Consider the following 56,718-nt stretch of genomic DNA (forward strand, 5'->3'; position numbering starts at 1 on the left):
CACGGAACTTGTGCGGACCGTGTCCTGTGCTTGCTGGCGCGTCCCTGATGGAAGGTAGACCCACAGGCCCGCGGCTGCTATTCCAATTGCGGCGACCACAGACGCGGCGGCTGCCCGATGGATCGTGGTAGCCATGAAGTAGCTCCTTTCAGGCATGATTCCTAACAGGTTCCTAATTCGGTCCGTTTACATCGAAATCTACCCAGCCGCTGGCCGCCTTATTCTGGGAAAGCCAGTAATCGTCCAGCCCGTACCCGTAGACATTTTCGAAAGCGTCGTTAGTTGAGCCGTATACATGGTAGACGTCACCAATATAGTTGAAGTATGAGTAAATCACTTTGTAGTACCTCATGTGCCACCAAGTGTCGTGGCCGACGATGCCGTCTACGGTAGGCAACTGCGCAGAAGTCTGGTACGCCCTCACTGCTGACGCCGTCGCAGTGCCGAAGATTCCATCGTTAGTGCCCGAGGTCAGGAATCCGGAACCACGCAGGATGCGTTGCACCCCAGTTACGTAATTGGCGTATTGTTGATATCGGGTTCCGTCGGTACCGAGCCAGCAGTTTGAAGACCAGTCGCTGCCAGACGGCGTCCATTGGTCGCAGCCCGATGGGTAATTTTGCATCCGCATATGCTGGCCGAACTGCCACTAACGCCGCCAACAAAAGGAGGCCAACCACAGCACACTGGCGCAATCTGCTCATACTCATCCCCCAGGTGGAGTGCCTACGCAGGAGCATGTTGTCGCGCGTGCCGATGCGCCACACATTCCGCGGTCTAGGTGGCCCAGGGAAGCAACATGTATCGAGCTCCGCATAGCGGGGCGCAACGCGGGCCTCGCGAAGCTGCTGGCGCACGCGGCTCCGAGGCCGCGGCCGCCGCGACTGTTCAATACATAGCCTGCCGATGCGGCAGCCGGCCCGCGACCGGTGCTGCCACCAGTCGCGCGCCCGAGGCTGACCGGCATGGCCCGATGACCACCGCCGTTCGCTGCTGTATTCCGGACGATCTTCGGGCTTTTCCGGGCTTTTTGGGTCCCGACAGAGTCGATCAAGGCGCTGACCTGCGCAAACGCAGATCGAGGTGGCGGAGGCGGACGGGAATCGAACCCACCAGCGACAGTGACTGCCGCTCTACGGTTTTGAAGACCGCGGGGGCCACCAGGCACCCATACGCCTCCCCGGCCGGAGGCGTCGGCCGCCCTGCGACTCTACGCCGCGGCCCACCCGCGCAAGGGTCGAGCCCGGCGCGGGGGACGCCGGGCTTCGACGGTGCCCGCAGGATCAGGATCCGGGCGGGTTCTCTGGGTTCGTGCCGCCGGCGCACGTGCCGTGGCCGGCCTCGCCCGGCGAGCCCTGATTGTGCGGCGTCTGGACGATGCTGCTGATCGGCCCCTGGTCCGGGTTCATGTCGTTGAGCCCGTTGTAGCTGCAGATGGAGTTGGAGTGGGCCGGCGCCCCGGTGCGCACGCCCGAACCGGAGAACGGCACGCCGGGCGTCCCAGGTGGACCGGTCACCTCACCGGCGTACGCCGGGCCAGCCCCTACTGCGATAACGGCCACCGCACACGCCCCGGCAGCGGCGAACGACTTGACGCGCATGAGTCCCTCCCTGTTCCGGCATGATTCGGAAGGGAGTCACGCGAGACCGAGCCTGATACGCGAATCGCGAACGAGCTCGGGCAGCTACGCCGCGGTGGACGCGGCCGCGCGGACGGCCGGACGGACGGCGGCCCGCTCCCAGACCGGCATGAGGTCCTCGGCCAGCACCTGCTCCCACGACGGCTGCTCCTGCTCGATCGACCGCCGCGCCGCCTGACCGATCCGCGCCCGCAGCTCGGCGCTGTCGACCAACGGCTCCAGCGCGGCGGCCCATGCCGAGGGGTCGTCGGCGCCGACCAGGACGCCGTCGCGGCCGGGCGCACGCAGCCACTGGTTGGTTGTGGCTCCCGCTTGCAGCACGACCGGCAGCCCGGCCGCCATCGCCTCGGCGACGACGTTGCCGATGGTCTCGCTGGTCGACGGGAATGCGAACACGTCGCAGGCCGCGTAGATCCCGGCCAGCTCGTCCTGCGGCAGCGCACCCGGCAGCGTGGCGTGCTCCCCCAGCATCTTGCCGATCCGGCCCAGGTCGCCGCCCGCGCCCGCCACGAACATGTGCACCGGATGGCCGGCTTCGCGCAGCAGGCGTACGGCGCGCGCCACCTTCAGCGCCCCCTTGGTCGCGTCGGCGCGACCCGCGAAGAGCACGACGACGTCGGACGCCGGGACGCCGTAACGCGCGGTCAGCCACGCGCGGTCGTGCCGCCGCGGGTGGAAGGTCGAACGGTCGACTCCGCGCCGCAGCAGGGAGACGCGATCGGGGCCGACCACTCGTGCTGCTTCCGCCGCGTCGACGTCGTTGGAGACGAGCACGTGGCCGCAGGCCTCCAGCAGGCGCCGCTGGTGCCGGGCGGCGAACCTCCCGGCGCGGTCGTCGACGTGCCAGGTGTCGACCAGCAGGCGGCCGCCGATACGGCGGCCGGCGACCCGATCCACGAGCGCGCGCAGGTAGAGCCGGACGAACGCCGGCAGGTCGGTCTGCAGTGAGGCGACCAGCGGGTGGCCGGTGCGGAGCGCGAGCCGTCGCGCGGTCCAGCCGAAGGCGAACGCGTGCGTGGCGTGCCAGACGTCGTGCCGCGGCAGGAGACGGGCCAGGGCCGGGTGGTACGGCGCGAGGTCGGTCGCATCGGTGCCGGCCGCGAACGTCTGCAGGGTGCGCGTACCGAGCACCGGCCGCAACGCGACGAACCGGGCATTGGCCGTGATCTCGTCGACGTGGCGCCGCGCGCCGAGCACGTAGACCGTGAGGTCGAGCTGAGCGCGCACCGCGTCGGCCGCCTCGGCGAGCCGCTCCCACGACTTCACGTGGCCGCCCGAGACCGCCGTGCGGTCGAGGTCGACGAGCACGGCAACGGAGATCGGCGCCTGTGCCATTGAGAAGGCCCGTACCCCCTCCCGCCGGCGTGATGCACGCCAAGATCGACGGGTTGCCGACGGCCGTAGAGTCGGGTCATGACGAGCCTGGAAACCCGCCTCACCCACTATGCGCACGGTGGGGGGTGCGCCTGCAAGATCCCGCCCGGTGAGCTGGAACACATCGTCGCGGGGCTCGTCGGGCCGGCGATGCCGGCCGGGACGCCGGAGCTGCTCGTGGGACTCGACGACGGCGACGACGCGGCTGCCGTCCGCCTCGACGGCGACACGGCGGTCATCGCCACCGCCGACTTCTTCACGCCGGTGGTGGACGACCCCTACGACTGGGGCCGCATCGCCGCGGCCAACGCGCTCTCGGACATCTACGCCATGGGCGGGCGACCGCTGGTGGCGGTCAACCTGCTGGCCTGGCCGCGCGAGGTGCTGGCGTTCGACCTGGCCCGGGAGGTGCTGCGTGGCGGGCTCGACGTCGCCCGCGCGGCCGGCTGCCACGTGGCGGGCGGGCACAGCGTCGACGACCCGGAGCCGAAGTACGGCATGGCGGTCACCGGCGTCGGCGACGCCAGGCGGTTGCTGCGCAACGACGCCGCATCCGCGGGTCTGCCGATCTCGCTGTCGAAGCCGCTCGGGATCGGCGTGCTCAACAGCAAGCACAAGACCACCGGTGAGCGCTTCCCCCAGGCGGTCGAGACGATGACGACGCTCAACCGCGACGCCGCGGAGGCGGCGCTGGCCGGCGACCTGCGCGCCGCGACCGACGTGACCGGGTTCGGCCTGCTCGGCCACCTCTACAAGATGTGCCGGGCCAGCGGGGTGAGCGCAGTCGTCGACGCCGCGGCGGTGCCCTATCTCGACGGCGCCCGCGAGGCAGCGGCCGAGGGGCACGTCAGCGGCGGCACCCGGCGCAACCTCGACTGGGTGCGCCCCCACCTCGACTCCGGGCTCGACGAGCTCGAGCTGCTGCTGCTCGCCGACGCGCAGACCTCCGGCGGGCTGCTGGTCGCCGGGGAGATCCCGGGCGCGCCCGTCATCGGTCGCTTCGTGCCGGCGGGCGACCGCGCGCTGGTGGTGCGTTGAGGGTTCCGCGCCTCAGTTCAGCTTGTCAGGGATGTTGACCCCGACCACGTCCTTCTGCTTGCGCAGGCAGTCGTAGAGCTTCGCCAGCTGGGCGTCGTTGGCGTTGTCGATGCGGAAGCGCACGTCGGCGACCATGTCGGACTTGTACTTCGACTTGATCATCGGCTCGGGCGACACGTTGGGGATGCCCGAGCAGGCCGCCCGGGCCGCGGCGTGCTCCGCCTGCGTGGCCTCGGGCTTGAAGTAGACGACGACCTCCTGCTCGCGCAGCGCGGCGCCGTAGGCCCCGCACCCGCTCGCCACCATCGCCAGACCGACGATCGCGGCGGCGGTCCGGGCGCGGATCAACGATGCTCCTCGTGCTGGGCGGTGCAGTCAGGCTACGTCGGCGCCGGGGCACCTTGCGCGTGTGCCGGCCGACCGCTGCCGTAGGGTGAGCACGTCGTCGTACGCCGACATCGACGCCGTTCACTGTGCCTGGAGGGGTACGCCGTGGTTCTCGCCCTCACGACGGAGCATGCCTGGGACTTCGGTCTGCTGGGCCTCAACGTCGCAGTGCTGCTGATCGGCATTCCCGTGGCGCGGGCCTTCGCCACGTCCAACAACGCGACGTTCCGCTTCATCTGGCCGGCGTTCGCACTCGGCGTGCTCGCGACCTTCGCGATCTTCGTCTACTTTGCGCGCTCGTACGTGAAGTGACCGCGGCGGGCGGCCGCTTCACGCTCGCCCGCCGGCTCGGCGCGGCCACCGCGGCGCTGTCCCGCGCCACGGGGCGCGGTGGCGGCACCACGATCGGCGGCCGGGTCACCCTCGCCGTCGACCCGTCGGCGCTGCGGCACGCGGCCGCCGGCCGCCGGCTCGCCCTCGTCAGCGGGACCAACGGCAAGACCACGACCCGGACCCTGCTCGTGGCAGCCCTGCGAACGGCGGGCCCCGTGGTCAGCAACGGCGGCGGGGCCAACCTGCCACCGGGGCTCACGGCGGCACTCGGCGCGGACCTCGACGCACCTGTCGGCGTGCTGGAGGTGGACGAGCCGTACCTGCCCCGGGTCGCCGCCACGGTGCGCCCCGAGCTCGTCGTGCTGCTCAACCTCAGCCGCGACCAGCTCGACCGCTACGCGGAGGTGGGCCGCGTCGCCGGCATCTGGCGCGATGCCCTCGCGCTGCCCGGCGCTGCGACGGCGGTGGCCAACGTCGACGACCCGCTGGTCGTGTGGGCGGCCTCGTCGGCCCCCGCCGTGCGCTGGGTGTCGGTCGGGCTGCGGTGGCGCGACGACGCCTCCGCCTGCCCGGCCTGCGGTGGCCCCGTGACCTGGCGGGGCGACGACTGGTCGAGCGACTGTGGCTTCAGCCGCCCCCGACCGGACTGGGTCCTGGAGGGATCGGAGCTCGTCACGCCCGACGGCGAACGCCTCCGGATCCGGCTCGCGCTGCCGGGCGCCGCCAACCTCGGCAACGCCGCGCTTGCCGCCGCTGCGGCCGCGGAGTTCGGCGTCGACCCGCGCACGGCTCTCGACGCGATGGCGGCGATCACCGGCGTGGAAGGGCGCTACGTCGAGCGCGACTTCGCCGGGCGCCGCACCCGGCTGCTGCTCGCGAAGAACCCGGCCGGCTGGCAGGAGAGCCTGTCTTTCGTGCGGCCGGAGGCGACCCACGTCGTCGTCGCCATCAACGCGCGCGCCGCCGACGGCCGCGACCCGGCCTGGCTGTGGGACGTGCCGTTCGAGCGCCTGCAGGGCCGGTTCGTGACCGCGACCGGCGAGCGCTCCCGCGACATGGCCGTGCGGCTGCGCTACGCCGGCGTCGAGCACCAGCGCGTCGACGACTTGGCGCAGGCGCTGCGACGGGCCGGAGGGCAGGGGCCGCTCGAGGTGCTCGCCAACTACACCGCGTTCCAGCAGCTGCGCAAGGTCGTGGGCGATGCCTGACCGGGTCGGTGTGGTGCTCGTCTACCCGTCGCTGCTCGGGACCTACGGCGACGGCGGCAACGCTCGCATCCTGTGCGAGCGGTTGCGCTGGCGTGGCGTCGACGCCTGCGTGCTCGAGGTCGGGCTGGACGAGCCGCTCCCCCGCGACGCCGACGTCTACGTGCTCGGCGGCGGGGAGGACACGGCGCAGACCCTCGCCGTCTCGGCCCTGTCGGCCGACGGCGGGCTGGCGGCGGCGACCGCGGCCGGCAAACCGGTCTTCGCGGTGTGCGCGGGCTTCCAGATCCTCGGCACGACGTTCCTCGACGGCCGCGGCGCCGACCATCCGGGGCTCGGCCTCGTCGACTGCGTGACCAAGCGGCTGCCGGGCCCGCGGGCGGTCGGCGAGCTGCTGGCGCGGCCCGACCTGCCCGGCGTCCCGGCTCTCACCGGCTACGAGAACCACGGCGGGAAGACGATCCTCGGCCCCGGCGCGCGCCCGCTCGCGCGGGTCGAGTCGGGCGTCGGCAACGGCGACGGCACGGAGGGCGCGGTCCAGGGGTCGGTCGTCTGCACCTACGCGCACGGGCCGGCGCTCGCCCGCAACCCCGGCCTCGCCGACCACCTGCTCGCGATGGCCGTCGGCCCGCTGGCGCCACTCGACGACGGCGAGGAGGACGAGCTGCGGCGGGAACGTCTCGCCGCCGTACGCCGGACCCGCCGGGCCTTCTGGCGCCGGCAGTGGCGCCCGCCCGCCGCGACCTGACCGGAGCGGCTCAGTCGCTGACGACCTCGACCGCGCCGGCGCCGATTTCTCGCAGGCCATCGGCCACCACCGACGCGTCACCCACCACGACCGTCAGCAGCCGGTCGGGGTGCAGCCGCCGGCGGGCCGCCTCGTTGACGGCGTCCAGCGGCACCTCGGCGATCTGGTGGCGGACCCGGTCGAAGTAGTCGTCGGGCAAGCCGTGCACGGTGAGGTCGCCGAGCGCGCCCGCGACGGCGTAGGGCGAGGCGAACTGGATGGGGAAGACGCCCGCGCGGTAGCGGCGGACCTGGTCCAGCTCGTCGGCGTCGATGCCGTCGCGCTGGAGGCGCTCGATCTCGGCCACGGTGTCGGCGACCGCCTGCGCGGTCGGCTCGGCGTGCACCGACGCGCGGGCCGCGAAGATCCCGCCGTGCCGGCGCATCCCGAAGCCGGCGGACGCGCCGTAGGTGAACCCGCGCTCCTCGCGCAGCTTCATGTTGAGCCGGGCCGAGAACATGCCCCCCAAGGCGATCGCCATCGTCGTCGTCGGGACGTAGTCCTCGATCGCCCGCGGCGGGCCCGGGTGACCGATGACGAGCACCGACTGCACCGAGCCGGGACGGTCCACGACGACGATCCGTCGTCCGCCGTCGACCGGCGTGACCACGGGAGACGCGACCGGTGCCATCCCGGCCGTCCAGCCGGAGAACGTCCGCCGGCCGAGGTCCGCGGCATCGACGCGCGACAGGTCCCCGGCGACGACGAGCGTCGCGGCGCCCGGCGCGAACCGCGCCGCGTGGAACGCCCGCACGTCGTCATCGGTCACCGCCGCGACCGACTCCGGGTCGCCGCCGTCCGGGCGGCCGTAGCGGCTGGGGGCTGCGAACGTATGAGCGTTGAACGTCGCACTGGCGCGTGCGGCCGGCTGCAGCAGCTCGGCCCGCAGCTCGTCGAGCCGGTCGTCACGCACCCGCTCCACGTCGGTGGGCGAGAAGGCCGGCCGGCGTACGGCCTCGGCGAGCAGGTCGACCGCGTCGGGCAGCGCCGTGACCGGTGCGTCGAAGCCGACCCGCAGCGAGTCCCAGTCGACGTCGGCGTGCCAGGAGGCGCCGAGCCGTTCGACCGCGACGCCGAACTCGAAGGCATCACGCACCTGGGTGCCCTCACCGAGCAGCCGCGCGGTCAGCAGGGCCACGCCCTCCTGCCCGGTGGGTTCGGTCGTCGCGCCGGCGTCGACGACCAACGCGACCGCGGCGAGCTGCTGACCGGGAAGGTGGGCGGCGAGCACCGTGCCGCCGTCAACCCAGTGCCGTTGCCACGAAGGGAACGACCAGGGGCGGGCCGGCCCCGGAGTGGGCGCCTCGGCGACGAGCCGGTTCACGCCGCCTCCTCGCGCGGGACGAACGTGAGCACGACCCGGTTGTCCGGCACCAGGATGTTCGTGGCTACCCGGTGGAGGTCGTCGGCGCTCACCGCCAGCAGCCGCGGCAGGTAGCCGTTGACCAGTTCGGGGTCACCGAACAGGGTCGCGAACATCGAGATGGTGTCGGCCCGGCTGTCGAAGGACGCCATGCGGTGCAGCCAGTCACTGGTCAGCTGCGCGCGGGCGCGGGCGAGCTCGTCGGCCCCGATGGGCTCCCGGGTGACCGACTCGCAGACCTCGTGGAATGCCTTCTCGAGGTCGACGACGTCGACCCCCTCGCGGGCCGAGGCGTCGCCGGCCATCAGCGCGACGCCGCCCACGAACGGCCAGGTATCCGTCATCGAGCCGCCCGGCGGCTGGGCCAGCCGGCGCTCGAGGACCAGCGAGCGGTAGAGCCGGCTCCCGCGGCCGCTGCCCAGCACCGCGGCCAGCACGTCGGCGGCGTCGTGGTCGGGGTGGCCCATCGGCGCGATGCGGTGCGCGACGAAGACGCGCGGCACCGGTACGACGTCGGGCCGGGTCTCCCGCACCTCGCCGCCCAGCGACAGCGGCAGCGTGCCGTCGGGCGCGCCCGGCACGGTCGCGAGGGGCTCCAGGCCGCCGAAGTAGCGATCCACCAATGCGAAGGTTGCCTCCGGCTCGACGTCACCGACGACCGTGAGCACGGCGTTGTTCGGCGCGTAGTGCCTGCGGTGGAAGGCCTGCACGTCGTCGAGCGTCGCCGCCTGCAGATCGGCCATCGAGCCGATCGTCGAGTGGTGGTAGGGGTGGCCGGGCGGGAACGCGAGCGCGTGCAGCCGCTCGACCCACATGCCGTAGGGCTGGTTCTCGTAACGCTGCCGGCGCTCGTTCTTCACGACGTCGCGCTGGGTGTCGAACCGCGGCTGGTCGAGGACCAGCGTCCCCATGCGATCGGCCTCGAGCCAGAGCACGGTCTCGAGGTGGTTGCTTGGGACCGTGTCGTAGTAGTTCGTCCGGTCGCACCAGGTCGACGCGTTGAGCGTGCCGCCCGCGCCGAGCACGTGCTTCCAGTGGTCACCCTTGGGCACGTGGGCCGAGCCCTCGAACATCAGGTGCTCGAAGAGATGGGCGAAACCCGTGCGGCCCGCCGGCTCGTGGCGCGAGCCCACGTCGTACCAGATGTTGACGGCCGCGACGGGGACGGAGTGGTCCTCGGCGACGACGACGCGCAGCCCGTTGCCGAGGGTCCTGGTCACCAGGTCGTACGACGGGACGGCGGCGTCGATGGGCACCCGGCCAGCATAAGGAGCAGCGAGGGCGTAGCGTCGTCGATCACCATGGACCTGCCCGACGGTGTGGTGGCGATCGTCAAGCGCGACTGCCCCACCTGCACGCTCGTCGAGCCGGTGCTGCAGCAGCTCGCTGCCGTGGTGCCGCTGACGGTCTTCAGCCAGGACGACCCGACGTTCCCGGCCGGGGTCCCCTGCGTGGTCGACGACACCTCGCTGGCGACCAGCTGGCACCTCGACCTGATCGCCGTGCCGACGTTGCTGCGGGTGGAGAACGGCGTGGAGGTCGCGCGCACGGAGGGTTGGCTGCGGTCCACGTGGGAGGAGCTGACCGGCGTCGCCGACCTGGGCCCCGGGCTGCCCGACTACCGGCCCGGCTGCGGGTCGCGCACGGTCGAGCCGGGCGTGGCCGAGGAGCTGGCCGTGCGGTTCGGCGGCTCGGTGCTGCGGTCCCGGCGCGTGGAGATCGCCGACCTCGAGGACGAGATGGAGGCGCTCTTCGACCGCGGCTGGACCGACGGGCTGCCGGTCGTGCCACCGACCGAGGCCCGGGTGCTGCGCATGCTCGAGGGCACGACCCGAGCCCCTGACGACGTCGTCACGGTGATGCCACCCGACCTCGTCGAGTGCACGGTCGAGAAAGTCGCGATCAACGCGGTCATGGCCGGCTGCCTGCCGGAGTACCTGCCGGTGGTCCTCGCCGCGGTCGAAGCGGCGGCGACCGACGCGTTCAACGCGCACGGGCTGCTGGCGACGACGTACTTCTCCGGCCCGCTGGTGCTCGTCAACGGCCCCGTCGCCACGAAGATCGGCATGAACAGCGGCCTCAACGCCCTCGGTCAGGGCAACCGCGCCAACGCGACGATCGGCCGGGCGCTGCAGCTGGTCATCCGCAACGTCGGGGGCGGGCGGCCGGGCGAGGTCGACCGGGCCACGCTGGGCAACCCGGGCAAGTTCACCTTCTGCTTCGCGGAGGCGGAGGACAGTTCGCCGTTCGAGCCGTTCTCCGTGTCACGCGGCCTGCCGGTCGGCACGTCGGCCGTGACGCTCTTCGCCGGGGCCGGGGTGCAGCCGGTGGTCGACCAGCACTCCCGCCGGCCCGAGTCGCTGGCGCGCTCGTACGCCGCCGCGTTGCGGGTCAACGCCCACCCCAAGCTGCCGATCGCGTTCGACGCGATGCTCGTGGTCTCCCCCGAGCACGGCCGGGTCTTCCGCGACGCGAGGTGGGACCGCGCGCGGCTGCTGGCCGAGCTGCACGAGCTGCTGCTCCTCCCGGGCAGGGACATCGTCGAGGGCGCCGCCGACATCGACGAGGGGATCCCGGAGGCCTTCCGCGACAGCGTGCTGCCGAAGTTCCGCGACGGCGGGCTGCTCGTCGTGCACGCCGGTGGCACGGCCGGCATGTTCTCGGCCATCATCGGTGGTTGGGTGAGTGGGGATTCCGGAAGCCAGCCGGTCACCGTGGAGGTGCGCTCATGAGAACCGTGCTCGATCCGACCGGGGAGCTGCGGCCGGCGACCCGTGAGCTGCTGTCACGCCCGGCCTCGTTGAACGGACGGACCGTCGGCCTGCTCGACATCTCCAAGCCGCGCGGAGACGTGTTCCTCGACACCCTCGCGGCCCGGCTCGCGGAGCGGGGCGCGACCGTCGAGCGCTACCGCAAGCCGACGTTCACCAAGCCGGCGCCCGTCGACCTTCGGCACGAGATCGCCACCCGTTGCGAGGTGGTCATCGAGGCGCTCGCGGATTGAGGGTCGTGCACGTCGTGCAGTGTGCACGACATCGCCGACCTCGAACGCCGTGGCGTCGTGGGCGTCTTCGTCGCCTCGACGGAGTTCGTCGCGGCGGCCGCCGCGCAGTCGCGGGCCCTGGGCTTCCCGGCCGCATCCGTCTTCGTGCCCCATCCGATCCAGGACCGCACCGACGAGGAGATGCGGGCCCTGGCCGAGGCCGCAGTCGAGGAGATCGTGCGCGCGGTGACCGACGAAGGGACCAACGGCTCCTGAACTCGTGACGTCCGCCCGTCCACCACCAGGGCCGACGGGCGCACGATCGAGACGTGATCACGAAAGGCTTCGTCGCCCTCGCCGTTGCGGCCCTCGCCGCGGGCTGCGGCGGTGCGACGCAGACCGCGGCACCCTCCTCGCCGACGCCCACCCCGAGCGCGCCGGCGACCACATCACCCTCCGGGTCCCCTTCGGCGTCGCCCGCACCCTCGTCGACGCCGACCGCCACCACCGTGGCGGTCTACTTCCTGCACGGCGAGCACGTCACGCCGGTCGCCCGCACCGCGCGCTCAGCGGCGGTCGCCACCGAGGCAGTGCGGGCGCTGCTGGCCGGCCCGACCGCCGCGGAGTCGCACGAAGGACTCACCTCCAGCATCCCCATCGGCACGTCGCTGCGGTCGATCGCGATCACCGGCGGCACCGCGGTCGTGGACCTGAGCGCGGCCTACGGCAGCGGCGGCGGGAGCCTGTCGATGAGCACGCGGCTCGGGCAGCTCGTCGCGACGCTGACGCAGTTTCCGACCGTGCGCGACGTGCGACTGTGGCTCGACGGCAAGCCGACCGGAACGCTCGGCGGTGAGGGCCTCGTCGTAGACCGCCCGCTCGGCCTCGCCGACGTCGAGTCCTCGCTGCCGGCGATCCTGGTGGACAGGCCGCTGCCGGGAAGCACCGTGCACAGCCCGTTGCGCGTCCGCGGCTCCGCCAACGTGTTCGAGGCGGTCTTCCAGATCGAGGTGACGGACTGGGACGGGCGGATCGTGGGCCGGCAGATCGTGCACGCGACGTCGGGTACAGGCACCCGCGGCACCTTCGACGTGACCGTTCCCTACACCGTCGACCGAGCCGGTCACGGTGAGCTGATCGTCTACACGCTCTCCCCTCGCGACGGCAGCCGCGACCACATCGGGGAGACGCCGCTGCTCGTCGCGCCCTAACCGGGCTGCTGACCCGGATCGCGGCGGTGGGGGTCCGCTCCCGCCGCCGCTACGCCGCGTCGGCGCGCAGCGGGAACCCGACGACCGCCTCCAGCTGTGCCAGCGCGTCGTCGGGGTCGACGACCTTGATCGTGTGCATGCCCAGGGCCTTGGCCGGCTTGAGGTTGACGCCCAGGTCGTCGAGGAACACGGCTGCCGACGGCTCGATGCCCAGCAGCTCGCAGGAGATCTCGTAGAAGTGCGGGTCGGGCTTGCGTACGCCGACCGTGCTGGACTCGACCACGACGTCGAAGAGCTCGACGACGTGGGCGACGTCGGAGTCGCGTTCCTGCACGGTCGCGAAGTTGTTGGTCAGCAAGGCGGTCTTGAGCCGCTCGCCGCACCGGCGTACGGCCTCCACCATCGCCGGCCGCAGCTCGCCGCGCAGCAGCGCGATGACCGTGCGGGCGTCGATCTCGTATCCGGCGGCGCGCGCCTCGGACTCGAACAGGTGGCAGAACTCGTCGAAGTCAACCGCGCCGCGTTCCATCTGCGCCCATGCGTTGGCGTCGGGGTTGGTGGCGTTGAGCCCGCGGATGAAGCCGGCCGGCAGTCCGAGGTCGCGCTCGTAGGCCGCGAACGCCTCGAACGGGCTCGACAGGATCACTCCGCCGAAGTCGAACAGCACCGCCTCGATGTCCGCCACGGCCGGCATCCTCGCACGGCGCCGCGATGCCTCAACCTCCGAGCCGTCGCAGCACCGCGGCGAAGTCCGGCGGCGGGCGGAACGTCACCCGATCCGGGTCGACCGTCGCGGGCAGCAGCGAGAGCGTGCCGGCGCGCCACCAGTAGAGATGCGGCGACAGCGAGCCGGGGCCCTGGTCGTGGAACGCGTAGGCGTTGACGACCATCGCCTGCACCGCCGGCACCACCGTCGCGTCGCCGATCGGGTGCACCAGCAGCAGGTGGCGGGTCGGCAGCGCGACGAGGGCTCCGTCTGCAGGTACGTCGACCAGCTCGGGCAGCCAGAACACGCTGGTCGCGGTGAAGAACGACGGCGACTCGACCGCGTGCAGGACGGCCCCGTCGACGTCGACGTCGCGCACCTGCGGCAGGCCTTCGGCGCGCACCTGCGCGCGGGCCTGTCGGTAGAGCTCCTCGAGGGGCTCGTGCCAGCTCTCGACCTGGGTCCGGGGCAGGGTCGCGATCGTGCCCGCTTCGCTCACGACGAGGGCCTCCACGACTCCCGGCGCGACCGGCCTGGCCTCGACGTCGTCCAGCAGGAACTCCGCCTCCGCGTAGAGCCGGCTGCGCAACAGGGGCCGCACCCGGTCGAGGTTGTCGTAGCCCCGCGGCCGTGACCGCACCTGCGCGAGTCCGGCCAGGTGGTCGACCAGGATCCCTCCCCAGGCGGACCGGTCGACGCCGCGGCAGAGCTGGCGCACGTTGCGCAGGTCGACGGTGCCCGCCAGGCTCATCCCCGTCAGCTCGACCTCGCCGGCCGGGTCGTAGTGCAGCACGGTCATCGACAGCCGCGGCGCCATGTCGCGGACGACCTGCTCGAAGTAGGCGTCGTCGTCGAGCGGTGGCCCGGACCCGTGCTTCGACCGCCAGGGCCTCATGCGGGAGCGAAGGCTGCGGCCTCGCGCAGCCGGCCGGCAACCTGCTCGACCGTCATCACATCCCAGGCTACGCGCGGCAGCCCGACCGGGCTGCCGCGCACCGGGCCGGACGGCTGCGGGAGACTGAGGTGATCCCGACCTCGGCACAGGAGAGAGCCGGCATGAGCCCCGAGCGCAGCCATCCCGACAGCTTCAACAGCGTCGACACCCTTGACGTCGGCGCGGCGTCGTACCGCATCCACCGGCTCGACGCGGTGAGCGGCAGCGCGCGGCTGCCGTTCAGCCTCAAGGTGCTGCTGGAGAACCTGCTGCGCAACGAGGACGGGCACAACGTCACGGCCGAGCAGGTGCAGGCGCTCGCGCGCTGGGACGCGCAGGCGGAGCCGGACACCGAGATCCAGTTCACGCCGGCACGCGTCGTGATGCAGGACTTCACCGGCGTGCCCTGCATCGTCGATCTCGCGGCGATGCGCGAGGCCATGGCCGAGCTGGGCGGCGACACGAGCAAGATCAACCCGCTGGTGCCCACGGAGCTGGTGATCGACCACTCGGTGATCGCCGACTACTTCGGCACCCCCCGTGCGTTCGCGCAGAACGCCGAGCTGGAGTTCGAGCGCAACAAGGAGCGCTACCAGTTCCTGCGCTGGGGCCAGCAGGCGTTCCGCGACTTCGTCGTCGTGCCGCCGGACACGGGGATCGTGCACCAGGTCAACCTGGAGTACCTCGCCCGCGTGGTCTTCGACAAGGACGGCACCGCCTACCCCGACACGCTCGTCGGCACCGACTCGCACACCACGATGATCAACGGTCTGGGCGTGCTCGGCTGGGGCGTGGGCGGCATCGAGGCCGAGGCGGCGATGCTCGGCCAGCCGGTGAGCATGCTCATCCCGCGGGTGGTGGGCTTCAAGCTGTCCGGCGAGCTGCCGTCCGGCACCACCGCGACCGACCTGGTCCTGACGATCACCGAGATGCTGCGCAAGCACGGCGTGGTCGGCAAGTTCGTCGAGTTCTACGGCCCCGGCGTCGCCGGTGTGCCACTCGCCAACCGGGCCACGATCGGCAACATGAGCCCGGAGTACGGCTCGACCTGCGCGATCTTCCCGATCGACGACGAGACGCTGAACTACCTGCGGCTGACCGGTCGCCCGGCCGAGCGCGTGCAGCTGGTCGAGGCCTACGCGAAGGAGCAGGGCCTCTGGCACGACCCGGCGCGTGAGGCCGACTACTCCGAGACTCTCGAGCTGGACCTGTCGACCGTGGTGCCCTCGATCGCCGGGCCCAAGCGGCCGCAGGACCGCGTCGCGCTGTCCGACGCCAAGCAGGGCTTCCGCTCCTCCCTCGAGCAGCTGGTCGACTACAGCGCCAACGGCCGCGCCGACCAGGCGTCGAAGGAGTCGTTCCCGGCCAGCGACTCCCCCGCGGCCGGTACGCACCAGGACCCGGCCGACCAGCCGCAGGAGCACCTGCGCGCGACGTCGCCGGGGCGCCCGTCCCAACCGGTGCAGGTCACCGTCGACGGGGCGAGCTTCGAGGTCGACCACGGTGCCGTCACGATCGCGGCGATCACCTCGTGCACCAACACCTCCAACCCCTCGGTCATGGTCGGCGCCGCCCTGCTGGCGAAGAAGGCGGTCGACGCGGGCCTGTCGCGCAAGCCGTGGGTCAAGACCTCGCTCGCGCCCGGGTCCAAGGTCGTCATGGACTACTACGACCGCGCGGGCCTCACGCCGTATCTCGAGAAGCTCGGCTTCAACCTGGTCGGCTACGGATGTACGACGTGCATCGGCAACTCCGGGCCGCTGATCCCCGAGGTCAGTGCGGCCGTACAGGCTCACGACCTCGCCGTCACCTCGGTGCTGTCCGGCAACCGCAACTTCGAGGGCCGGATCAACCCGGACGTGAAGATGAACTACCTGGCCTCGCCGCCGCTGGTGGTGGCCTATGCGCTGGCCGGGACCATGGACATCGACCTCACCAACGAGCCGCTGGGCACCGGATCCGACGGCAAGCCCGTCTTCCTCGCCGACATCTGGCCGAGCCCGCAAGAGGTGCAGCAGGTCGTCGGCGAGGCGATCCGCTCGGACATGTTCAGCAGCGGCTACGCCGACGTGTTCGGCGGGGACGACCGCTGGAAGTCCCTCGACGTGCCGAGCGGTGACACGTTCGCCTGGGACGCACCCTCGACCTACATCCGCAAGCCGCCCTTCTTCGAGGGGATCGGCCGCGAGCCCGACCCGATCAAGGACATCCACGGCGCCCGGGTGCTCGCGAAGCTCGGCGACTCGGTGACGACCGACCACATCTCCCCCGCCGGGTCGATCAAGAAGGACTCGCCGGCCGGTCGCTACCTCACCGAGCACGGCGTCGACCAGCGGGAGTTCAACTCCTACGGGTCGCGCCGGGGCAACCACGAGGTGATGATGCGCGGCACGTTCGCCAACATCCGCCTGCGCAATCTGCTCGCCCCCGGCACGGAGGGCGGGGTGACCCGCCACCTGCCCGACGGCGAGCAGACGACGATCTTCGACGGAGCGATGCGCTACATCGACGACGGCGTACCGCTCGTCGTCATCGGCGGCGCGGAGTACGGCTCCGGCTCGTCGCGTGACTGGGCCGCCAAGGGCACGCTGCTGCTCGGCGTCAAGGCCGTCCTGGCGGTCTCCTACGAGCGGATCCACCGCTCCAACCTGATCGGCATGGGCGTGTTGCCGATGCAGTTCAAGCCCGGGCAGGACGCCGACTCCCTCGGGCTGACCGGCGAGGAGGTCTTCGACATCACCGGCCTCGAGGGAGCCGACCGCATCCCGCGCGAGGTGACCGTGCGGGCGGACGACAAGGAGTTCACGGCGGTCGTGCGGATCGACACGCCTGGCGAGGCGGCCTACTACCGGCACGGGGGCATCCTGCAGTACGTCCTACGCTCGCTGCTGTAGAGGTCTGCCCCGTCCGGTCGCCTAGCAGGAGGTCCGCTCATCGACCCCCTGCTTCTCGGTGCCCTGCTCGGCGGCTTCGCGGTCACCATCGGACTGGTGTTCCGCCGGGTGGCCCCGGAGATCGTCGCGTTCCTCGTCATCGGGGTGCTCGTCGGCCCGCACGGTCCGCTGCACCTGGTCGACGCGCACAACGTCGACCAACTCCAGCGGATCACCCACGTCGCGGTCGGGTCGGTCATGTTCCTGTTCGGTCAGCGGTTGCGGGCCGCCGACCTGCGCCGCGACGTCCACGTGCTGCGGGCGGTCACTGTGCTGCCGCTGCTCGTCACTGCCGGCGCGACCTACCTGGTGACCCGGTGGGCCGGCGCCTCGACGTCGCTCGCGACGCTGCTCGCGATCATCGCGACGGAGACCGGGGTGCTGACCGTCACCGCGACCGTGCGCGAGGAAGGTGCCGAAAGCGGCGCGTCGCGCCGGCTGCTCGCCACCGTGGGACTCAGCAACGTGGTCACCGCCGCGGCCTTCGGCATCGGCTTCCCGCTGGTGCTCGCGACCAGTGGCCGGCTGACCAGCCCGACCGCTGCGCTCGGCGTCTTCGGTCGCGCGACGCTCGCGGCGATCGGACTCGGGATCGCCGCTGCGGTGCTGCTGCTCTGGATCGAGCGGCACGTCCACAACGACGGCGAGCTGCTGCTGACCGAGCTGCTCGTCATCACCGGGACCGTCGGGTTGTCGGTGACGATCCACGGTTCGCTGGTCATCTCGCTGCTGGCGACCGGCATCTGGACCGCCAACCGCGGCCCGGCCGCGGCCGACCGGCTGTTCGGCGTGCTCCGGGTGCTCGAGGCCCCGTTCTACCTGCTGTTCTTCATCGTCGCGGGTGCGGAGTTCCGCATCCAGAACGTGCCCGACGTGGGGCTCATCGGAGCGGCGTACATCCTCGCCCGCGGCACCAGCAAGGTGACGATGACCGCGCTGGGCGGGCGGGTGCTGGGCTCGTTGCGGGGACGTGAGTCTCTTCGGCTGGGCGGCGCGCTGCTGCCGCACGCCGGGATGGCAGTGGCGCTGGTTGCCTACGTCGGTGAACAGGCGCCGACGTTGGGTGAACGGGTGTCGACGATCGTGCTCACGTCAGTGTTCCTGTTCGAGGTGGTCGGCCCGCTGTTCGTACGCCGGTTCCTGCGCGCCGACACGAGGGAGCCGGCCTGAGAGGATGGCCGCATGGATCTCGGCCTTCATGACCGCGTCTACATCGTCACTGGTGGCACCCGCGGGCTGGGGCGCGCTACCGCCGAGGCGCTGATCGTCGACGGGGCGCGGGTCGTCGTGTCGTCACGGTCCGACGACAACGTCGCCACCGCCGCCGACCAGCTGGGTGCCGTCGGCATCGCCGCCGACAACGCCGACCCCGCGGCCGCGGATCGCCTGGTGCAGGCGACCCTCGACGCCTTCGGCCGGCTCGACGGCGCGCTGGTCAGCGTGGGCGGCCCGCCGCCCGGGGGGGTCATGGACGTGACCGACGAGCAGTGGCGGTCGGCGTTCGAGTCGGTGTTCCTCGGGGCGGTCCGCCTCGCCCGGGCCGTCGCGACCGCCATGACGGGCGAGGGCGCGATCGGCCTGGTGCTGTCGTCGTCGGTCAAGGTGCCGATCGGCGGGCTGGCGATCTCCAACGGCCTGCGCCCGGGCCTAGCCATGGTGGCCAAGACGCTCGCCGACGAGCTCGGCCCCCGCGGCGTACGCGTCTTCGGGTTGATGCCGGGCCTCGTGTCGACCGACCGCACCGCGCAGCTGTACGCCGACGAGCAGGGGCGCCAGCGCGCGCAGGGCGGCATCCCGCTGCGGCGGTTCGGCGAGCCGGCGGAGTTCGGTCGGGTGGCGGCGTTCGCGCTGTCACCGGCCGCGTCCTACCTCAGCGGCTGCGTGATCCCGGTCGACGGCGGCGCCCTGCGGACCCTGTGACGACGCGTGCCAGACTCCGCGCCATGACGACGCAGAAGGCCGCGGTCGGCCCGCTCGAGATTGCCTACGAGACGTTCGGCGATCGCGCCGACCCGCCCGTCCTGCTGGTGATGGGCCTCGGCGCCCAGCTGATCGCCTGGCACGACGAGTTCGTGGCGCAGCTCGCGGGCCGTGGCCACTTCGTCGTGCGCTACGACAACCGCGACGTGGGCGAGTCGACCCATCTGCACGATGCCCGCCAGCCCGACGTGGCGGCGGCGATGGGCGGCGACTTCTCCTCCGCGGCCTACCTGTTGAGCGACATGGCCGGCGATGCCGCCGGGCTGCTCGACGCCCTCGACCTCGACAGCGCGCACGTGATCGGTGCCTCGATGGGCGGCATGATCGTGCAGCAGTTCGCGATCGACCACCCGCAGCGCACCCGCAGCCTCACGTCGATCATGTCGACGCCGGACCCGTCGGTGTCTCCGCCGACCGAGGCCGCCATGGGCGCGCTGCTGCGGCCGCCCGCGTCCAGCCGCCAGGAGGTCGTCGACAGCGCCCCGGAGATGTGGCGGTTGATCGGCTCCCCGGGCTTCGCCCACGACATCCCATGGATCCAGACGATCGCCGGCCGCGGTTACGACCGCGGCTACGACCCGACCGGTGTGATGCGTCAGCTGCTCGCGATCCAGGCGAGCCCCGACCGGCGGCCCGGGCTCGCGGAGCTAGGCGTCCCCACGCTGGTCATCCACGGCGAGGACGACCCCCTGGTCCCGCTGCCCGGTGGCCAGGCAACCGCCGACGCGGTGCCCGACGCCAAGCTCGTGACGTTCGCCGGGATGGGGCACGACCTTCCCCAGGAGCTGTGGCCGGCGATCCTCGACGAGATCAGCGAGGTCGTCAGCCGGGGCGAGCAGGCCCGCGGCTAACCGACCGTAGGAGTGGGCACCTCGTCGGCCGGGGACCGGGCGAACTGGGTGCGGTAGAGCTCGGCGTAGAGCCCGCCGGCCGCGAGCAGTTCGTCGTGCCGGCCGTGCTCGACGACGCGCCCGTCGTCGACGACGAGGATCTGGTCGGCCTCGCGGACCGTCGACAGCCGGTGCGCGATGACGAGGGACGTGCGGTCGGCGAGCACCCGCTTGAGCGCCCGCTGCACAGCCGCTTCCGACTCGGAGTCGAGGTGCGCGGTGGCCTCGTCGAGCACCACGATCGACGGCGCCTTGAGGATCAGCCGGGCTATCGCGAGGCGCTGCTTCTCCCCGCCCGAGAGGCGATAACCGCGGTCACCCACGACGGTGTCGAGCCCGTCGGGCAGCGACTCGACGAGCTCGGAGATGTTGGCGTCGTCCAGGGCCTCCCACATCTGCGCCTCGGTCGCGTCGGGGCGGGCGAAGAGCAGGTTCGCGCGCATCGTGTCGTGGAACATGTGCGCGTCCTGCGTGACGACGCCCACCGCGTTGCGCAGCGAGTCGAGGGTGACGTCGCGCACGTCGTGACCGCCGACACGCACGCTGCCCTTCTGCACGTCGTACATCCGCGTGACCAGCTGGCTGATGGTGGTCTTGCCCGCACCGGACGGCCCGACGAGCGCGACCAGCTGGCCTGGTTCGGCCCGCAGCGAGACACCGCGCAGCACCTGCTTGTCGGGAGTGCTGTCGAGGACCGCGACCGACTCCAGCGACGCGAGCGAGACCTCGGCCGCGGTCGGGTAGCGGAAGTGCACGTCGTCGAACTCGATCGTCGCCCGCCCGCCGAGCTCACGCGGCAACGCGACCGCGCCCTCGCGGTCGGCGATCGAAGGCTGCAGGTCGAGCACCTCGAAGACGCGCTCGAAGGACACCAGCGCGGTCATGACGTCGACCTGCACGTTGGACAGTGACGTCAGCGGGCCGTAGAGGCGGGTGAGGTAGGCCACCAGCGCGACCACGGTGCTCACCTGCAGGGTGCCCTCGGCCGCCCACCGGCCGGCCAGGCCGTAGACGATGGCCGTCGCCAGCGCGGCGACGAGGGTGAGGGCGACGAAGAAGACCCGGCTGTACATCGCCTGCTGCACGCCGATGTCGGCGACCCGGCGGGCGCGGGTGCGAAACGCGGCGTCCTCGCTCTCCGGCCGGCCGAACAGCTTGACCAGCAGCGCCCCCGAGACGTTGAACCGCTCGGTCATCGTGGTGTTCATCTCCGCGTTGAGCGCATAGCCCTCGCGGGTGATGCTCTGCAGGCGCCGCCCGACGAAGCGCGCGGGGAGCACGAAGACCGGCAGCAGCGCCAGTGCCAGCAGGGTGATCTGCCAGGACAGGAAGAACATCGCCGCCAGCACGATCGTGACGCTGACCACGTTGCTGACGACGTTGGACAGCGTGCCGGTGAACGCCTGCTGCGCGCCGAGGACGTCGTTGTTGAGCCGGGTGATCAGTGCGCCGGTCTGCGTGCGGGTGAAGAAGGCGATCGGCATGCGCTGCACGTGTCCGAAGACCTTGGCCCGCAGGTCGTAGATGAGACCTTCGCCGATGCGGGCGGAGTACCAGCGCATCGCGAGCGACACAGCCCCGTCGATGACGGCGAGGAAGGCGACCAGCCCGGCCAGCCACTCGACGGTGCTGACGTGGTGGCCGAGGATCGCGTCGATGATGCGCTTGTAGATGAGCGGGTTGGCGGCGCCGATGACCGCATCGAACAGGATCAGCCCGAGCAGCAGCACCAGCCAGCGCCGGTAGGGGCGGGCGAAGGCGCCGATGCGACGGATCGTGCCGGGGGCCAGGCGTTGCCGACCGACCTCACGGTCGCGGCTGTAGGAGCGCAGCGTGGACCAGCCCGCTCCGTGCCCCGGTGCCATCGACTCGTCACTCCTCCGCGGTAGGTCCCACCGCCGAACAACACCGGCGGCGCCGAGGACCTTCCGCGGAGGAGCGAGGGGTCAGGACTGCTTGCGTCCGCGGGTCGCGCCGCCGCGACCGCGCAAGGGGGTGCCGGACTCGCTGAGGATGCGGTGGATGAAGCCGTAGGAGCGTCCCGTCGACTCCGCGAGGGCGCGGATGCTGTCACCGGTCTCGTAGCGCCTCCGCAGGTCGGTCGCCAGCCGGTTGCGTTCGTCGCCGGTCACCCGGCTGCCCTTCTTCAGGTCCGCCACGGCGTACCTCCGTGTCTCTCGATTGTCCCTATTCGACCCCCTGCAGGGCCATGATCACTCATCCCCCGCACAGGCGCCAACTCACCCCCGGGGATCAGTCGTCCTCGACGACGAGCGTGTCGAGCGTGCCGAGCTTCTGGGTGTCCTCCATGAGCGCGGCGCCCTCGGGGCTGCCCATCGCGGCGCCGAGAGCGTCCGGGCCGTCGAAGTGCAGGACAGCAACGCGGTAGTAAGGGCCGTCACCCTGGGTCTTGTAGGTCTCCGCGCTCTTGAGGCCGGGGAGCTTGCGGGCGAGCGGCATGTGGGTCTGGTGGTAGTGCTTCTCGAAGGCCTCGACGTCGCCCGGCTTGTTCCAGAGGGCGATCAGGCTGATGCTCATGCGGACTCCTCCTGGCGTGGTTGATCAGGGACCGCTCGGAGCCTACGGCCGTCGCGACGGAAGGGATCACGCGGTGCCCGCGTTGGTAGGCCTGTGACCGCGACGACCGCCGCCGACCTCGAGGCCGGCGGCAGGGTCCGCGGTTCGATCCTCGACGCCGGACATCGGCTCGCCACCCTCGGCGCGGTGCTCGTCATCACCGTCGTCGCCGTCGACGCGATGGCCGTGGCCACGATCATGCCGACGACCGTGCGTGACCTGCACGGGCTGCGCTACTACGCCTGGGCGTTCACGGCGTTCTTCATCGCCGACGTGATCGGCATCGTCGACGCGGGCGCTCGCTGCGACCGCCACGGCCCCGGACGATCGCTCCTCGGCGGCATGGGGCTGTTCGCCGGCGGGCTCGTCATGGCCGGTGCCGCGCCGGTGATGGCGGTCTTCGTCGCCGGCCGCGCGGTGCAGGGTCTCGGCGCAGGGATGATCGTCGTGGCGCTCTACGTGGTCATGGCGCGGGCCTACGACGAATCCTTGCGCCCCAAGGCGTTCGCGGCCATCTCCGCCGCATGGGTGGTGCCCGCGCTGGTCGGCCCGGCGGCGGCCGGCGCCGTCGCGTCGGGGCCCGGCTGGCGCTGGGTTTTCGTGGGCATGCTGCCGCTGGTGCTCGTCGGGCTGGCGCTGCTCGGGCCGGTGCTGCGCGGCCTGCCTTCGGCCGCCGGCGGCGCCGGGCTGCGGCGCGGAGGGCTCGTCGTCGCCGTGCTGGTGGCCAGCGGGCTGGCCGCGGTGCAGTACGCCGGCCAGCAGCCGGGATGGTGGTCGATCCCCCTGGTGGTTCTCGGCCTGGCGCTCATGCTGCCGGCACTGCGCAGGTTTCTCCCCGACGGCACGCTGCGTCTGCGCCGCGGCCTGCCCGCCACGGTGGCGTTGCGCGGCATCCTCGCCGGCGGCTTCTTCGGCGCCGAGGCCTACCTGCCGCTCGCCCTCACTCGCGTGCACGGCGCCTCGCCGGCGACCGCCGGTCTCCCGCTGACCGTCGGCGCGCTCGGCTGGGCCGCGGGCTCGTGGGTGCAGGGCCGGGCCAGCGAGGCGGTCCGGCGACGGCTGCTGCCGCTCGGGTTCGCGGTCGTCGCCACCGGCATCGGGCCGCTCGCGCTGGTGGCCTCGTCGTCGCACGTCACGATGTGGCTGGCGCTCCCCCTGTGGTGCGTCGCCGGTCTCGGCATGGGCCTGGCCATGCCGTCGATCTCGGTGCTGACGCTGTCCATGTCGCCGGAGCGCGAGCAGGGCGCCAACTCCGCCGCGCTGCAGATCTGCGACGTGACCTGCAGCGTGGTCACGATCGGCGCCGGCGGCGGGCTGGTCGCCTGGGCACAGAGCGGCGCCATCGGGCTCGGCGCGGCCATCGCTGCGATCGACCTGGCGATGGCCGGCATCGCGGTGCTCGGCGTGCTCGCCAGCCGACGTGCCGGTCACGCCACCGGAGTCGCCGACTAGCGTCTGGGGAGCCATGCCCGACGACGTCGACGCCCTCTACCTGACCGTCACCGGCGCCGACCACCCCGGCGTCACGAGCGGGCTGTTCACGGTCCTGCACGAGCTGGGCGCCACCGTGCTCGAGGTCGAGCAGGTCGTCGTGCGCGACCGGCTGCTCCTCGGCGTGCTCGTCGCCGCCGACCGCACCACCGACGCGCTGCAGCACGCGCTGGGACCCTGCGCGACGACCCTCGACGTGCAGATCGACGTACGCCGGATCGCCGCGGCACCCGACCCCGCCCGGGTCGAACGCCACCACGTGACCGTGCTGGCCGAGCAGCTGTCCGCCGGCTCGATCGCGGCCGTCGCCGGCACCCTGGCGCAGCACGGCGCCAACATCGAACGGATCGAGCGGATCGCGAGCTACCCGGTCACGAGCTACGAGCTGATGGTGGCCGGCGGGGATCCGCAGACCCTGCGCGCGGCCCTGTCCCTGGTCGCAGCCGCCGAGCAGGTCGACGTCGCCGTGCAGCCCGCGGGCCTGCACCGGCGGGCGAAACGGTTGGTGGTGCTCGACGTCGACTCGACCCTCGTGCAGGGCGAGGTGATCGAGATGCTCGCGGAGCGGGCGGGCTACGGCGCGCAGGTTGCCGAGGTGACCGCGGCCGCGATGCGCGGGGAGATCGACTTCGCGGAGTCGCTGCGGCGCCGGGTGTCGCTACTCGCCGGCCTCGATGCCTCGGTGCTCGACGACGTGCGCGACTCCCTGCGCCTGACCCCGGGCGCCCGCACACTGGTGCGCACGCTGAAGCGGCTGGGCTGCGTCGTCGGCGTCGTCAGCGGCGGGTTCACGCAGGTCATCGACGGGCTCGTGCAGACGATGGCTCTCGACTTCGCCGCGGCGAACACGCTCGAGATCGCCGACGGGGCGCTGACCGGTCGGGTGGTCGGCCCGGTGGTCGACCGGGCGAGCAAGGCGCGGGCGCTGGAGGAGTTCGCCGCGGCGGCCGGCGTACCGCTGGCCCAGACCGTCGCCGTCGGTGACGGCGCGAACGACCTCGACATGCTGGCGGCGGCGGGGCTCGGGATCGCGTTCAACGCCAAGCCGGTCGTGCGCGAGGCAGCAGACACCGCGGTCAACGTGCCCTACCTCGACGCGATCCTGTTCCTGCTCGGCATCACCCGCGAGGAGGTCGAGGCCGCCGATGCCGCCGACTAGACGTTGAAGCCCAGAGCGCGGAGCTGCTCGCGGCCGTCGTCGGTGATCTTGTCCGGCCCCCACGGCGGCATCCAGACCCAGTTGATGACGACCTCGCTGGCCAGGTGGCCGAGCGCGCCGTTGGTCTGGTCCTCGATGACGTCGGTCAGCGGGCAGGCCGCCGACGTCAGCGTCATGTCGAGGGTCACCGCGTTGCCGTCGGCGATGTCGACGCCGTAGACCAGGCCGAGGTCGACGACGTTGATGCCGAGCTCGGGGTCGACGACGTCGCGCATCGCCTCGGTGACGTCCTCGACGGTCAACGTTTCTGCCATCTCGGTCATGCCGAACGCTCCTCGTTCAGGGCCTGTGCGGTCGCGTCCTTCCAGGCCATCCAGGCCAGCAGGGCGCACTTGACGCGGGCGGGGTACTTCGAGACACCGGTGAACGCGACCGCGTCCTCGAGCACGTCCTCGTCGGGCTCGCCGGCTCCCTTGGACTGCATCAGCGAGACGAACTCGTCCATGACGGCCATCGCCTCGTCGACGGTCTTGCCGAGGACGAGATCGGTCATCACCGAGGTGGAGGCCTGGCTGATCGAGCAGCCTTCGCCGTCGTAGGACACGTCGTCGACGCGGTCGCCGGACAGCCGCACCCGCAGGGTCACCTCGTCGCCGCAGGTCGGGTTGACGTGGTGCACCTCGGCGTCGTACGGCTCCCGCAGCCCCTTGTGGTGCGGGTTGCGGTAGTGATCCAGGATGATCTCCTGGTACATCGAGTCGACGCTCATGCCACCCCTCGCGCGAAGAACTTCTTCACCTGGTGCAACCCGGCGACCAGGGCGTCGATTTCCTGCGTCGTCGTGTAGAGGTGCACGGAGGCGCGAGTCGTCGCGGGCACGCCGTAGCGCACGCAGGTGGGCCGCGCGCAGTGGTGGCCGACGCGGACGGCGATGCCGTGCTCGTCGAGCACCTGTCCGACATCGTGCGGGTGCAGGTCACCCAGCACGAACGACACGATGCCGCCGCGGTCGACGGGCTCGGTCGGCCCGATGACGCGCAGGCCGTCGACCGCCTGCAACGCGTCGAGCATGTACGCCGTGAGCGCGTGCTCGTGCGCGGCGATCGCGTCCATGCCGATGTCGTCGAGGTATCGGATCGCCGCCCCCAGCCCGACGGCCTGGGCGATCGGCGGGGTGCCGGCCTCGAACTTGTGCGGCGGCTCCGCGTAGGTCGAGCCGGTCATCGCGACTTCCTCGATCATCTCCCCGCCGCCGAGGAACGGCGGCAGCTCCTCGAGCAAGGACAGCCTGGCCCAGAGCACCCCGACCCCGGTCGGGCCGAGCATCTTGTGGCCGGTGCAGCCGAGGAAGTCGACCCCGAGCGCCTGCACGTCGACGGCCAGGTGGGGTGCCGACTGCGCCGCGTCGAGGAACACCAGGGCACCCACCTGGCGGGCCCGGCGCACGATGACGTCGACCGGGTTGATCGTGCCGAGGATGTTGCTCATGTGCACGAACGACACGATCTTGGTGCGCTCGGTGAGCAGCGTGTCGAGATCGGTGAGGTCGAGCCGGCCGTCGTCGGTCAGCGGGAACCACTTCAGCGTCGCGCCGGTGCGCTGGCAGAGGAGCTGCCAGGGGACGATGTTGGAGTGGTGCTCCATCTCGGTGACCAGCACCTCGTCGCCGGGGCCGACGCGACCGGCGTCGCCGAGCACGCGCGCGACGAGGTTGATGCCCTCGGTGATGTTCTTGGTGAAGACGATCTCGCGCTCGTCGGCCGCGTGCAGGAAACCCGCGACGCTGCGGCGCGCGTCCTCATAGGCCTCGGTCGCCTCCGCGCCGAGCGTGTGGATCGCCCGCGCGACGTTGGCGTTGTGCTGCTCGTAGAACTCCCGCACGGTGTCGATGACGACCTGCGGCTTCTGCGAGGTGTTGGAGCTGTCGAGGTAGACCAGCGGGCGACCGTTCGGTAGCACCCTCGACAGGATCGGGAAGTCCTTGCGAATGCGCTCGACGTCGTAGGCCGTAGCGCTCATCGACCCGGTCCCCCGGCGCCGGGCAGGACGCCGGCCTCCACGCCGGGCTGCTCGGCGCCGTTGATCGCCGCCGGACCGGCGCCCTTGACCCAATGGTCATAGCCCTCGGCCTCGAGCCGGTTGGCAAGCTCCGGGCCGCCCTCCTCGACGAACCGGCCGCTGACGAACACGTGCACGTAGTCGGGCCGGATGTAGCGCAGGATGCGGGTGTAGTGGGTGATCAGCAGGGTGCCGGTCTGCCCGGCCTCGCGCACCCGGTTGACGCCCTCGGAGACGACCTTCAGTGCGTCGATGTCGAGACCGGAGTCGGTCTCGTCGAGGATGGCGATCTTCGGCTTGAGCAGCTCGAGCTGCAGCACCTCGTGGCGCTTCTTCTCACCACCGGAGAAGCCCTCGTTGACGTTGCGGTTCTTGAAGGCCTTGTCCATCTGCAGCTGCGCCATCGCCTCGTCGACCTCCTTGACGAAGGTCCGCAGCTTCGGCGCCTCGCCCCGGATCGCCGTGACCGACGTGCGCAAGAAGTTGGAGACCGTGACGCCGGGCACCTCGACGGGGTACTGCATCGCGAGGAACAGGCCGGCCCGCGCTCGCTCGTCGACGGTCATGGCGAGGACGTCCTCGCCGTCGAGCAGGATCTCGCCGCTGGTCACGGTGTACTTGGGGTGACCGGCGATGGAGTAGGCGAGCGTCGACTTGCCGGAGCCGTTGGGCCCCATGATCGCGTGCGTCTCCCCCTGCTTCACGGTCAGGTCGACGCCACGGAGGATCTCCTTGTCGTCGACGGAGACGTGCAGGTCGCGGATCTCGAGCGTGGCCATGGGTGTCAGGACTCCAGCTTCACAGCGGTTCGTGGACGGCGACGAGGACGTCGTCGCCGTCCACCTTGACGGGGTAGACGGGCACGGGCCGGGTGGCGGGCAGACCCGTGGGCTTGCCGGTGCGCAGGTCGAATCGGGAGCCGTGCAGCCAGCACTCGACCGTGCAGTCGTCGACGTCGCCCTCGGAGAGCGGCACGTCCTGGTGGGAGCAGACGTCGTAGATGGCGAAGAACTCACCGCAGCTCTTGGCGATGCAGACCGGCACGCCGTCGATGTCGACGTGCAGCGCGGCCTCGTCACCCAGGTCGCCGAGGCCGCAGGCACGGGCGTAGCCGCTCATCAGCCCAGCACCCGGCCCAGCTCCTCGTCGACGGCGGCGTCGAGCCGCTCGCGGAACGCCGGGACGTCGATCTGCGCGATGATCTCGGCGAAGAAGCCGCGGACGACCAGGCGACGCGCCTCGTCGGCGGGGATGCCGCGGGCCTGCAGGTAGAACAGCTGCTCGTCGTCGAAGCGACCGGTGGCGCTGGCGTGCCCGGCCTGGACGACCTCGCCGGTCTCGATCTCCAGGTTGGGGACGGAGTCGGCGCGGCCGCCGTCGGTCAGCAGCAGGTTGCGGTTGAGCTCGTAGGAGTCGGTGCCGTCGGCCTCGGCCCGGATGAGCACGTCGCCGATCCAGACGGTGTGCGCCTCGTCGCCCTGCAGCGCGCCCTTGTAGGTGACCCGGGAGCGGCAGTGCGCCACCGCGTGGTCGACGAACAGCCGGTGCTCCAGGTGCTGCTGCGCGTCGGCGAAGTAGAGGCCGAGCAGCTCCGCGTCGCCGCCGGGTCCGGCGTACTTCACGGTCTGCGTCAGCCGCACCAGGTCGCCGCCGAGGGTGACCGTGACCTGCCGCAACCGGGCGTCGCGGCCGAGGCAGACGACCTGGGCACCGGCGTGCACCGCGTCGCTCTCCCAGTCCTGCAGGGAGATCAGCGTCAGCGTCGCGCCGTCGGCGACGTCGATCTCGAGGTTGCCGGCGTAGATCGCACTGCCCTGGTGGTCGAGCACGACGGTGGCGCCGGCGCTGCGCCCGACGTCGATGCGCAGGTGCCCGAAGGCGGTGCCGCCCTCGCCGCGCAGGGTGACGACGGTGGGCTCGGGGTCTGCCGAGCCCGCCGGCACGGTGATGACGGTCGCGGTCTCGAAGGCCGCGTATGCCACTGCGGCGACCCGGTCGGCGGGGACCAGCACCGTGCCCAGCCGCGGGTCGTCGCGGCCGACGGTGTCGACCTGGGTGCCGGGGGCGGCGGCCACCTCGACGACGACCTTGCCGTCGGCGTGCAGCGTCGCGGGATCGGTCGCGTGCAGGCCGCGCAGCCGGTCGAGCGGCGTGAAGCGCCACTCCTCCTCGCGACCCGTGGGGACCGGGAAGTCGGCCGGGTCGTGCGAACGGATGCGTTCCTGGCGGGCGTCGACCGGCTGCGCCGCAGTGATCTGTGCCGATGGGGCCATCAGCCGACGGCACCTTCCATCTGCAGCTCGATGAGGCGGTTGAGCTCCAGCGCATACTCCATCGGCAACTCGCGGGCGATCGGCTCGACGAAGCCGCGCACGATCATCGCCATCGCTTCGTCCTCGCCGAGGCCGCGGCTCATCAGGTAGAAGAGCTGGGTCTCGGAGACCTTGCTGACCGTGGCCTCGTGGCCCATCGCCACGTCGTCCTCGCGGACGTCGACGTAGGGGTAGGTGTCGGAGCGGCTGACGGTGTCGACGAGCAGCGCGTCGCACTTCACCGTGCTCCTCGAGTGGTGGGCGCCCTCCTGGATCTGCACGAGACCGCGGTAGGAGGTGCGCCCGCCGCCGCGGGCGACCGACTTGCTGATGATCGTCGACGACGTGTGCGGTGCGGCGTGCACCATCTTGGCGCCGGCGTCCTGGTGCTGGCCCTCCCCGGCGAAGGCGACCGACAGGGTCTCGCCGCGGGCGTGCTCGCCGAGCAGCCAGACGGCGGGGTACTTCATCGTGACCTTGGAGCCGATGTTGCCGTCGATCCACTCCATCGTCGCGCCCTCGTGCGCGGCGGCCCGCTTGGTGACGAGGTTGTAGACGTTGTTGGACCAGTTCTGGATCGTCGTGTAGCGGACGCGGGCGTCCTTCTTCACCACGATCTCGACCACCGCGGAGTGCAGCGAGTCGGACGAGTAGATCGGCGCCGTACAGCCCTCGACGTAGTGCACGTAGGAGCCCTCGTCGGCGATGATCAGCGTCCGCTCGAACTGCCCCATGTTCTCGGTGTTGATGCGGAAGTAGGCCTGCAGCGGGATGTCGACGTGCACGCCCGGTGGCACGTAGATGAACGAGCCGCCCGACCACACCGAGGTGTTGAGCGCGGCGAACTTGTTGTCACCGACCGGGATGACCGTCGCGAAGTACTCGCGGAAGAGGTCCTCGTGCTCGCGCAGCGCGGTGTCGGTGTCGAGGAAGATGACACCCCTCTCCTCGAGATCCTCGCGAATCTTGTGGTAGACGACCTCCGACTCGTACTGCGCCGCGACGCCGGCGATCAGGCGCTGCTTCTCCGCCTCCGGGATGCCGAGCCGGTCGTAGGTGTTCTTGATGTCGGCGGGCAGCTCGTCCCAGCTGGTCGCCTGCTTCTCGGTCGACCGGACGAAGTACTTGATGTTGTCGAAGTCGATCGACGACAGGTCGGAGCCCCAGCTGGGTAGCGGCTTCTTCTCGAACAACCGCAGGCCCTTCAGCCGCAGCTTGAGCATCCACTCGGGCTCGCCCTTCTTGCCCGAGATGCCGCGCACGACGTCCTCGTTGAGGCCGCGTCGCGCGGAGGCGCCGGCGACGTCGGCGTCGGCCCAGCCGAACTTGTAGCGACCGAGTTCGCTGAGTTGCTGGTCAGTGGTCGTCATGCGGAGGTCCTCCCTGCCGTCGGACGTGCGGGGGTCAACGGGACGTGCGTGGTGCAAATGCCGTCGCCGTGAGCGATCGTTGCCAAACGCTGAACGTGTACGCCGAGAAGCCGGCCGAACGCCGCGGTCTCGGCCTCGCACAACTGCGGAAACTCCTCGGCGACGTGCTGCACCGGGCAGTGGTGCTGGCAGATCTGGACGCCGGTGCCGGCGTCGTCGGTGCGCGCGGCGTAGCCGTCAGCGGCCAGCGCCTCGGCGAGCGCAGCCGGCCGGTCCTCGGCGGCCACGCCGGCGAGCCGATCGCCGTAACGCACCTCGAGCTCGGCGACGCGGGCCTGGGCGAACCGGGAGACGGCCTCCTCGCCACCGGAGTCGGCGAGGAACCGGAGAGCGGCCGAGGCGATGTCGTCGTAGGCGTTCGGCATCGCCGCGTGCCCCGCGTCGGACAGCGCGAACACGCGAGCGGGCCGGCCGCGGCGACGGCCCTTGCGCTCGGCCGGGCGCGCCTCGCGCCCGACGATCGTGCCTGCGGCGAGCATGGCGTCGAGATGCCGGCGCACCGCGGCGACGGTCAGACCCAGCGCGTCGCTCAGCGCGGCGGCGGTCTGCGGGCCGCGCTCGAAGATGAGCCGGGCCACCCGGTCGCGGGTGCGCTGATCGGCGGCGGTGTCCGCAACCGGCGTCTCCACGAATTTCACAACGCTATTGTCGCGTAATTGGTCCGGCGGACGCAAACCGGCCCCCCGGCGCCGTCCTAGACTCGGCGCCGTGGCCGTAGCCGAGGGAGCCGCCGTCGAGATCAACGGCCTCATCAAACGCTACGGCGACACGGTGGCGGCCGACGGGCTCACCTTCACCGCCGCGCACGGCGCGGTGACCGCGCTGCTCGGGCCCAACGGCGCCGGCAAGACGACCACGATCGAGACGTGCGAGGGCTTCCGCCGCGCCGACGGGGGCACGGTGCGCGTCCTCGGCCTCGACCCGCACCGCGACGCGCGCGCGCTCAAACCGCGCGTCGGCGTGATGCTGCAGTCCGGCGGCATCTACCCCGGAGCGCGGGCGACCGAGATGCTCGAGCTGGTCGCGTCGTTCGCCCGCGACCCCATCCCGATCGGGCTGCTCGTCGACCGACTGGGGCTGCAGAGCTGCGGCGCGACGCCGTACCGCCGGCTGTCAGGCGGGCAGCAGCAACGGCTGTCGCTGGCCCTCGCCGTGGTCGGCCGCCCGGAGCTGGTCTTTCTCGACGAGCCCACCGCCGGGCTCGACCCGCAGGCCCGGCACGCGACCTGGGAGCTGGTCGAGGAGCTGCGCGCCGACGGCGTCGCGGTCGTGCTCAGCACCCACTACATGGAGGAAGCCGAACGCCTCGCCGACCACGTCGTCATCGTCGATGCCGGCCGGGTCGTCGCATCCGGCACGCCGGGCCAGCTGACCGCCGGACCGGCCGAGCAGCAGCTGCGGTTCCGGGCACCGGCCGGCCTCGACCTCGACCCGCTGGTCGCCGCGCTGCCGCTCGGGTCGACGGCGAAGGAGTCACCGTCGGGCCACTACCTGCTCGAGGGGTCCATCGACCCGCAGTTCCTCGCCACGGTGACCGCATGGTGCGCCGGCCATGGAGTCATGCCCGACGACCTGAAGATCGGTTCCCGTTCGCTGGAGGACGTCTTCCTCGAGCTCACCGGCAAGGCGCTGCGGTGAGCGGCCTCGGAAGCGGGCTCGGCCGATGACTGCAGGGACATTCGCACCCCGGCCCGGAGCAGCGCCGCTCCCCCGCATCGTGGCCGCGCAGACCGCGATGGAGCTGCGGCTGCTGCTGCGCAACGGCGAGCAGCTGCTGCTCACGGTCATCATTCCGACGCTGCTGCTGGCGCTGTTCGCGGCCGTGCCCGTGGTGGAGATGCCGAAGCCGCGGGTCGACTACCTCGTCCCCGGCGTGCTCGCGCTCGCAGTGCTGTCGACGGCGTTCACCGGTCAGGCGATCGCGACCGGCTTCGAGCGGCGCTACGGGGTGCTCAAGCGGCTCGGCGCGACCCCACTGCCGCGGTGGGGCCTGCTCGCCGCGAAGACCCTCGCGGTGCTCGCGGTCGAGGCGCTGCAGGTGGCCTTGCTCATCGGCGTCGGCTTCGCGCTCGGCTGGTCGCCGCACGGGTCCGGCGCGCCGGTCGCGGGTCTGCTGGTCCTGGGTACCGCGGCGTTCAGCGGGCTCGGGCTGCTGATGGCCGGCACCCTGCGGGCCGAGGCGACGCTGGCCGCCGCAAACCTCGTCTACATCGTGCTGCTGGCGCTCGGCGGCGTGGTGTTCCCGGTCGACCGGTTCCCGGCCGGCCTGCGCCACGCGGTCGAGTGGCTGCCGGTCACCGCGCTGTCCGACGGCCTGCGCGCCGTGCTGCGGCACGGGGCGTCCGTGCCGGCGCACGACTGGTGGACGCTCGCCGGGTGGGCGGTCGCCGCCCTGGTGGCGGCCGCACTGACCTTCCGCTGGGAGTAGCGGGGCGACCCGATCTGCTGCCCCGCGAAGAACTCGGGGGGCGGCAGCGAGCCCGGCCTCCCGACGTACGATCAACGCATCGTGAGCACCGTCAGCGACACGCTTCGCCGCGTGGCGACCCACCGCGTGTCCCCGCGTGTCTTCCGCTGGCTGACGGCCGCGTCCGTGGTCGCGCTGGGGATCATCGTCGTCACCGGCGGCGCCGTGCGGCTGACCGGCTCGGGCCTCGGCTGCTCGACCTGGCCGCAGTGCGACCCGGGCCAGCTCGCGCCGCCCTGGGGCTACCACGCGTGGATCGAGTTCGGCAACCGGCTCGTCACGGTCGCCGTCACGGTCGTCGTGATCTTGACCACGATCGCGGCGATGCGGCTGCAGCAGCGCCGCCGCGACCTGACGCTGCTGTCCTGGGGCATGGTCGCCGGCGTGGCCGCCCAGGCCGTGGTCGGCGGGCTCAGCGTCATCTACGACCTGGTGCCCGGCTGGGTCATGGCGCACTTCCTGCTGTCGATGGTCGTGTTGTGGGACGCCCTCGTGCTGCACCACCGGGCCGCCCCCGGCTGGCGGCCGCTGCCGCTCCCCGTCGTACGCCGTGAAGTCGTCTGGCTGGGCCGCGGCCTCGCCGGCACCGCGGGCGTCGTGCTCGCGCTCGGCACCGTCGTCACCGGCACCGGGCCGCACGCGGGCGACGAGCACACGGTGCGGCTGCCGTTCGACCTGCGCGACGTGACGCAGCTGCACGCCGACTTCGCGCTCCTGCTCACCGGGCTTGCCATCGCCACCCTCGTCGCCATGCGCATCGCCGAGGTGCCCGCGCACGTGGCCAAGGTCGGCCGCTGGCTGGTCGCCGCGCTGCTGCTGCAGGTCGCGATCGGCTACTCGCAGTACTTCTCCGGCCTGCCGGTCGGGTTGGTCGAGCTGCACATCGCCGGGGCCACCGTGCTGTGGGTCGTGACGGTGTGGCTGAACCTCGCGTTCACCGCGCCGGTCCGCGAGCTGGCGATCCCCGAGCCGGCAGCCGAGCGGCTACGCGTCGAGGTCTGAGCTCGTCCCCGCCTGCGCGGGCACGCGGCGGCTTGTGTCCACCGCTGCGGCGGCTTGTGCCCCCCGCTGCGGCGGCTTGTGCCCCCCACTACTGCCGCGGTGTGGGGCCTTTTGGAGATCGTTTGACCCCCACACGGCGGCAGTAGACATAACGCACGCGGGACGCGCGGCGGTCGGTCAGCGCGTGCGGGCGGTCAGAGCCGGGGGTGGGTCAGCGCGCGCGGGCGGTCAGAGCCGGGGGCGATCAGCCGATGAACTGGCCGACGGCCACGGCGGCGAACAGCAGCGCCAGATACGTGATCGAGTAGTGGAAGAGCTTCATCGGCTTCGGGTCCTCGCCGCGCCGGGCCCGCCCGGACATGCGGTGCGCCTCGGCCAGGAACCACCCGCCCAGCGCCACCGCGCACACCGCGTAGAACCAGCCCGCGTCGAAGGCGACCAGCGCCAACGAGGCGGCCACCATCCCGTAGGAGTAGCGCACGATCCGGCGGGCCACCTCGACCGGTGAGGCGACCACCGGCAGCATCGGCACGCCGGCTGCGGCGTAGTCGTCGCGGAACCGCATCGCGAGAGCCCAGAAGTGCGGCGGCGTCCAGAGGAACACCACCGCGAACAGCACCGCGGCGCCCCAGCCGACCGTGCCGGTGACGGCCGACCAACCGATGAGCACCGGGAAGCAGCCGGCCGCGCCGCCGATGACGATGTTGGACGGCGTACGCCGCTTCAGCCCGAGCGTGTAGACGAGGACGTAGAACAGGATCGCGGCGTCGGCCATCAGCGCCGACGGCCAGTTGACCGCGAACCCCAGCAGCGCGGTCGCGGCCACGCCCAGCACGATGCCGAACCGCAGCGCCGCGGCCGGGCTCACCAGCGAGGTGGCGACCAACGGCCGGCGGGACGTGCGGTGCATGACCGCGTCGATGTCGCGGTCGACATAGCAGTTGAGCGTGTTGGCACTGCCGGCGGCCAGCGTGCCGCCGACCAGCGTGGCGACGAGGATGCTCCAGGCCGGCCAGCCGCGCTCGGCGAGCACCATGGCCGGGACGGTCGTGACGAGGAGCAGCTCGATGATCCGCGGTTTGGTGAGCCCGACGTATGCACGCACCAGCGCACCGACGGACGGGCGGGTGGGTACAACGGTCGGATGCTCAGCAAGCGGGACGAGCGTCACAGGAGGCAATGCTAGCCGCGGCAATTGTCACGAGGTCCGTGGGTAGGCTCGGCCAGTGTGAGCCCTAGCACTGCTGCCCTGGAGTGGAGCGACCTCGACCGGCGCGCGGTGGACGTGGTCCGGGCGCTCGCCATGGACGCGGTCGAGGAAGCCGGCAACGGCCACCCCGGAACCGCGATGAGCCTTGCCCCGGCGGCGTACCTGCTCTTCCAGCGGCTGCTGCGCCACGACCCCACCGACCCGGAGTGGATCGGGCGCGACCGGTTCGTGCTGTCGTGCGGCCACTCGAGCCTGACCCTCTACATCCAGCTCTTCCTCTCGGGCTACGGGCTGACGCTCGACGACCTGAAGCTCTACCGGCAGTGGGGCAGCCGCACCCCCGGCCACCCCGAGCACGGCCACACGGTCGGTGTGGAGACGACGACCGGGCCGCTCGGGCAGGGTGTCGGCAACGCGGTCGGCATGGCGATGGCGGCCCGGCGGGAGCGCGGTCTGTTCGACCCCGACACGGCCGCGGGCGAGTCGGTGTTCGACCACACGATCTGGGCGTTCGCCTCCGACGGGGACATCCAGGAGGGCGTGCAGGCCGAGGCCGCCAGCCTCGCCGGGCACCAGCAGCTCGGCAACCTCGTGCTGCTCTACGACGACAACCACATCTCGATCGAGGGCAACACCCGGGTCGCGCTGTCGGAGGACGTGCTCGGGCGCTACGCGGCCTACGGCTGGCACACCCAGCGGGTCGACGACGTCAACGACGTCGGGGCGTTGCACGCGGCGCTGGTGGCGGCCCGCGACACGACCGACCGGCCCAGCATCATCGCGGTCCACTCGATCATCGGCTGGCCGGCGCCCGACGCGCAGAACACCGGGGAGGCGCACGGCTCGGCGCTCGGTGCCAAGGAGGTGGCCGCCACCAAGAAGGTCATGGGCATGGACCCGGACGCGAGGTTCGTGGTGCCCGACGAGGTGCTCGCGCACGCTCGTCAGGTGGTCGACCGCGGCCGTGCCCGCCACGCGGAGTGGGCGCAGCGTTTCCAGGCCTGGCGCAAGGAGCAGCCGGACCGTTCGGCCGAGCTCGACCGGATGACCGCGCGGCGCCTGCCCGCGGGCTGGGACGCGAAGCTGCCGACGTTCGAGGCCGGCAAGCAGGTCGCCACCCGCAAGGCATCCGGTGCCGTCATCAACGCGATCGCTCCCGCACTGCCCGAGCTGTGGGGCGGCTCCGCGGACCTGGCCGGCTCCAACGACACCACGATCGACGGTGCCGACAGCTTCCTGCCGGAGGCGCACGGCGGGTCGCCCTACGGGCGGGTGCTGCACTTCGGCATCCGCGAGCACGCGATGGGGGCCGCCCTGAACGGCATCGCGCTGCACGGGCCGACCAGGGTCTACGGCGGCACGTTCCTCGTGTTCAGCGACTACATGCGCCCGTCGGTACGGCTGGCCGCACTGATGGGCCTGCCGGTCGTGTACGTCTGGACCCACGACTCGATCGGGCTCGGCGAGGACGGCCCGACGCACCAGCCGATCGAGCACCTGGCGGCGCTGCGAGCCATCCCCGGGCTCGACGTCGTACGCCCCGCCGACGCCACCGAGACCGTCGTCGCCTGGCGCACGATCCTCGAGAACCCCGACCGGCCGGCCGGGTTGTGCCTCACCCGTCAGGGCGTGCCGGTGCTCGACCGCTCGACGCTGGCATCCGCCGACCACGTCGCCCGTGGTGCCTACGTGCTCGCGGAGGCGTCTTCGGGCACGCCCCACGTGATCGTCGTCGGCACCGGCAGCGAGGTGCACCTCGCGCTCGCCGCGCGCGAGCAGCTGGAGTCCGACGGCGTACCGACCCGGGTCGTGTCGATGCCGTGCCGCGAGTGGTTCGACGCGCAGGACGCCGCCTACCGCCAGCAGGTGCTTCCTCCCGAGATCCGGGCACGGGTCTCGGTGGAGGCCGCCGTCGGGCAGGGCTGGCGCGACATCGTCGGCGACGACGGCGAGATCCTCTGCCTCGACCACTTCGGCGCGAGCGCGCCCTACCAGGTGGTCTACGAGCAGTTCGGGTTGACCGCGGAGCGGGTCGTCGCCGCCGCCCACGCGACCCTGTCCAAGGTCGGCGCCACGCGGGGTACGACGACCGGCAACTAGCACTCGTTTAAGGAGAGCCTCATGACCGACCCTCTCGCCCAACTCAGCGCGGCAGGTGTCGCTGTGTGGCTCGACGACATCAGCCGTGACCGCCTGCGCACCGGCAACCTCGGCGAGCTGATCCGCGACCGTCACGTCGTGGGCGTGACGACCAACCCGAGCATCTTCCAGAAGGCGATCAGCGGCAGCGAGGTCTACGACCCGCAGGTCCGTGACCTGGCACGCCGCGGCGTCGACGTCGGCGAGGCGCTGCGGGCGTTGACGACGTACGACGTGCGCTGGGCCTGCGACGTGCTGCGACCCGCCTACGACGCCAGCGACGGCGTCGACGGCCGGGTGTCGATCGAGGTCGACCCGCGGCTGTCCGACGACACCGACAAGACCGTCGCCGAGGCCCGCGCGCTCTGGTGGCTGGTCGACCGGCCGAACCTGTTCATCAAGATCCCGGCCACCGTGCCGAGCCTGCCGGCGATCAGCCAGTGCCTCGCCGAGGGCATCAGCATCAACGTCACGCTGGTCTTCTCGCTGCAGCGCTACGACGGCGTCATCGACGCATTCTTCGAGGGGCTCGAGCGGGCCCGGGCCGCCGGCCACGACCTGAGCCGGCTCGGCAGCGTCGCGTCGTTCTTCGTCTCCCGCGTCGACACGGAGGTCGACCAGCGGCTCGACAAGCTCGGCACCGACGAGGCGAAGGCGCTACGCGGCCAGGCGGCGGTCGCCAACGCCCGGCTGGCCTACCAGCTCTACGAGCAGCGGTTCGACTCCGACCGCTGGCGCGCGCTGCAGGCCGCGGGCGCGAAGCCGCAGCGACCGCTGTGGGCATCGACGTCGACGAAGGATCCGGCCTACCCCGACACGCTCTACGTCACCGAGCTCGTCGCCCCGGGCACCGTCAACACGATGCCGGAGTCGACGCTGCTCGCCACCGCCGACCACGGGAAGATCCCGACCGACAGCGTGCACGGGACATACGCCGAGTCGCAGCAGGTGCTCGACCGGCTGGCCGCCCTCGGCGTCGACTACGACGACGTGGTGCGGGTGCTCGAGGAGGAGGCGGTCGAGAAGTTCGAGGCCGCCTGGACGGAGCTGAGCCGTGCGGTGCAGGCCGAGCTGAAGGCGAAGGCATGATCGAGGTCATCACCCGCGGCGAGGCCCTGGTCGACGCACGCGACCGGGTGGTCGACGAGGCCGTGGCGGCCGGCCTGCCCAGCGCGATCGTCGCCAAAGACGCGGCGCTGTGGGGCCAGGAGGCCACCGCGGAGGCGGCGATCCGGCTCGGCTGGCTGGACGTGACCCGGGCGTCGCGACCGCTGCTCCCCCGCATCACCGCCCTGCGCGACGAGCTGCGTGCCGAGGGCGTCGACCACGTCGTGCTGGCCGGCATGGGCGGCTCGTCGCTGGCGCCCGAGGTCATCACCCGCACCTACGGCGTGGAGCTGACGATCCTCGACACGACCGATCCGGGCCAGGTGGGCGCGGCGCTCGCCGACCGCCTCGACCGCACCGTCGTCGTGGTCGCCAGCAAGTCCGGCAGCACGGTCGAGACCGACAGCCACCGCCGCATCTACGAGCAGGCGTTCCAGGCCGCGGGTATCGACCCCGCCCGGCGCATCGTGGTCGTGACCGATCCCGGCTCGCCGCTGGAGCAGACCGCGACCGCGGCGGGCTACCGCGCCGTCTTCACCGCCGACCCGCACGTCGGCGGCCGCTACAGCGCGCTGACGGCCTTCGGCCTGGTCCCCTCGGGGCTGGCGGGCGCGCCGATCGACGAGCTGCTCGACCAGGCCGCCGCGGTCGAGACGGCTCTCGGCGGGCTCCAGCACAACCCTGCACTTCTGCTCGGGGCGGCCGTCGGCGGGGCGGCCAGGGCCGGGCACGACAAGCTGGTCATCGCCGACGCCGGCTCGGGCATCAGCGGTCTCGGCGACTGGATCGAGCAGCTGGTCGCCGAGTCGACCGGCAAGCAGGGCCGCGGCGTGCTGCCGGTCGTCGTCGAGAACGTCGACGCACCGGGGTTCGCCCCGACCGACGACACCCACCCGGTGACGATCGGCGGGACCGCGCTCGACCTGGGGACCACGGTGACCGGCCCGCTCGGCGCGCAGTTCCTCGTCTGGGAGTTCGCCACGGCGGTGGCCGGCTGGGCCATCGGCATCGACCCGTTCGACCAGCCCAACGTGCAGGAGTCCAAGGACAACACCAACAAGGTGCTCGACGAGGGGTTGCCGGCCGAGACCGCCGCCTACGCCGACGGCCCGGTCGAGGTTTACGCCGACCGGGCCCTGCTGGGCGACGCGGCCGACGTGGCCGGCGCCCTCGGCCGGTTGGTCGCTGCGGTGCCGGAGCGCGGTTACCTCGCGGTGATGGCCTACCTCGACCGGCTCACCGACGAGGACGCGGCCGGGCTGCGAGCCCGGCTGGCCCGGCGTACGCGACATCCGGTGACCTTCGGCTGGGGGCCGAGGTTCCTGCACTCGACCGGCCAGTTCCACAAGGGCGGGCCGCAGGTCGGGGCGTTCCTGCAGGTCACGGCGGCGCCGGACGGAAAGGTCGACGTGCCCGGCCGGCCGTTCGACCTGGCGACGCTGCAGGCGGCGCAGGCCGCCGGCGACCGGCAGGCCCTGCTCTCTCGCGGGCGGCCGTTCCTGCGGCTGCACCTCACCGACCGCGCCGCAGGGCTGCGACGCCTGCTCGACGTCGCGTGAGCGAACCCGGCAACCCGCTACGAGACCCGCGGGATCGGCGACTCCCCCGTGTCCCCGCCCCGTGCGCCCTCGTGGTCTTCGGCGTCACCGGCGACCTGGCGCGCAAGAAGCTGATCCCCGCGGTCTACGACCTGGCCAACCGGGGCCTGCTGCCACCGGGCTTCGTCCTGCTGGGGTTCGCCCGCCGTGACTGGGGCGCCGGCGAGTTCGAGCAGCTGGCCCGCACGGCGGCGGAGGAGCACTCCCGCACCGGCTTCCGCGAGGAGGTCTGGGCGCGGCTGGCCGACGGGCTGCGCTTCGTGCCCGGGTCGTTCGACGACGACCATGCCTTCGACACGATGCACGAGGAGCTGGTGCGGCTCGAGGACAGCCACGGCATCAGCGGCAACGCGGCGTTCTACCTGTCGATCCCGCCGGCGGCCTTCCCGACCGTGCTCAAGCAGCTGTCCCGCACCCGCCTGGCCGACAACAGCGACCGGGGCGGCTGGCGGCGCGTCGTCGTCGAGAAGCCGTTCGGCCACGACCTCGCGTCGTCACGGGAGCTCAACGCGCTGGTCGACGACGTGTTCACGCCGCCGGACGTCTTCCGCATCGACCACTACCTGGGCAAGGAGACCGTCCAGAACATCCTTGCGCTGCGCTTCGCCAACACGCTGTTCGAGCCGCTGTGGAACGTCCACCACATCGACTCGGTGCAGATCACGATGGCCGAGGACGTCGGCATCGGCGGCCGCGCCGGCTTCTACGACAAGGCCGGAGCAGCGCGCGACGTGCTGCAGAACCACCTGCTGCAGCTGCTCGCGCTCACCGCGATGGAGGAGCCGGTCGCCTTCGACGCCGAGGCGATCCGCACCGAGAAGCTGAAGGTGCTCGGCGCGATCTCCGTGGCCGACGATCTCGCCACCTACGCCGTGCGCGGGCAGTACGACCAGGGCTGGCTTGCGGGCAGCCGGGTCGCGGGCTACCGCGAGGAGGAGGGCGTGCCCGCCGACTCGCGGACCGAGACCTTCGCCGCCGTACGCCTCGAGGTCGACACCCGCCGCTGGGCCGGAGTGCCGTTCTACCTGCGCACCGGCAAGCGCCTGCCCCGGCGGGTCACCGAGGTCGCGATCGTGTTCAGGCGGGCGCCGCACCTGCCCTTCGCGAGCACCGACACGGAGGAACTGGGACACAACCAGCTGGTCATCCGGGTGCAGCCCGACGAGGGCGTCACGCTGCGCTTCGGCTCCAAGGTGCCGGGGTCGGCGATGGAGGTGCGCGACGTGTCGATGGACTTCCTCTACGGAGCCGCCTTCACCGAGTCCTCCCCCGAGGCCTACGAACGGTTGCTGCTCGACGTGCTGCTCGGCGACCAGACGCTGTTCCCGCGCAACGCCGAGGTGGAGGCCTGCTGGCGGGTAGTCGACCGGCTGGAGGAGTTCTGGGCTGGCCGGCCGCCGGAGCCCTACCGGGCGGGAAGCTGGGGGCCGAGCGGGGCCGACGCGATGCTCGCCCGCGACGGGCGGGTCTGGAGGCGGCCATGAGGAGGAGCCCGCGATGGTGACCCTCTGGGACACGACCGGCGGTGACGTCGTCTCCGCACTCGCCGCCGAGCGGCGGGTCGCCGGCGCCGTGACGTCCGGGCTGGCACTCACGCTCGTGGTGTCCGTCGACGAGCCGCGGGTCGCAGAGGCCACCCAGGCCGCGGCCGCCGCGGCGGCGGCGCACCCGTGCCGGCTCCTGGTCGTCGTACGCCGGTCCCTCGACTCCGACAACCGGCTCGACGCCGAGGTGTCGATCGGCGGCCGGTTCGGCCCGGCCGAGTCGGTGGTGCTGAGGATGTGGGGCCGGCTCACCCTGCACGCCGAGTCGGTGGTGCTGCCGCTGCTCGCGCCGGACGCGCCGGTCGTCACCTGGTGGCACGGCCCGCCGCCCGAGCAGATCGCGACCGACCCGCTGGGCGTGCTCGCCGACCGGCGGATCACCGACTGCGTGCAGGCGGCCGACCCCCTGGCCGCCCTGCGCGCGCGGGCCGACGACTACGCGCCCGGAGACACCGACCTGGCCTGGGCGCGCACGACCCGCTGGCGCAGCCTGCTCGCGTCGACGTTCGACACCTCACCCGGCACGGCGACCGCGGGCCGGGTGGCGGCCGAGGCCGGCAGCCCGACCGCCGCGCTGCTCGCCGGCTGGCTGCGGGCGCGGCTCGGCGTGCCCGTCGAGCAGGAGACCAGCGACGGCCCGGGCATCACCGGCGTTGCCGTCGACGTCGACGGCGACCGCGTCACGATCGACCGGCCCGACGGGCAGGTGACGATCCTGTCGCTGCCCGGCCAGCCGGAGCGACGGCTCCCCCTCGGCCGACGCGACCTCGGCGACCTGCTCGCCGAGGAGGTACGCCGCCTCGACGCCGACGAGCCCTACGCCGACGCGCTGTCCGCCGCCACCGGCGTGAGCGGCCTGCAGGACCGGGCCCCGCGCCGCCGGCACATCTGGCGGGAGCCCGCCGCGTCATGACGCCTCCGCTGGTCGTCGTACACCACGACGCGGACCTGCTGGCAAAGGCCGTGGCCGCGCGGCTGGTGACCGCGCTGGTCGACGCTCAGGCCGCGCGCGGCACCGCGTCGGTCGTGCTCACCGGCGGCGGCATCGGCACGCGGGTGCTGCGCACCCTGCGCGACTCACCGGCCCGCGACGCCGTCGACTGGCAGCACCTCGACGTGTGGTGGGGCGACGAGCGCTTCCTACCGGCCGGCCACCCGGAGCGCAACGAGACCCAGGCGCGCGAGGCACTGCTCGACCACGTGCGCTGCCCGACCGACCGGGTGCACCCGATGCCCGCGACCGGGGGGCAGTACGGCGACGACCCGGAGGCCGCGGCCGCCACCTACGCCGCCGAGCTTCGGCGAGCGACCCGGCCGGAGGACCACGGCGAGGTGCCGGTGTTCGACGTGCTGCTGCTCGGGGTCGGCCCCGATGGGCACGTGGCGTCGCTGTTCCCCGAGGCGCCGGCGGTGCACGACGAGCGAACCGTGGTCGCCGTGCGGGGCGCCCCGAAGCCGCCGCCCACCCGATTGTCGTTGACGTTCCCTGCGATCACCGCGGCGCGCGAGGTGTGGGTGATGGCGACCGGACGGGAGAAGGCGGGGGCGGCACGGCTCGCACTGTCGGGCGCCGGCCGGGTGCAGGTGCCGGCCGCCGGCGCGGTGGGCCGCCAGCGAACCCTGTGGCTGCTCGACCGGGAGGCCGCGAGCGCACTGCCGCACGACCTCGCGCGGATCGCTTCACCCTGACGGGCGGGCGGGTGCGAGCGCGGCGTGCCCGGAGGGCAGGTAAGCGCCCGAGAACGCCGCGGGCCGAAGCCCAGGGGCGGTCGGCTACTTGTTGCCGCGGAGCTGGGAGAGAGCCTCGGCGAGGATCGCCTCGCCGTCGGTGTCGTTGCGGCGTTCGCGCACGTAGGCGAGGTGGGTCTTGTAGGGCTCGGTCTTCGGCGGGGCGGGCGGGTTGTCCTTGTCGCGGCTCGCCGGGTAGCCGCACCGCGGGCAGTCCCAGACGTCGGGGATCACCGCTTCGACCGCGAACGACGGCCTGGTCTCGTGCTGGTTGGCGCACCAGAACGCCACTCGCCGGCGGGGTGCGGACTCGCCGCGCTCCGCCTCGCCCATGGGACCGGCCCCCACCCGGCTGCCCCGGATCGCGCTACCACCAGCCACGGTCAAGACTCCTCAGTCAACGCGACGGCACCTGCGGTCGAGTGTAAGTGCCGGTGCGATCAGCCGCCCGGGCTCAGCAACAACTCGAGGGCGACGATGGAGGCGAACCAGATGATCCCGGTGATGATCGTCAGCCGGTCGAGGTTCTTCTCCACGACGGAGGAGCCCGACAGGGACGAGGAGACGCCGCCGCCGAAAAGGTCGGACAGACCGCCGCCCTTGCCGCGGTGCAGCAGGATCAGCGCCACGAGCAGCAGGCTCGTGACCAACAGGATGGCGGCGATCGCTGCGCTCAGCACGGAATGCTCCTCGTCGTACGCCGGTCAGCCGGGTCCGGCACTTGCAGGGTACGCCACGCGCCGCGCCGCGTCGGGCGGCGCAGGTGGCGCGTCGCCGTGGCGCCGCGGCTAGACGACCGCGCGGGCCTCGGCGTAGTGGCAGGCGGTCGGGTGGCCCTGACCGTGATCGATCAGCGGGGGCTCCTCGTCGATGCACTTCCGGCGCTCGGCATCGGTGAGCTCGTTGGCGAACTTCGGGCAGCGGGTGCGGAACCGGCAGCCGCTCGGCGGGTTGACCGCGCTCGGCACGTCGCCCTGGATCAGGATGCGCTCGCGCTCCCGCTCCTTGCGCGGGTCGGGGATCGGGATCGCCGACATCAGCGCCTGCGTGTAGGGGTGCGACGGCTTGCCGAACAGCTCGTCGACGGTAGCGACCTCGACGATCTTGCCGAGGTACATCACGGCGACGCGGTGCGAGATGTGCCGGATCACGGACAGGTCGTGCGCGACGAAGAGGTAGGACAGCCCGTAGGTGTCCTGAAGCTCCTCCAGCAAGTTGATGACGCCCGCCTGGATCGACACGTCGAGCGCGGACACCGGCTCGTCGAGGACGATCGCCTGCGGCTGCAGCGCGAGCGCGCGGGCGATGCCGATGCGCTGGCGCTGCCCGCCGGAGAACTCGTGCGGGTAGCGGTTGCCGTGCTCGGGGTTGAGCCCGACGGTGCTCATGAGCTCGCGAACCCGACCGGTGCCGCCGACCTCCTTGTAGATCTTGTGGATGTGCAGCGGCTCCGCGATCGCGTCGTGGACGGTCATCCGCGGGTCGAGGGACGCGTAGGGGTCCTGGAAGACGATCTGCAGGCGCTTGCGGATCTCGCGCATCTGCCGGCGCGACTTGCCGGTGATGTCGTCGCCCTCGAACTGCACGACGCCCGACGTCGCCGGCACGAGGTTCAGCAGGGTCCGGCCCGTGGTCGACTTGCCACAGCCGGACTCACCGACCAGCCCGAGGGTCTCGCCGCGGTGCAGGTCGAAGGACACGCCGCACACGGCGTGCACCTGGTCGACGACGCCGCGGATGACGCCCTTGCCGCGCACCGGGAAGTGCTTGACGAGGTCGCGGACCGACAGGATGACCTCGGACTCGGCCAGCAATCTGCTGGCGTGGGCGGTCTGCTCGGTGGCGGTCATGCCTCGACCTCGTCGCCGGTGGCGTCGGCTGCCGGCAACGCGCCGACCTCCTCCAGTACCTGGTCGTCGACGGCCGTGGCCGCGAAGACGTCGCCGGGCCGCACACCTTCGAGCTCGTGCGAGAAGTGGCAGGCCGCCACGTGGCCGGGGCGGGTGGTCGGGCGCAGCTCCGGCTCCTTCTCGTCGCAGATCGGCCGGGACAGCGGGCACCGCGGCGAGAACGGACAGCCGGGCGGCAGCGCGATCAGCGACGGCGGGGCGCCGACGATCGGGGTGAGCTTGTGCTCGCGGCTGCGCTCGACGTCGAGGCGCGGCAAGCTGCCGAGCAGCCCGAGCGTGTAGGGCATCCGCGGCTCGTAGTAGATCTCGTCGACGGTGCCGATCTCGACCGGGCGGCCGGCGTACATGACCAGCACCCGGTCGGCCTGGCCGGCCACGACGCCGAGGTCGTGGGTGATGAGGACCATCGCGGCCCCGGCCTCGCGGCGGGCGTCGCCGAGCGCCTCAAGCACCTGCGCCTGCACGGTCACGTCGAGGGCGGTCGTCGGCTCGTCGGCGATGATGACGTCGGGGTAGTTGGCCATCGCGATGGCGATGACCGCCCGCTGCCTCATGCCGCCGGAGAACTCGTGCGGGTAGTTGTCGACACGTTCCGAGGCGTTGGGGATGCCGACGATCTCGAGCAGCCGCACCGCGCGGTCACGGGCTTCGTGCTTGTCGATGTGGTTGTGGGCCCGGATGCCTTCGGCGATCTGGTCACCGACGGCGTAGACCGGGTTGAGCGACGTCATCGGGTCCTGGAAGATCATGGCGATCTTCGCGCCGCGCACCCGCGACATCGTCTTGTCGTCGGCGCCGAGCAGCTGCTGGCCCTCGAAGCGCACCGCACCGCTGATGCGCGCCGACCGCGGCAGCAGGCCCATCACCGCGAGCGAGGTGACCGACTTGCCCGAGCCCGACTCCCCGACGATCCCGAGCACCTCGCCCCGCCGGATCTCGTAGCTGACCCCGCGGACGGCCCGGACCAGACCGTCCTCGGTCGGGAAGCTGACGTTGAGGTCCTCGACCTCGAGGACGACGTCGCGCTCAGCGGGGACGGTCATGCGCGGACCCGGGTCTGCTGGGGGTCGAAGGCGTCCCGCAGGCCGTCGCCGATGAAGTTGATCGTCAGCGCGATGAGGATGATGAAGACTCCCGGGAAGTAGAACAGCCACGGCCTGGTGTCGATCGCGGTCTGCGCGTTGCTGACGAGCAGGCCGAGCGAGGTGTCGGGGGCCTGCACGCCGAAGCCGAGATAGGACAGGGCCGTCTCGAGCAGGATGCCGATCGCGACGAGGATCGTCAGGTTGACGATGATCGGTCCGAGCGTGTTGGGGATCAGGTGCCGGCCGATGATCCGCACGTCGGAGGCGCCGAGGGCGCGCGAGGCTTCGATGAACTCCTTCTCCCGCAGCGACAGCACGACACCGCGTACGACGCGGGACACGTAGGCCCACTGCAGCCCGCCGATGATCGCCGCGATCAGCAGCCAGCTGCCACCGCCGACGTTGTGCCCCAGCACGGCCGCGACCGCGATCAGCGGCAGCGTCAGCACCAGGTCGGCGACGCGCATGAGGACCGTGTCGGTGATCCCTCGGTAGTAGCCCGAGACCGCACCCCAGATGGTGCCGACCGTGCCCGAGAACACGGCGATGAGCAGCGCGATCTCGACCGACCGCTGGGTGCCGCGCAGCACGAGCGCGAACTCGTCCTTGCCCAGGTTGTCGGTGCCGAACGGGTGCTTCAGCGACGGGCCGACGGACACGTCGGGACCGCTGAACGTGTAGCTGAAGCGCCAGAAGTGCCCGCCGACGAACGCCAGCAGCACGAGGGCGATGAACACGAACAGGCTGGCGACCGCGGCCTTGTGCTGCAGGAAGCGCCCGATGATGAGGCTGGTCTGGGTGCGCTGCCGCACCGTGAACTCGCGCTCGACCGGCGCGCCGGCGATCGACGACCCCGCGCCGGTCTCGGTCGGCGCCTTGACGTGCAGCGTCGTGTCGCCCTCGAGGGGCTCACCGACCGGCGCCTCGCCGGTGAATCGGTCAGTCATAGCGGATCCTCGGGTCAAGTACGGCGTAGAGGAGGTCGGCGATCAGGTTGAACAGGATCACGACGATCGCGAAGACCAGCAGCCAGGCCTCGACCGCGAAGACGTCACGGGAGCGGATCGACTGCAGCAGGTAGTCACCCATGCCGTGCCACTGGAAGACGGTCTCGGTGATGATCGCGCCACCGATGATGCCGGCGAGGTCGAGCGCGGTGACGGTCGCCAGCGGGATCAGCGCGGTGCGCAGGGCGTGCTTGACCATGACCCGCCGGTTGGACAGGCCCTTCGCGCGAGCCAGCCGGACGTAGTCGCTGTTGAGCACCTCGAGCATCGAACCGCGCTGATAACGGCTCCACGCGGCGTAGGAGATCAGGGCCAGCGAGATCGTCGGCAGGATCATGTGGCCCGTGATGTCGGTGAAGTTGTTCCAGGCGCCCGATGGTGCGGGCACCGACTGCTCACCGATCGTGTAGAAGACCTGGTCGCCCATCTTCTCGTTGGCCCAGATGCCGCCCTGCTTGAGCAGCAGCGCCAGCCAGAACGACGGCATGGCAAGGAAGAGGAAACCGAAGAACGTCGCCGTGTAGTCGGTCACGGAGTACTGCTTGACCGCGCTGATGACGCCGACGACGACCGCGAGGATCAGCGCCAGGATCATCGCCGCGAAGACCAGCCGCAGCGTGACGCCGAGCCGGCTGACGATCTCGGTGCGGATGTTGTCGGTCGGGTTGACCGACGGTCCGAAGTTGCCGTGGAGCACCAGACCTTTGATCCAGTGCCAGTAGCGCTCGAAGAGCCCCTGGTCGAGCCACAGCCGGTGCTCCAGCGCGTGGATCACCTGCGGGGACGGCGGTGGGTTGCGGGCCTTCAGGTCGTTGACCGGGTTGCCGCTGGTCGCGACCATCACGAAGACCACGAACGACGAGACCACGACGATCGGGATCGACACCGCGAGCCGTCTGATCGAGTAGGAGAGCAACCGCCGCCTCCCGGGCAGGTCGACAGGTCGCCGCCGGACACCGGTCGGGCATCCGCGGCGCCACACAGGCTATCCGGATGAAGCCGGTCTGCGGCGCATTCCGGCCAGCATCACGGGGTCGTGGATCGGGGCCATGCGAAGGGCCGGCCCGCGGTGCGGCGGGCCGGCCCCTGCATGACCTTCGAAGGTCGCCTCAGGCGAGGATCAGCTGGCCTTGGCCAGACCCCACTCGCCGGCGTTGTACGGCGGACCAACGTTGGTGTTGTTGTTGCGGATGTTGACGTACTTCTTCTGGACCACGAGGTACGTCGGCTTCTGGTACAGCGGCAGGACGTAGGCGTCCTTCGACATGAGCTCGTCGGCCTTGTTGAGGTTGTCGCGCGACTTGCTCACGTCGGTCGACGACGCGGCCTCCTTCAGAAGCTGGTCGACCTGCGGGTTGCTGTAGTGGCCGTAGTTGCCACCCGCGTCGGTCTCCCACAGCTGCTCCGCACCGCTGAACGGGTACGGCGTGTCGACCCAGGCGAACACGATGACATCGAAGTCGCCCTTGCTCAGGGTGCCACCGAGGTCGTCGGTCGGCTGCACGTTGACCGTGATGCCGAGCTGCTTCATCGAGGCGGCGAACAGCTCGCACTCGTTCTGACGGACCTGGTTGCCGACCGTGTAGCGGATCCGGAACGGACCCACGGCCTTGCCGCTCTTGTCCTTCAGCGCGGTGCCCACGCCGGTGTAGCCGGCGTCGGTCAGCATCTTCTTCGCTGCCGTGACGTCACCACTGCCCTGAGCCTTCGGCAGGTTGTCCTGGTAGCCCGGCTGCCCCGGCACGAACATGTGGCTGTTCAGGGGCTTCGCCGTGGGGTCGAACTGGCCGACCGTCTTCTTGATGATGTCGTCGCGGTTGACCGCGGTGAACATCGCCTGACGGAGCGTGACGTCCTGCAGCGCGGGGTTCTTCAGGTTGAGGTCGAAGTGCTCCCACACGAGGCCGTGGCCGATGTTGGAGATCACACCCGGGATCTGCTTCACCTGGCTTACCAGGTCGACCTCGGGCTGGGGGTACATGCCCTGGATCTCGTTGTTCTGCAGGGCCGTCGGCTCCTGCGTCGCGTCGGTGATGATCCGGAAGATCAGCGTGCTGAGCTGGGCCTTCTTGCCGAAGTACTTGTCGTTCGGCACCAGCGTCACAGCGACGTTGTTCTCGAACTTCTGGATCGTGTAGGGCCCACCGGAGTAGGTCGGGACGTTCTTCGCGAACCAGTCGTTGAAGGTGCTCGCGATGCCGTCCGGGGTGTTGATGTCACCGTGCTGCGCGGCGATGTGGGCCGGGTAGAGCGGGCCGAACAGCGCCTGCCAGTCGGTGTAGGGCTTCTTGAAGACGACGGTCACGGTCTTGCCGTTGTCGGACGGCGTCAGCGACTGGATGTCGTCGTAACCCGAGGTCGTCGCCGGCGTGCACTTCGGGCACTGCGCGGGGTCCTGGGTCTTCCAGTTGTACTCGAAGTCCTTGGCGTCGATCGGCGTGCCGTCGTTCCACTTCGCGTTGGGCTGGATCTTGTAGACGATCGTCTGGGGGTCTGTCTTGGTCTGCTCGGCCGAGACCATCAGGTCCTTGTTGAGGTGACCGGTCAGGTCCGGGTAGGGCACGAAGACGGACGGCAGCACACCGTCGAGGACCTCGGCGGTCTCGAACGTGTTGCCGTCGGCGGTATTCAGGCTCCAGTCGTTGATGTTCTTCTCGATGGCGTAGGAGAAGGTGCCGGTGCCCGTGGTGGTGCCCGAGTTGCAGGTGTTCGGGTTGCTGTCGCAGTCGCCGAACCCGCTCGAGGACTGGTTGTTACCGCCGGTGGTGCCGCCGCCTCCCCCGCTGCTGCCACCGCAGGCGGTGAGCGCCAAAGCGCCGGCCGCCACGATGGTCAGGCCCGTATAGAGCCGCCTTCGCTTCATCTGACTCCCTTTCCCGCGGCCCTGTGATGGCCGCCAGCCGTCGTGCAGCCGTTGTCCGGCTACCCGACCGGGCACAATACGACGCGCCCGGTGTTAGGTGCAGTAAGGGCACGCCGTTCCGCGCCAACCGTGACGAACACGTTATGCAGTCGTGACCGACGGTGCGGTCAGGCTCCGGAGCGGTCGAACCGCACGATCCGGGCGAAGTCGTCGGCCACCAGGCTCGCACCGCCGACGAGCGCCCCGTCGACGTCGGGCTCGGCCATGATCGCCGTGATGTTGTCGGGCTTCACCGATCCGCCGTACAGGATGCGGACGCCGTCGGCCAGGTCGCCGGTGTAGAGCTCGGCGAGAGCGGAGCGCACCTCGCCGCAGACCTCCTGCGCGTCCTGGGGCGTCGCCGTCTCGCCGGTGCCGATCGCCCAGATCGGCTCGTAGGCGATGACCAGGCTGCGGGCCTGCTCGGCCGGCAGCCCTTGCAGGGCGCCCTGCAGCTGGCTGCAGCAGTGCGCGACGTGACCTTCGGCCCGGCGTACGTCGAGGTCCTCGCCCACGCACAGGATCGGGGTGATGCCGTTGCGGTAGGCGGCCTGCACCTTCGCCGCGACGAGCTCGTCGGTCTCGTGGTGGTGCTGTCGCCGCTCGGAGTGCCCGATGCAGACGTAGGAGCAGCCGAGCTTGGCGAGCATGGGCCCGGACACCTCGCCGGTGTAGGCGCCGGAGTCGTGGGCGCTGAGGTCCTGCGCCCCATAGCGGATCAGGAGCTTGTCGCCGTCGACGAGCGTCTGGACGCTGCGCAGGTCGGTGTAGGGCGGGAGTACGACGACCTCGCGGTCCTCGAAATCCTTGTCCTGCAGGGAGAATGCCAGCTTCTGGACCAGCGCGATGGCCTCGAGGTGGTTGAGGTTCATCTTCCAGTTGCCCGCGAGCAGCGGGGTGCGTGCGGTCACGAGTCAGTCCTCCAGCACCGCGAGGCCGGGCAGGGTGGCGCCCTCGAGGTACTCCAGGCTGGCGCCCCCGCCGGTGGAGATGTGGGTGAAGCGTTGCTCCCCGATGCCCAGGAGGCGGATCGCGGCGGCCGAGTCGCCGCCGCCCACGACGGTCAGGGCACCGGTCAGCGCGGCGATGGCCTCCGCCACGCCGCGCGTCCCGGCGGCGAACGGCGCCAGCTCGAAGACACCCATCGGGCCGTTCCAGAAGACCGTGCGCGCGCCGGCCAGCTCGTCGCGGAACAGGTCGACCGTGCGCGGCCCGATGTCGAGCCCCTTCCGAGCGGTCGGGATGGCGCCGACGTCGACGACCTCGGTGGCCACGTCGGGCGAGACGTCGGGCGCGACAACGACGTCGACCGGCAGCACGACCTTGCCGGAGTCGAGGAAGCGCCGGCACGCCTCGACCTGGTCGGCCTCGAGCAGCGAGCCGCCCACGTCGTGACCCTGCGCCGCGAGGAAGGTGAAGCACATGCCGCCGCCGACCAGGAGGCGGTCGACGTGCGGCAGCAGGCTGTCGATGACGGCAAGCTTGTCGGACACCTTCGACCCGCCGAGCACGACCACGTAGGGCCGGTCAGGATCCTGGGTGAGCCGGCGCAGGACGGCCACCTCCTGCTGCACGAGCGCGCCGGCAGCGTGGGGCAGCAGCCGGGCGACGTCGTAGACGCTCGCGTGCTTGCGGTGCACGGCCCCGAAGGCGTCGTCGACGTAGACGTCGGCGAGGGCGGCCAGCCGCGCGGCGAACTCCCGGCGCGCAGTCTCGTCCTTGCTGGTCTCCCCCGCGTCGAACCGAAGGTTCTCCAGCACCGCCACGTCGCCGTCGCCGAGCCGGCCGACGGCCTCGGTCGACGCCGGCCCCGCCACGTCGCCGGTGAAGCGCACCGCGCGGCCGAGCAGCTCCCCCAGCCGCTCGGTGACCGGGCGCAGTGACAGCTCCGGCCTCACCTCACCCTTGGGCCGGCCGAGGTGGGCGCACACGACCACGCGCGCTCCCCCGCCGGCGAGCTGCTCGATGACCGGGAGGCTGGCCCGGATGCGGCCGTCATCGGTGATGCGGCCGTCCTGCAGCGGCACGTTGAGGTCGGCGCGCAGCAGCACTCGCCGGCCGGTGAGATCACCCAGGTCGGTGACGGTCTTCATGCGGGAGCTAGAGACGAGCGGCCACGAGGGCAGTCAGGTCAGCGAGGCGGTTGGAGTAACCCCACTCGTTGTCGTACCAGCCGACCACCTTGACCTGGTTGCCGTTGGCCATCGTCAGCAGCGAGTCGAACGTGCACGACGCCGGCGTGCCGACGATGTCGCTGGAGACGATCGGGTCCTCGGTGTAGACGAGGTAGCCCTTCAGCGGTCCGTCGGCGGCCTGCTTGTAGGCCGCGTTGACCTCGTCGGCGGTCACCTCGCGCTCGAGCTCGACGACGAGGTCAGTGACGGAGCCGTCGATGACCGGCACCCGCATCGCGATGCCGTCGAGCTTGCCCTTGACCTCGGGGATGACGAGGCTGGTCGCCTTCGCCGCACCGGTCGAGGTCGGGATGATGTTCTGCGCCGCCGCCCGCGCCCGCCGCAGGTCCTTGTGCGGGAAGTCGAGGATCACCTGGTCGTTGGTGTAGGCGTGGATCGTCGTCATGAAGCCCTTGACGATCCCGAAGCTGTCGAGCAGCACCTTGGCGAGCGGGGCCACGCAGTTCGTCGTACAGCTCGCGTTGGAGATGACCGTGTGCTTCGCCGGGTCGTAGGCGTCGTCGTTGACGCCCATGACGATCGTGATGTCTTCCTTCTTGGCCGGCGCGGAGATGATGACCTTCTTCGCGCCGCCGCCGTCGACGTGCTTGTGCGCGTCGCCCCGGTCGGTGAACCGGCCCGTCGACTCGATGACGACCTCGACGCCGAGGTCCGACCAGGGGAGCTGGCCGGGGTCGCGCTCGGAGAGCACCTTGATCGTCCGGTCGCCGACCTTGATGGCGTCACCGCTGGCGCGCACGTCATCGGCGAGGGTGCCGAGCACGGAGTCGTACTTCAGCAGGTGAGCGAGGGTCTTCGTGTCGGTGAGGTCGTTGACCGCCACGATCTCGATGTCCTGGGCCCGGCTCGCGGCGACCGCTCGCCAGAAGTTGCGGCCGATCCGGCCGAAACCGTTGACGCCTACTCGAGTAGCCACGGCACTGCTCTCCTCGGGTCACGACTGTTGATCGACAGGCCTTCCCGTCGCGACAGTAACCGATGCCCGGCCCGGGCAGGGCACGCACTCAGGGCGCGAGCATCTCCTCGGTGAGGTTGGCCTCCGTGCCCGGCACGCCGAGCTCCTCCGCCCGCTTGTCCGCGAGCGCGAGCAGCCGGCGGATCCGGCCCGCTATCGCGTCCTTCGTCAGCGGCGGGTCGGCGAGGGCGCCGAGCTCCTCGAGCGAGGCCTGCGAGTGCTCCATGCGGAGCCGGCCGGCGGCGAGCAGGTGGTCGGGTGCTTCGCCGTCGAGGATCTGCATCGCCCGCTGCACCCGGGCGCCGGCGGCGACGGCCGCGCGGGCCGACCGGCGCAGGTTGGCGTCGTCGAAGTTCGCCAGCCGGTTGGCCGTGGCGCGCACCTCGCGGCGCATCCGGCGTTCCTCCCAGGCGAGCACCGAGTCGTGCGCGCCGAGGCGAGTGAGCAGCATGCCGATCGCGTCGCCGTCGCGGAGCACGACCCGGTCGACGCCGCGGACCTCGCGCGCCTTGGCCGAGACGCCGAGCCGGCGGGCCGCGCCGACCAGCGCGAGTGCCGCCTCCGGGCCGGGCGAGGTGATCTCGAGGGACGACGAGCGGCCGGGCTCGGTGAGCGAGCCGTGGGCGAGGAAGGCGCCGCGCCACGCGGCGGCGGCGTCGCAGAGCCCGCCGGACACCACCGCCGGCGGGATGCCCCGCACCGGCCGGCCGCGGCCGTCGATGAGGCCGGTCTGGCGGGCCAGGCTCTCGCCGTCCTTGACGATGCGTACGACGTAGCGGGTGCCCTTGCGCAACCCGCCGGCGGCCATCACCGCCACGTCGGAGGAGTGCCCGAAGACCTCGGCGATGTCCTTGCGCAGCCGGCGCGCGGCCTGCCCGGTGTCGAGCTCGGCCTCGACGACGAGCCGGCCGCTGACGATGTGCAGGCCCCCGGCGAACCGCAGCAGCGTCGCCATCTCCGCCTTGCGGCAGCAGGGTTTGGTCACCACCAGCCGCGAGAGCTCGTCCTTGACCGCGGCCGTCATCGCCATCTGTCGTCTCCCGTGTCGGTGAATATCCGCCCGTAGACCCGGGCGAGCTGGTCGGCGTCATGGTGCGGCGACCCGTCGGCGGCCCGGACGGGCGCGACGACGAGCTCGGCGCTCATGCTGCGGGCCACCTCACGCAACCGTCGCTCGGCGGCGGCGTCGGGCACCGAGGACCGGTCGGCGAGCACGACGTCGACGTCGATGTCCGGCGCGTGGGCGCACAGCACTTCGATGTGGGCCTCGGGGGAGAAGCCCTCGGTCTCCCCCGGTTGCGGGGCGAGGTTCAGGGCGAGCATCCGCCGGGCCGCGGTCTTGGTGACGGCCTCGGCGAGGTCGGGAACGAGCAGGTGGGGCAGCACGCTGGTGAACCACGAGCCCGGGCCCATCACCACCCACTCGGCGTCGCGCACCGCGTCGACCGCCTCCTGGCAGGCGCGCGGCCGCTCGGGCACCAGCCGGACGGTGACGACCCGCCCGGGCGTGGTGGCGACCGCCACCTGGCCGCGGACCAGGTGCACGGCCGACGGGTCGTCGGCGACGAGCCCGGCGACCTCCGCCACGATCTCCAGCGGCTCGGTGGCCATCGGCAGCACCCGGCCGGTGACGCCGAGCACCTCGCCGAGCAGGCCGAGGCTGGTGACGAGGTCGCCGGTGACCTCGAAGAGTGCGGCGAGCACGAGGTTGCCGACCGCGTGCCCGGCAAGCGCGCCGGCGCCGGCGAACCGGTGCTGGACGACCTGCTGCCAGACCGCTTCGGTGTCGGTGCTGCCGGCGAGCGCGCAGAGCGCCATCCGCAGGTCACCGGGGGGCAGCACGCCGAGCTCGGCCCGCAACCGGCCGCTCGACCCTCCGTCGTCGGCGACGGTGACGACGGCGGTGATGTCGTCGGTGACCTGGCGCAGGGCTGCGAGCGAGGCGGCGAGGCCGTGCCCGCCGCCGAGCGCCACGACCCGGGGCCCTCTCACTCCGGTCCCCCGCTGGGGCGCGACCGCAGCGAGGCACTCCGCGCGGTGCTCACTCCCGCCCCACGTCGCGGTGGCCGGTCTGCACGTCGAGACCCGCGGCAGCGAGCCGGCGGGCCAGCTCCTCGGCGATGACGACGCTTCGATGCTTCCCGCCGGTGCAGCCGACCGCGAGAGTGAGGTACTGCTTGCCCTCCCGGCGGTAGCCCTCGGCCATGACCTGCAGCACGTCTTCGAACCGCTCGAGGAACGCCTCCGCGCCGGGCTGCCCGAGCACGTAGTCGCGGACGGCCTGGTCGCGCCCCGTGAGCGGCTGCAGCTCGGGAATCCAGTGCGGGTTGGGCAGGAACCGGCAGTCGACGACCAGGTCCGCATCGACCGGCAGGCCGTACTTGTAGCCGAAGGACACGACGTTCGTGCGCAGCGGCTGCTGGCCCTCCTCCTGGAAGGCGGCGGCGATCTTCGCCCGCAGCTCGTGGACGTTCGTCACGCTGGTGTCGATGACCAGGTCGGCCTCGCCCTTGAGGTCGCGGAGCAGGTCGCGCTCGCGGGCGATGCCGTCGACGAGGCGGCCGTCACCCTGCAGCGGGTGCGGGCGGCGGACCGAATCGAACCGGCGTACGAGCACGTCGTCGGAGGCCTCGAGGAACAGCACCCGCGCGTGGCAACCCCTGCGCTCCAGATCGTCGAGCGCCTCCCGCAGGTTGACGCGGAACGCCCAGCTGCGCACGTCGACGACGACGGCGATCCGGGAGACCGAGCCGCGCGATCGGCTGCCGAGGTCGACCATCGTCGGGATCAGCTCCGGCGGCAGGTTGTCGACGACGTACCAGCCGAGATCCTCCAGGCACTTCGCGGCGGTGCTGCGACCCGCGCCGGACAGCCCGGTGACGACCACCAGGTCGAGGCTGCCGGTCGTCATCCCTCGCCGCTCCCCTCGACCAACCCGTCACCGATCGACGTCGAGACTGCCACCGCGCCGGCCTCCGTGTCTTGCCGCTGCGGCAAACCTCCGCCGTCCGCGAGGATCTCGCCGGTGGCGGGATCGACGGCGACGGGCGGTTCGACGCCGGCGAGCGCGCTGCACAC

55 protein-coding genes, 1 tRNA gene and 1 pseudogene (1 of these 57 only partly in view) are annotated in these 56,718 nt (G+C 71.7%); 22 read left to right on the forward strand and 35 right to left on the reverse strand.

The genetic code is table 11. The features are described from left to right. Window positions 1-172 precede the first annotated feature (172 nt). The 4 genes from VFJ21_14180 to VFJ21_14195 all read right to left on the reverse strand — a co-directional run bounded on the left by VFJ21_14180 (window position 173) and on the right by VFJ21_14195 (window position 2,975). Window positions 173-505 carry a peptidoglycan-binding domain-containing protein gene (locus VFJ21_14180; GenBank protein ID HET7408268.1) on the reverse strand — a complete coding sequence of 111 codons (333 nt, stop codon included), beginning with the start codon at window positions 503-505 and terminating at the stop codon, window positions 173-175. A gap of 579 nt (window positions 506-1,084) precedes the next feature. After that, window positions 1,085-1,180: transfer RNA gene (locus VFJ21_14185), tRNA-Sec, on the reverse strand. Window positions 1,181-1,283: 103 nt separating this feature from the next. Then, window positions 1,284-1,601 (reverse strand): hypothetical protein, encoded by a 318-nt coding sequence (locus tag VFJ21_14190; protein HET7408269.1) that lies wholly within the window; start codon window positions 1,599-1,601, stop codon window positions 1,284-1,286. A gap of 84 nt (window positions 1,602-1,685) precedes the next feature. Then, window positions 1,686-2,975, reverse strand: coding sequence for a glycosyltransferase (locus VFJ21_14195; protein ID HET7408270.1), 1,290 nt, complete (start codon window positions 2,973-2,975; stop codon window positions 1,686-1,688). A gap of 87 nt (window positions 2,976-3,062) precedes the next feature. Here VFJ21_14195 and selD point away from each other — a divergent pair, with 87 nt between their 5' ends. Next, complete coding sequence (gene selD, locus VFJ21_14200; protein ID HET7408271.1) at window positions 3,063-4,052, forward strand: selenide, water dikinase SelD; 990 nt, start codon at window positions 3,063-3,065, stop codon at window positions 4,050-4,052. Between the two features lie 12 nt (window positions 4,053-4,064). On the opposite strand, the gene VFJ21_14205 is transcribed toward selD, so the two are convergent. Then, window positions 4,065-4,400, reverse strand: a complete 336-nt coding sequence (locus tag VFJ21_14205; GenBank protein ID HET7408272.1) for a hypothetical protein — start codon at window positions 4,398-4,400, stop codon at window positions 4,065-4,067. A 144-nt stretch (window positions 4,401-4,544) separates the two neighbouring features. On the opposite strand from VFJ21_14205, the gene VFJ21_14210 reads away from it, so the two are divergent. From VFJ21_14210 to VFJ21_14220, 3 genes are read left to right on the forward strand one after another with little or no spacing between them, the layout of a single operon-like run. Then, window positions 4,545-4,751: a hypothetical protein gene (locus tag VFJ21_14210; protein HET7408273.1), complete on the forward strand. Its 207-nt coding sequence runs from the start codon at window positions 4,545-4,547 to the stop codon at window positions 4,749-4,751. Continuing rightward, window positions 4,748-5,980 carry a MurT ligase domain-containing protein gene (locus tag VFJ21_14215; protein ID HET7408274.1) on the forward strand — a complete coding sequence of 411 codons (1,233 nt, stop codon included), beginning with the start codon at window positions 4,748-4,750 and terminating at the stop codon, window positions 5,978-5,980. The genes VFJ21_14210 and VFJ21_14215 overlap by 4 nt, the downstream gene beginning before the upstream one ends. Further along, window positions 5,973-6,725, forward strand: a complete 753-nt coding sequence (locus VFJ21_14220; protein HET7408275.1) for a glutamine amidotransferase — start codon at window positions 5,973-5,975, stop codon at window positions 6,723-6,725. The genes VFJ21_14215 and VFJ21_14220 overlap by 8 nt, the downstream gene beginning before the upstream one ends. Before the next feature lie 10 nt (window positions 6,726-6,735). On the opposite strand, the gene VFJ21_14225 is transcribed toward VFJ21_14220, so the two are convergent. Next, the gene (locus VFJ21_14225; protein HET7408276.1) at window positions 6,736-8,088 is read right to left on the reverse strand and encodes a pitrilysin family protein; all 1,353 of its coding nucleotides are present in this window, start codon (window positions 8,086-8,088) and stop codon (window positions 6,736-6,738) included. Beyond that, window positions 8,085-9,383, reverse strand: coding sequence for a pitrilysin family protein (locus tag VFJ21_14230; GenBank protein HET7408277.1), 1,299 nt, complete (start codon window positions 9,381-9,383; stop codon window positions 8,085-8,087). The genes VFJ21_14225 and VFJ21_14230 overlap by 4 nt, the downstream gene beginning before the upstream one ends. 45 nt (window positions 9,384-9,428) lie before the next feature. Between VFJ21_14230 and VFJ21_14235 the strand changes: the two genes are divergently transcribed. From VFJ21_14235 to VFJ21_14245, 3 genes are read left to right on the forward strand one after another with little or no spacing between them, the layout of a single operon-like run. After that, window positions 9,429-10,859: a hypothetical protein gene (locus VFJ21_14235; protein ID HET7408278.1), complete on the forward strand. Its 1,431-nt coding sequence runs from the start codon at window positions 9,429-9,431 to the stop codon at window positions 10,857-10,859. Continuing rightward, the gene (locus VFJ21_14240; GenBank protein ID HET7408279.1) at window positions 10,856-11,386 is read left to right on the forward strand and encodes a UGSC family (seleno)protein; all 531 of its coding nucleotides are present in this window, start codon (window positions 10,856-10,858) and stop codon (window positions 11,384-11,386) included. Before VFJ21_14235 ends, VFJ21_14240 begins: the two co-directional genes overlap by 4 nt. Before the next feature lie 53 nt (window positions 11,387-11,439). After that, window positions 11,440-12,321: a Gmad2 immunoglobulin-like domain-containing protein gene (locus VFJ21_14245; GenBank protein ID HET7408280.1), complete on the forward strand. Its 882-nt coding sequence runs from the start codon at window positions 11,440-11,442 to the stop codon at window positions 12,319-12,321. Between the two features lie 49 nt (window positions 12,322-12,370). Here the strand turns inward: VFJ21_14245 and VFJ21_14250 are convergent, their stop codons facing one another. Together VFJ21_14250 and VFJ21_14255 are read right to left on the reverse strand one after the other, a co-directional pair. Beyond that, window positions 12,371-13,006 carry an HAD-IA family hydrolase gene (locus VFJ21_14250; GenBank protein HET7408281.1) on the reverse strand — a complete coding sequence of 212 codons (636 nt, stop codon included), beginning with the start codon at window positions 13,004-13,006 and terminating at the stop codon, window positions 12,371-12,373. Between the two features lie 31 nt (window positions 13,007-13,037). Next, window positions 13,038-13,922 (reverse strand): hypothetical protein, encoded by an 885-nt coding sequence (locus VFJ21_14255; protein ID HET7408282.1) that lies wholly within the window; start codon window positions 13,920-13,922, stop codon window positions 13,038-13,040. Between the two features lie 161 nt (window positions 13,923-14,083). Between VFJ21_14255 and VFJ21_14260 the strand changes: the two genes are divergently transcribed. The 4 genes from VFJ21_14260 to VFJ21_14275 all read left to right on the forward strand — a co-directional run bounded on the left by VFJ21_14260 (window position 14,084) and on the right by VFJ21_14275 (window position 19,725). Next, window positions 14,084-16,855, forward strand: coding sequence for an aconitate hydratase (locus tag VFJ21_14260; GenBank protein HET7408283.1), 2,772 nt, complete (start codon window positions 14,084-14,086; stop codon window positions 16,853-16,855). A gap of 63 nt (window positions 16,856-16,918) precedes the next feature. Continuing rightward, window positions 16,919-18,064 carry a cation:proton antiporter gene (locus VFJ21_14265; GenBank protein HET7408284.1) on the forward strand — a complete coding sequence of 382 codons (1,146 nt, stop codon included), beginning with the start codon at window positions 16,919-16,921 and terminating at the stop codon, window positions 18,062-18,064. Window positions 18,065-18,076: 12 nt separating this feature from the next. Continuing rightward, window positions 18,077-18,814 (forward strand): SDR family oxidoreductase, encoded by a 738-nt coding sequence (locus VFJ21_14270; GenBank protein ID HET7408285.1) that lies wholly within the window; start codon window positions 18,077-18,079, stop codon window positions 18,812-18,814. A gap of 23 nt (window positions 18,815-18,837) precedes the next feature. Then, window positions 18,838-19,725, forward strand: coding sequence for an alpha/beta hydrolase (locus VFJ21_14275; protein HET7408286.1), 888 nt, complete (start codon window positions 18,838-18,840; stop codon window positions 19,723-19,725). Here VFJ21_14275 and VFJ21_14280 read toward each other — a convergent pair. The 3 genes and pseudogenes from VFJ21_14280 to VFJ21_14290 form a co-directional block, all read right to left on the reverse strand. After that, a complete protein-coding gene (locus VFJ21_14280) occupies window positions 19,722-21,629 on the reverse strand; it encodes an ABC transporter ATP-binding protein (protein HET7408287.1) in 1,908 nt (635 codons plus the stop codon). The two genes, VFJ21_14275 and VFJ21_14280, sit on opposite strands and share 4 nt — an antisense overlap. 81 nt (window positions 21,630-21,710) lie before the next feature. Further along, window positions 21,711-21,929 (reverse strand): annotated as a pseudogene (locus tag VFJ21_14285) (helix-turn-helix domain-containing protein). An 88-nt stretch (window positions 21,930-22,017) separates the two neighbouring features. Beyond that, entirely contained in the window at window positions 22,018-22,302 is a 285-nt protein-coding gene (locus tag VFJ21_14290; protein HET7408288.1) for an EthD family reductase, read from the reverse strand. Window positions 22,303-22,395: 93 nt separating this feature from the next. Here VFJ21_14290 and VFJ21_14295 point away from each other — a divergent pair, with 93 nt between their 5' ends. Both VFJ21_14295 and serB read left to right on the forward strand, forming a co-directional pair. Beyond that, complete coding sequence (locus tag VFJ21_14295) at window positions 22,396-23,793, forward strand: MFS transporter (protein ID HET7408289.1); 1,398 nt, start codon at window positions 22,396-22,398, stop codon at window positions 23,791-23,793. 13 nt (window positions 23,794-23,806) lie between these two features. After that, window positions 23,807-24,991, forward strand: a complete 1,185-nt coding sequence (gene serB, locus VFJ21_14300; protein ID HET7408290.1) for a phosphoserine phosphatase SerB — start codon at window positions 23,807-23,809, stop codon at window positions 24,989-24,991. On the opposite strand, the gene VFJ21_14305 is transcribed toward serB, so the two are convergent. Genes VFJ21_14305 through VFJ21_14340 form a run of 8 tightly spaced genes read right to left on the reverse strand, consistent with a single transcriptional unit; the run spans window position 24,988 to window position 31,429 of the window. Continuing rightward, window positions 24,988-25,314: a metal-sulfur cluster assembly factor gene (locus VFJ21_14305; GenBank protein HET7408291.1), complete on the reverse strand. Its 327-nt coding sequence runs from the start codon at window positions 25,312-25,314 to the stop codon at window positions 24,988-24,990. The two genes, serB and VFJ21_14305, sit on opposite strands and share 4 nt — an antisense overlap. After that, window positions 25,311-25,760, reverse strand: a complete 450-nt coding sequence (locus tag VFJ21_14310; protein HET7408292.1) for an SUF system NifU family Fe-S cluster assembly protein — start codon at window positions 25,758-25,760, stop codon at window positions 25,311-25,313. The genes VFJ21_14305 and VFJ21_14310 overlap by 4 nt, the downstream gene beginning before the upstream one ends. Further along, window positions 25,757-27,010 (reverse strand): cysteine desulfurase, encoded by a 1,254-nt coding sequence (locus VFJ21_14315; protein ID HET7408293.1) that lies wholly within the window; start codon window positions 27,008-27,010, stop codon window positions 25,757-25,759. Before VFJ21_14315 ends, VFJ21_14310 begins: the two co-directional genes overlap by 4 nt. Beyond that, entirely contained in the window at window positions 27,007-27,828 is an 822-nt protein-coding gene (gene sufC, locus VFJ21_14320) for a Fe-S cluster assembly ATPase SufC (protein HET7408294.1), read from the reverse strand. Before sufC ends, VFJ21_14315 begins: the two co-directional genes overlap by 4 nt. Before the next feature lie 19 nt (window positions 27,829-27,847). After that, window positions 27,848-28,168 (reverse strand): non-heme iron oxygenase ferredoxin subunit, encoded by a 321-nt coding sequence (locus VFJ21_14325; GenBank protein ID HET7408295.1) that lies wholly within the window; start codon window positions 28,166-28,168, stop codon window positions 27,848-27,850. Continuing rightward, a complete protein-coding gene (gene sufD / locus VFJ21_14330; protein HET7408296.1) occupies window positions 28,168-29,322 on the reverse strand; it encodes a Fe-S cluster assembly protein SufD in 1,155 nt (384 codons plus the stop codon). The genes VFJ21_14325 and sufD overlap by 1 nt, the downstream gene beginning before the upstream one ends. Beyond that, window positions 29,322-30,731: a Fe-S cluster assembly protein SufB gene (sufB, locus tag VFJ21_14335; protein HET7408297.1), complete on the reverse strand. Its 1,410-nt coding sequence runs from the start codon at window positions 30,729-30,731 to the stop codon at window positions 29,322-29,324. The genes sufD and sufB overlap by 1 nt, the downstream gene beginning before the upstream one ends. Then, a complete protein-coding gene (locus VFJ21_14340; protein HET7408298.1) occupies window positions 30,728-31,429 on the reverse strand; it encodes a transcriptional regulator in 702 nt (233 codons plus the stop codon). The genes sufB and VFJ21_14340 overlap by 4 nt, the downstream gene beginning before the upstream one ends. Window positions 31,430-31,499: 70 nt before the next feature. On the opposite strand from VFJ21_14340, the gene VFJ21_14345 reads away from it, so the two are divergent. From VFJ21_14345 to VFJ21_14355, 3 genes are all read left to right on the forward strand, one after another. Next, window positions 31,500-32,429 (forward strand): ABC transporter ATP-binding protein, encoded by a 930-nt coding sequence (locus VFJ21_14345; GenBank protein HET7408299.1) that lies wholly within the window; start codon window positions 31,500-31,502, stop codon window positions 32,427-32,429. Between the two features lie 25 nt (window positions 32,430-32,454). Continuing rightward, window positions 32,455-33,219: an ABC transporter permease gene (locus tag VFJ21_14350; GenBank protein ID HET7408300.1), complete on the forward strand. Its 765-nt coding sequence runs from the start codon at window positions 32,455-32,457 to the stop codon at window positions 33,217-33,219. An 81-nt stretch (window positions 33,220-33,300) separates the two neighbouring features. Beyond that, entirely contained in the window at window positions 33,301-34,260 is a 960-nt protein-coding gene (locus VFJ21_14355) for a COX15/CtaA family protein (protein HET7408301.1), read from the forward strand. Window positions 34,261-34,504: 244 nt separating this feature from the next. Here VFJ21_14355 and VFJ21_14360 read toward each other — a convergent pair whose 3' ends face one another. Beyond that, entirely contained in the window at window positions 34,505-35,431 is a 927-nt protein-coding gene (locus VFJ21_14360) for a heme o synthase (protein HET7408302.1), read from the reverse strand. A 57-nt stretch (window positions 35,432-35,488) separates the two neighbouring features. On the opposite strand from VFJ21_14360, the gene tkt reads away from it, so the two are divergent. From tkt to pgl, 6 genes are read left to right on the forward strand one after another with little or no spacing between them, the layout of a single operon-like run. After that, window positions 35,489-37,570, forward strand: a complete 2,082-nt coding sequence (gene tkt, locus VFJ21_14365; protein ID HET7408303.1) for a transketolase — start codon at window positions 35,489-35,491, stop codon at window positions 37,568-37,570. A 21-nt stretch (window positions 37,571-37,591) separates the two neighbouring features. Beyond that, a complete protein-coding gene (gene tal / locus VFJ21_14370) occupies window positions 37,592-38,698 on the forward strand; it encodes a transaldolase (GenBank protein HET7408304.1) in 1,107 nt (368 codons plus the stop codon). Further along, complete coding sequence (locus VFJ21_14375; GenBank protein HET7408305.1) at window positions 38,695-40,275, forward strand: glucose-6-phosphate isomerase; 1,581 nt, start codon at window positions 38,695-38,697, stop codon at window positions 40,273-40,275. Before tal ends, VFJ21_14375 begins: the two co-directional genes overlap by 4 nt. Next, the gene (gene zwf, locus VFJ21_14380) at window positions 40,272-41,798 is read left to right on the forward strand and encodes a glucose-6-phosphate dehydrogenase (GenBank protein HET7408306.1); all 1,527 of its coding nucleotides are present in this window, start codon (window positions 40,272-40,274) and stop codon (window positions 41,796-41,798) included. The genes VFJ21_14375 and zwf overlap by 4 nt, the downstream gene beginning before the upstream one ends. Before the next feature lie 13 nt (window positions 41,799-41,811). Next, complete coding sequence (locus tag VFJ21_14385; GenBank protein ID HET7408307.1) at window positions 41,812-42,771, forward strand: glucose-6-phosphate dehydrogenase assembly protein OpcA; 960 nt, start codon at window positions 41,812-41,814, stop codon at window positions 42,769-42,771. Next, a complete protein-coding gene (pgl, locus tag VFJ21_14390) occupies window positions 42,768-43,547 on the forward strand; it encodes a 6-phosphogluconolactonase (GenBank protein ID HET7408308.1) in 780 nt (259 codons plus the stop codon). Before VFJ21_14385 ends, pgl begins: the two co-directional genes overlap by 4 nt. An 84-nt stretch (window positions 43,548-43,631) precedes the next feature. Here pgl and VFJ21_14395 read toward each other — a convergent pair whose 3' ends face one another. The 14 genes from VFJ21_14395 to uvrC all read right to left on the reverse strand — a co-directional run. Then, a complete protein-coding gene (locus VFJ21_14395; protein HET7408309.1) occupies window positions 43,632-43,967 on the reverse strand; it encodes an RNA polymerase-binding protein RbpA in 336 nt (111 codons plus the stop codon). Window positions 43,968-44,026: 59 nt separating this feature from the next. Beyond that, window positions 44,027-44,263, reverse strand: a complete 237-nt coding sequence (gene secG, locus VFJ21_14400) for a preprotein translocase subunit SecG (GenBank protein HET7408310.1) — start codon at window positions 44,261-44,263, stop codon at window positions 44,027-44,029. Window positions 44,264-44,374: 111 nt separating this feature from the next. Then, a complete protein-coding gene (locus VFJ21_14405; GenBank protein HET7408311.1) occupies window positions 44,375-45,436 on the reverse strand; it encodes an oligopeptide/dipeptide ABC transporter ATP-binding protein in 1,062 nt (353 codons plus the stop codon). Beyond that, window positions 45,433-46,539: an ABC transporter ATP-binding protein gene (locus VFJ21_14410; GenBank protein ID HET7408312.1), complete on the reverse strand. Its 1,107-nt coding sequence runs from the start codon at window positions 46,537-46,539 to the stop codon at window positions 45,433-45,435. The genes VFJ21_14405 and VFJ21_14410 overlap by 4 nt, the downstream gene beginning before the upstream one ends. Then, entirely contained in the window at window positions 46,536-47,528 is a 993-nt protein-coding gene (locus VFJ21_14415; GenBank protein HET7408313.1) for an ABC transporter permease, read from the reverse strand. The genes VFJ21_14410 and VFJ21_14415 overlap by 4 nt, the downstream gene beginning before the upstream one ends. Then, window positions 47,521-48,504: an ABC transporter permease gene (locus tag VFJ21_14420; GenBank protein ID HET7408314.1), complete on the reverse strand. Its 984-nt coding sequence runs from the start codon at window positions 48,502-48,504 to the stop codon at window positions 47,521-47,523. Before VFJ21_14420 ends, VFJ21_14415 begins: the two co-directional genes overlap by 8 nt. Window positions 48,505-48,708: 204 nt before the next feature. Then, window positions 48,709-50,451, reverse strand: coding sequence for an ABC transporter family substrate-binding protein (locus tag VFJ21_14425; GenBank protein HET7408315.1), 1,743 nt, complete (start codon window positions 50,449-50,451; stop codon window positions 48,709-48,711). Between the two features lie 167 nt (window positions 50,452-50,618). Beyond that, window positions 50,619-51,401, reverse strand: coding sequence for a triose-phosphate isomerase (gene tpiA / locus VFJ21_14430; GenBank protein HET7408316.1), 783 nt, complete (start codon window positions 51,399-51,401; stop codon window positions 50,619-50,621). Between the two features lie 3 nt (window positions 51,402-51,404). Then, window positions 51,405-52,583 carry a phosphoglycerate kinase gene (locus VFJ21_14435; GenBank protein HET7408317.1) on the reverse strand — a complete coding sequence of 393 codons (1,179 nt, stop codon included), beginning with the start codon at window positions 52,581-52,583 and terminating at the stop codon, window positions 51,405-51,407. A gap of 7 nt (window positions 52,584-52,590) precedes the next feature. Further along, window positions 52,591-53,601: a type I glyceraldehyde-3-phosphate dehydrogenase gene (gap, locus tag VFJ21_14440; GenBank protein ID HET7408318.1), complete on the reverse strand. Its 1,011-nt coding sequence runs from the start codon at window positions 53,599-53,601 to the stop codon at window positions 52,591-52,593. Between the two features lie 88 nt (window positions 53,602-53,689). Further along, window positions 53,690-54,670, reverse strand: a complete 981-nt coding sequence (gene whiA / locus VFJ21_14445) for a DNA-binding protein WhiA (GenBank protein ID HET7408319.1) — start codon at window positions 54,668-54,670, stop codon at window positions 53,690-53,692. Beyond that, window positions 54,661-55,632, reverse strand: coding sequence for a uridine diphosphate-N-acetylglucosamine-binding protein YvcK (gene yvcK / locus VFJ21_14450; GenBank protein HET7408320.1), 972 nt, complete (start codon window positions 55,630-55,632; stop codon window positions 54,661-54,663). Before yvcK ends, whiA begins: the two co-directional genes overlap by 10 nt. 49 nt (window positions 55,633-55,681) lie before the next feature. Next, a complete protein-coding gene (gene rapZ / locus VFJ21_14455) occupies window positions 55,682-56,551 on the reverse strand; it encodes an RNase adapter RapZ (GenBank protein ID HET7408321.1) in 870 nt (289 codons plus the stop codon). Then, a protein-coding gene (gene uvrC, locus VFJ21_14460; protein HET7408322.1) for an excinuclease ABC subunit UvrC crosses the window boundary here: on the reverse strand, window positions 56,548-56,718 show its final stretch. The gene runs 1,893 nt beyond the window's last position; the window shows 171 of its 2,064 coding nt (coding positions 1,894-2,064); its start codon lies beyond the right edge, outside the window; the stop codon is at window positions 56,548-56,550. Before uvrC ends, rapZ begins: the two co-directional genes overlap by 4 nt.

This window comes from Mycobacteriales bacterium, assembly GCA_035690485.1.
Classification (GTDB): domain Bacteria; phylum Actinomycetota; class Actinomycetes; order JAFAQI01; family DASSKL01; genus DASSKL01.

What these genes read in the sequence shown, in the direction of transcription:
- tal (HET7408304.1), top strand. Translation starts at nt 37,592, where the DNA reads ATGACCGACCCTCTCGCCCAACTCAGCGCGGCAGGTGTCGCTGTGTGG.
- sufC (HET7408294.1), bottom strand. Translation starts at nt 27,828, where the DNA reads ATGGCCACGCTCGAGATCCGCGACCTGCACGTCTCCGTCGACGACAAG.
- VFJ21_14190 (HET7408269.1), bottom strand. Translation starts at nt 1,601, where the DNA reads ATGCGCGTCAAGTCGTTCGCCGCTGCCGGGGCGTGTGCGGTGGCCGTT.
- VFJ21_14235 (HET7408278.1), top strand. Translation starts at nt 9,429, where the DNA reads ATGGACCTGCCCGACGGTGTGGTGGCGATCGTCAAGCGCGACTGCCCC.
- VFJ21_14375 (HET7408305.1), top strand. Translation starts at nt 38,695, where the DNA reads ATGATCGAGGTCATCACCCGCGGCGAGGCCCTGGTCGACGCACGCGAC.
- VFJ21_14435 (HET7408317.1), bottom strand. Translation starts at nt 52,583, where the DNA reads ATGAAGACCGTCACCGACCTGGGTGATCTCACCGGCCGGCGAGTGCTG.
- VFJ21_14315 (HET7408293.1), bottom strand. Translation starts at nt 27,010, where the DNA reads ATGAGCGCTACGGCCTACGACGTCGAGCGCATTCGCAAGGACTTCCCG.
- VFJ21_14220 (HET7408275.1), top strand. Translation starts at nt 5,973, where the DNA reads ATGCCTGACCGGGTCGGTGTGGTGCTCGTCTACCCGTCGCTGCTCGGG.
- whiA (HET7408319.1), bottom strand. Translation starts at nt 54,670, where the DNA reads ATGGCGATGACGGCCGCGGTCAAGGACGAGCTCTCGCGGCTGGTGGTG.
- serB (HET7408290.1), top strand. Translation starts at nt 23,807, where the DNA reads ATGCCCGACGACGTCGACGCCCTCTACCTGACCGTCACCGGCGCCGAC.
- VFJ21_14405 (HET7408311.1), bottom strand. Translation starts at nt 45,436, where the DNA reads ATGACCGCCACCGAGCAGACCGCCCACGCCAGCAGATTGCTGGCCGAG.
- VFJ21_14290 (HET7408288.1), bottom strand. Translation starts at nt 22,302, where the DNA reads ATGAGCATCAGCCTGATCGCCCTCTGGAACAAGCCGGGCGACGTCGAG.
- sufD (HET7408296.1), bottom strand. Translation starts at nt 29,322, where the DNA reads ATGGCCCCATCGGCACAGATCACTGCGGCGCAGCCGGTCGACGCCCGC.
- VFJ21_14350 (HET7408300.1), top strand. Translation starts at nt 32,455, where the DNA reads ATGACTGCAGGGACATTCGCACCCCGGCCCGGAGCAGCGCCGCTCCCC.
- pgl (HET7408308.1), top strand. Translation starts at nt 42,768, where the DNA reads ATGACGCCTCCGCTGGTCGTCGTACACCACGACGCGGACCTGCTGGCA.
- VFJ21_14260 (HET7408283.1), top strand. Translation starts at nt 14,084, where the DNA reads ATGAGCCCCGAGCGCAGCCATCCCGACAGCTTCAACAGCGTCGACACC.
- VFJ21_14255 (HET7408282.1), bottom strand. Translation starts at nt 13,922, where the DNA reads ATGAGGCCCTGGCGGTCGAAGCACGGGTCCGGGCCACCGCTCGACGAC.
- VFJ21_14425 (HET7408315.1), bottom strand. Translation starts at nt 50,451, where the DNA reads ATGAAGCGAAGGCGGCTCTATACGGGCCTGACCATCGTGGCGGCCGGC.
- VFJ21_14310 (HET7408292.1), bottom strand. Translation starts at nt 25,760, where the DNA reads ATGAGCGTCGACTCGATGTACCAGGAGATCATCCTGGATCACTACCGC.
- VFJ21_14275 (HET7408286.1), top strand. Translation starts at nt 18,838, where the DNA reads ATGACGACGCAGAAGGCCGCGGTCGGCCCGCTCGAGATTGCCTACGAG.
- sufB (HET7408297.1), bottom strand. Translation starts at nt 30,731, where the DNA reads ATGACGACCACTGACCAGCAACTCAGCGAACTCGGTCGCTACAAGTTC.
- VFJ21_14280 (HET7408287.1), bottom strand. Translation starts at nt 21,629, where the DNA reads ATGGCACCGGGGCACGGAGCGGGCTGGTCCACGCTGCGCTCCTACAGC.
- VFJ21_14305 (HET7408291.1), bottom strand. Translation starts at nt 25,314, where the DNA reads ATGACCGAGATGGCAGAAACGTTGACCGTCGAGGACGTCACCGAGGCG.
- VFJ21_14415 (HET7408313.1), bottom strand. Translation starts at nt 47,528, where the DNA reads ATGACTGACCGATTCACCGGCGAGGCGCCGGTCGGTGAGCCCCTCGAG.
- VFJ21_14410 (HET7408312.1), bottom strand. Translation starts at nt 46,539, where the DNA reads ATGACCGTCCCCGCTGAGCGCGACGTCGTCCTCGAGGTCGAGGACCTC.
- VFJ21_14325 (HET7408295.1), bottom strand. Translation starts at nt 28,168, where the DNA reads ATGAGCGGCTACGCCCGTGCCTGCGGCCTCGGCGACCTGGGTGACGAG.
- rapZ (HET7408321.1), bottom strand. Translation starts at nt 56,551, where the DNA reads ATGACGACCGGCAGCCTCGACCTGGTGGTCGTCACCGGGCTGTCCGGC.
- VFJ21_14385 (HET7408307.1), top strand. Translation starts at nt 41,812, where the DNA reads ATGGTGACCCTCTGGGACACGACCGGCGGTGACGTCGTCTCCGCACTC.
- VFJ21_14270 (HET7408285.1), top strand. Translation starts at nt 18,077, where the DNA reads ATGGATCTCGGCCTTCATGACCGCGTCTACATCGTCACTGGTGGCACC.
- VFJ21_14195 (HET7408270.1), bottom strand. Translation starts at nt 2,975, where the DNA reads ATGGCACAGGCGCCGATCTCCGTTGCCGTGCTCGTCGACCTCGACCGC.